Below are 57,671 nucleotides of genomic sequence, written 5' to 3'. Positions count from 1 at the left end.
GGCGGCCCGCCGCGTCGGCTCCTGGATCCCGATCGTCCCGGTCACTGAGGAATCGGCGCCCTCCGGTTCCGCGTCCGCCCAGGCTCCCGCCGCCGTCCCCGCTGCCGTCCGCGCGCAGGGCGCGTCCCCCGCTGGGGAGAGCTGAGCGACGTCATGTCGTCCCGCTCCACCCGCGTGAACCCCTGGTTCGCGCTGCCGGCGGGCAGCGCGCCGGCGACGCACAGGACCCGGCGCTCCGCCGCCGCGCCCCCGCCGTCCGGGGACGACGCGCGGCGCGGAGCGCTGGTATAGCCGGTCCGCGCGATTCGCGTCGCCGATATCGCGAAATTCGGACCCAAGAAGCACACACGGAGAAGACGCCGGAATTTTCGTGATGCATGCTTGATTTGAGAACTCAACACAATTGAATGCCGTTAAGGTTGCATTTATAGGAATTGCCGTACCGTCTATGACCTGGTGTGACGCGTCCGTATGAACGTGTGGACGCGTGTCCCCGGTGTTCCCGGCGCCGCCGATATCCCCGTAATCCAAGGCTTTTCAGTGAGAGGACAGACGCGTGAGCGAGCTGGACGAAGTGCTGCAGGCGCTTACCGTTGAGGGCGAGGAGCTCGACCGCGTGGTCGCCGGCCTCCAGCCCTCACAGTGGGATCTGCCCACCCCCGCCCCCGGATGGACCATCGCGAACCAGATCGGCCACCTGACCTTCATCTTCAGCCTCGCCCGGACCGCCGCGTCCGACGCCGAGACGTTCAAGACCCTGGTCGCGGGCGCCGAGAAGGACTTCAACGGCGCCGTCAACGCGGCCCTCGGCCTGTTCGCCAACGACACCATCGAGTCGCTGCTCGCCAAGTGGCGCGGCGAGCGCAAGGACGTCGTCGACGCGCTCGCCGCCGTTCCGGCCGGCCAGGTCGTGCCGTGGCTGGTCAACCCGCTGCCGCCGATCATCCTGGCCTGCGCGGGCATCATGGAGCAGTTCGCCCACGGCCAGGACATCCTGGACACCCTCGGCATCGAGCGCACGTTCACCGACCGCATCAAGCACCTGGTGGTCTTCGCGGTCCTGACCAGGGACTTCGGGTACCAGGCCCGCGGTCTCACGCCGCCCGCCGAGGAGTTCCGCTTCGAGCTCGTCGCCCCGTCGGGAGAGCTGTGGGCGTTCGGTCCCGAGGACGCCTCGCAGCGCATCACCGGTCCGGCCGCCGACTTCTGCCTGCTCGCGACCCGCCGCCGTCACCGCGACGACCTCGCGATCGTCGCCACCGGCGACGTGGCCGACCTCTGGCTGGACATCGCCCAGTGCTACCGGGGCCCCGCCGGGGAAGGCCGCAGGCCGGGCCAGTTCGCCGCCGCCCGGGTCTGACCGTTCGCCGTCAGGGCGCCGCCCATCGCGGCGCCCCTGATCGCGCGTGAACGGCGTGACCCGCAGGAACCCCTGCTCCGCTCCCGTCGCTCACGGCCCGCGTCGCCCCACGGCGGCGCGGTGTGGGACCATCCGGACCGTCCCGGCACCCGGCGTCGGACCCGCCGGAGCGGGGAGATAGAACGGAGACGGGTCCCGAGGGTCAGGAGGTCGACGGTGCGGCAGCTCAGCGCGCTCGACGCGCAGTTCCTCAACTTCGAGAGCGACACGAACGTCGCCAACGTCGCGGGGCTGTCGATCCTCGACGGCGACGTGGCGCGCGACGACCTGCTCAAGCTGGTCGAGGAGCGCTCGGCGCTGGTCCCGCCGCTGCGGCAGCGGCTGGTGGGGGTGCCGCTCGGCCTCGACCACCCGTACTGGGCGCAGGACGAGGATCTCGACCTGGAGTACCACGTACGGGAGGTCGGCCTGCCGGCCCCGGGCAGCGACCGGCAGCTCGCCGCGCAGGTCGCCCGGCTGCACGCGCGGCGGCTGGACCGGCGCCGCCCGCTGTGGGAGATGTATCTGATCCACGGCCTGGCGGGCGGCCGCACCGCGCTCTACACGAAGATGCACCACGCGGCCATCGACGGCATGGGCGGCGCCGACGTGCTCGCGGCGTTCATGGACATCGAGCCGAACCCGCCGCGCCGCGAGCCGGAGCGGCCCGTCGAGCCCGACCGCGCCCCCGAGACCGCCGAGATGATCGTCAGGACGGCGGGCAGGCTGGTGGCCAACCCCGCGTACCTGCTGAGGTTCCTGGTCGAGGCGGTGCCGCACCTGGACGAGATCCCGATCATCTCGCGGCTGCCCGGCGCGGTGCCGGTGTCCCGGGCCACCCGGCGGCTGACGCGGTGGATCGGCCGGGGCGCGGGCGAGGAGGTGCCGGAGCTGCCCCGGCTGGCGGTGCCGCGCACGCCGTTCAACGGCCCGGTGTCCGCGCACCGGCGCTTCGCGTTCACCGAGCTGCCGCTGGAGGAGGTGAAGCGGGTCAAGAACGCCTTCGGGTACACGGTCAACGACGTGGTCATGACCCTGGTGGCCACGGCGGTGCGCCGCTGGCTGACCGAGCACGACGCGCTGCCCGGGGAGCCGCTCGTGGCCGGGGTGCCGTTCTCGCTGCGCGAGGACGCGCGGGCGCCCGGCAACCAGGTCACCCTCATGATTACCTCGCTGGACACGCAGATCGCCGACCCGCGCGAGCGCCTGGAGGCCGTGCACGAGGCGATGGGCCGCATCAAGGACCGCTTCAACCTGGCGCCCGCCCGCTGGCTGCGCACCCTCAGCGAGAGCATGCCCGCCGCGCTGACCGGGCTGGCCCACCGCGCGGCCTTCGGCCTGGCGGCGCAGACGACCCCGGCCGTCAACCTGATGGTCTCCAACGTGCCGGGCCCGCAGATCCCGCTGTACGTGTGCGGGCGGCGGCTGATCGCGCAGTACCCCGTCTCGGTCGTCAGCGACGCGAGCGGGGGGATCAACGTCACCGCGTTCTCCTACGACGGATGGATCGACGTGGGGATCCTCGCCGACCGGGCGATGGTGCCCGACGTCTGGTCGCTCACCACCTACCTGCACGACGCGCTGGACGAGCTGAAGGCGCTCACCTGACGGGCGCTCACCGGGCGAGGCCGAGCAGGATCTCCGTCCACAGCCGGTCCACCTCCCGGTAGCGCATGCGCGCGGTCTCGTGGTCGAGGCCGGCCTGCTTGTCCGAGCGCCGGACGTACGCGCGGCCGCCGCCCACGACCAGGTAGTAGACCCGCGACCGGCACTCGCACGTCCAGCGCAGGATGCGCGGCCTGCTCTCGGCGTTCATCGGCGGGAACCAGGCGACGCGCCGGCAGCCCTCGCGCGCCTTCGGGACGTGCGGGCCGTGGTCGGCGTGCCCCGAGGAGGCGGTCAGCGCCGTCACCGCCCGCCCTCCGTGCGGAGGGTGATCAGCGACGAGAGGCGCTCGGGGGTGGGGGCGTGGACGAGCCGGGCCTCCAGCCAGGGGCCGCAGGCGTACCACGTGCGGCCCGAACACCACACGCGCCACCCCGGGTGCGCCGTCCGCAGCGCCTCGACCTCGGCCGCGGTGGCGTCCTCTTCAGTCTCTTCAGTCCCTTCAGTGGCTTGGGGGGACGGGGAGGCGGGGGAGGGGGCGTCCGTGGCGGCGGGCGTGCCGGGCGCGTACCCGCACCAGCCCGGCGGCTCGGGAGCGGGACGCGTCGCGGGTTTCGGCGCGCACGGCGCGGGGGCGCGGGTGCGGAAGAGGCGGGCGCGGCAGGCGGTGAGATAGGGCAGAACCCCGGCCATCCAGACCCCTTAGCGTCTACGGCAATCGGTTGACATATACGACAATGGCGAGACGATAAGGTGCGTGTCAATCAGGTGACCGCATCTGGAACCCCCGGCAGATCGGAACGTGGGTAAGTGTCTGGCCACGCCTACGAGCACATCGCGGCCGAACTGCGCGGCGCGATCCTTGACGGTGGCCTGCCGCCCGGCGCCCGCCTGCCCCGGCACGCCGACCTGGCGCGGCAGTACGGCGTGTCCGAGATCGTCGTCCGGCAGGCGATCGACGCCCTGAAGAACGCGGGCCTGGTCGAGACGCGCGGGCGCGGCGGCACCTGGGTGCGCGAGCGGCCGCCCGTGCGCCGCATCTCCTCCCAGCGCTACCTCGCCGATCTCGGGCCGCAGACGGTGAAGCAGACCTCCTTCACCCGGGACCAGGGGATCGCCTGGGAGCAGTACCGCCTCGACACCGCCTACCGGTGGATCGACGCCGACGAGCGGCTGGCCGGCCTGTTCGGCGTCGCGCCCGGCACGCGCGTGCTCGAACGGCACTTCGTCTTCTACGCGGCGGGCGTGCCGTCGCAGGTGGCGCGGCCGTGCCTGCTCGCCTCGGACGTCGAGGGCACGCCGGTGGCCGACCCGAAGAACGAGCCCTGGCCCGGCGGGACGATCAACCAGCTGCGCACGCTCGGCATCGAGGTCGACGACATCACCGAGTCGGTGACGACGCGCATGCCCACCCCCGTGGAGGCGCGGACGTTGCGCATCGCGCAGGGCGTCCCGGTGTTCGCGATCACGCGGGTGATGTACGCGGCCGGGCGGGTGGTCGAGGTCGCCGACCCGATCGTGATCCCGGGCGACCGCGCGATCCTCGACTACCGGATCCCGCTGCGTCCCCTGCCGTGAGGGGGGCCGGGCGCGCTCACCGGAGCAGTGCCATGCGGGCGGCGCCGATCAGCCCGCCGTCCCCGCCGAGCGCCGCCGGCGTGACGCGCAGCCGCCGGACGAACCCCAGCCGCGCCCGCTCGCCGATCGCGCGGCGCAGCGGGCCGAACAGCACCTCGCCCGCCGCGGCCACCCCGCCGCCGATCACCGCCTGGTCCAGGTCGCAGATCGCGGCGACGGTGACGATCGCGCTCGCCAGCGCGTCGGCGGCCCGGGCGAAGGCGGCCAGAGGCACGGCCGCGCCGTCGTGGGCCGCCTGGGCGAGCGCGCGGGCGTCCGGGCCGCCCCAGCCCCGCTCGCGGGCCCAGCGGACCATGGACGGGCCGCTCGCGATCGTCTCGACGCACCCCCTGGCCCCGCAGGGGCAGGGCGCGCCGCCGGGGTCGACGATGATGTGCCCGATGTGCCCGGCGTTGCCGGTGGGACCCTCGAACGGCACGCCCTCCAGGACGAGCCCGCCGCCGATGCCGGTGGACACGACGATGCCGAGCATGGAGGTGCTTCCGCCGCCGGCGCCCGTCCAGTGCTCGCCGACCGCCGCCGCCACGGCGTCCCCGACCAGGAAGCAGGGCACGCCCGGGATCGCCTCGCCGACCTCGGCGAGGATCGGGAAGTCGCGCCAGGCCGGGATGTTCACCGGGCTGACGGTTCCGGCGAGCAGGTCCAGCGGCCCGGCGGAGGCGACGCCGACCGCCGTGGGCGTGGTGTCGGCGGCCACCTGGCGCAGCAGGCCGGTCAGCGCGGCGCCCACGATGTCCGCCCGGCCGGGCGGCGCGGCGGGGGTGGGCACCTCACGGCGGCGCAGCACCGTGCCGTCCTCGCCGATCAGGGCCGCGGCCAGTTTGGTGCCGCCGATGTCGGCGGTGAGCACGTGAGGGCTCATGGCTCCTTCTCGCTCGCGTGGGGTCGGGAGAGGGCTGGTCATCTCGGAGGGTCACGGGGTGAGCAGGGCGCCGAGGCGGGGGGCGTAGGTCGCGTGGAAGACCAGGGACGCGGCCCCGATCGCGGCGGCGTCGGCGGCGATGGGGGAGAGCTCCACCCGCACCTGGTGAAGCCTGCGGGCGAGCGGGCGCGTCGCCACGGCCTCGGCCACGACGTCGCGGTACAGCTCGGCGACCCTGTGCAGGGCGGGGCCGCCGAGCACGATCAGGTCGATGTCCAGCATGTTCACGATGCCGACCGCGGCGTCGGCGAGCCTGGCCGCGACCTCGCCGACGACCTCGCGGGCCAGCGGGTCGCCCGTGGCCGCCGCCGCGCAGATCTCGGCGTGGCGGGGGCCCTCGCCGTCCGGGCCGAGGCCGAGCGCGCTCGGGGCGCCGGCGGCCAGGCGCGCCCGCACGGTCGCCTCGATGGCGCCCGGGCAGCACACGGCCTCGACGCAGCCCCTGTTGCCGCAGTAGCAGTCGGGGCCGTCGGGCGCGACGGTGATGTGGCCGAACTCGCCGGCGTTGGACGAGCGTCCCCGGTAGATCTGGTTGTCCAGGAACAGGCCGCCGCCGATGCCGGTGCCGAGGTACAGGTAGGCGAAGCTCGGTGTGGCACGTGCCAGGCCGGCCCAGCGCTCGCCGATCGCCGCCGCGGCGGCGTCGTTGTCGAAGGTCACAGGGAAGCCGGTGTGCTCCTCCAGCAGGCGCTTGATGGGCACGCCGTCCCAGCCGGTCAGGCGCGGGGGGACGTTCATCACGCCGTCGTCGTCGAGGGGGCCGGGGCAGGCCAGGCCGATGCCCAGCACCTTGGCGTCGGGCACGTCCGCCTCGGCGAGCACGCGCCGGGCCGTGCGGGCCATCTGGCGGATGAGCGACTCGGGCGCGAGCCCGGGACGGACGTCGGTGTGGAGCTTGGCGACCGGCTGCCCGGCGAGGTCGGCGAGGACGTAGGAGACCTCGCCGGGGTCGAAGTGGATGCCGAGGGCGTACCCGGCGGCGGGGTCGACGCGCAGGATCGTGCGCGGCTTGCCGCCGCTGGAGGGCAGTGAGCCGTCCTCGATGACGAGCCCTTCCTCCAGCAGCTTGCGGACGATGACGGAGACGGTCTGGGCGGTCAGGCCGGTGCGCGCGGCGATCTGGACCCGGCTGATGCCGTCGGAGACCTGGATCGCGTCCAGCACGACGGCACGGTTGTAGCTGCCTACCTTCGGCAGGTTTGTGCCCATCTGCATGTACGACTCCCGGCCTCCTCGATGTCCTCAGGCAATATCGCATAGCCCGTTGACTTAGTAAATCAAAAAGATTTAAGTTCTCGTCACCCAAGGAAACACGGCCGAAACGCGGACATACGGGAGCGGTCAGGCGGAGCATGCCGGCCCGGGGATCGACCCCCGGGCCCGTAGATCGTGGTCGGTACACAGGCCGGAGAAGGAGTCCGATGAGACGAACGATGGTCGCCTCGGTACTGGTGGCGGCCGTGGCCGCCACGGCGGGCGCGTGCGGCGGGGACAAATCAACCGGCGAGACCGCCGGTGGGGCCAAGGAGATCGAGGTGCTCTACCGGGTGGAGCCCGCCTGGCCCCACATGGAGAAGACGCTCAAGCAGGCCAAGACGCAGTTCGAGGCCGCGCACAAGGGCGTGACCATCAAGCTGACTCCCGTCCAGGGCACCAACGAGGTCTACTACACCAAGCTCGCCCTGCTGAACCGCTCGGCAGACTCGGCCCCGGACGTCTACCTGCACGACACCTTCCAGGTCAACGCCGACGTCGCGGCCGGAAAGCTCGCCCCCCTGGACGACTACCTCAACACCTGGCCCGACTGGAGCACGCAGTACGCCGACTCGGTCAAGCAGGCCGCCAAGGGCCCCGACGGCAAGATCTACGGCGTTCCCATCAGCACCGACACCCGCGGCCTCTGGTACAACAAGGACATCCTCACCAAGGCGGGCATCTCCGTGCCCTGGGAGCCGAAGACCTGGGCCGACGTGCTGACCGCCGCCCGCGCCGTCAAGCAGAAGGTCCCGGGCGTCATCCCCTTCAACATGTACTCCACGAAGGTGCTCGGCGAGGCCGCCACGATGCAGGGCTTCGAGATGCTGCTGTACGGCACCCCCGGCGGGACGCTGTACGACGACACCCAGAAGAAGTGGGTGGCCTCCAGCAAGGGCATCACCGACTCCCTCGGCTTCGTCGACACGATCTACCGTGAGGGCCTCGGCCCCAAGCAGGCCGACGCGTTCGACGCCAAGCTCGGTGAGAAGGTCGGCCTCGACTGGTTCCCCGGCGGCAAGCTCGCCATCGGCCTCGACGGCGCGTGGATGTCGGCGTCCTGGACGCCCACCAGCACCAAGCCGTGGCCGCAGTGGACCGAGAAGATCGGCTGGACGCCCATGCCCACCCAGAACGGTGAGGCCCCCGGCGCGGTCAGCATGTCCGGCGGCTGGGTCATGGCCATGAGCTCCTATGCCAAGGACAAGAAGGACGCCTTCGACTTCATCAGCACGGCGACCAACAAGGAGAACACGCTGACCTACTCGGTCAGCACCGGCGACCTGACCCCGCGCAAGGACGTCGCCTCCGACCCGCGGTACACCGCCGCGAACCCCAGCGTGAAGTTCTGGACCGACCTCGCGTCCGTCACGCACTACCGCCCGGCCTACGAGGTGTACCCGAAGGTGTCGGCCGAGGTGCAGAAGGCGATGGAGGCGATGGTCACCGGCTCCAAGACCCCCGACGCCGCGGCCAAGGAGTACGCGGACGCGCTGCCGGGCGTGGTGGGCGGACCCGACAAGGTGACCACCGGCTCATGACCGTCACGACCGTGACGCCGCCGTCGCGGCCGGCCGGATCCCCCGTCCTGGCGGAGGAGCCGCGCCGGCGCGGCGGGGCGCTGCGACGACTGCTGCCGCTGCTGCCCGCCCTGGTCCTGCTCGTGATCTTCATGGCGGGGCCGATCCTGTGGAGCCTCTACATCTCGTTCACCAACGAGACCCTGACCGGCTCGGCGTCGGTCGACTCGCGCTTCGTCGGGCTGGAGAACTTCGTCAAGCTGTTCGGCGACGACGCCTTCCGCAACTCCTTCCTGCTGACGTTCGTCTTCGTCATCGGCTCGGCCGTCATCGGCCAGAACACGCTCGGCCTGTTCATCGCCCTGCTCCAGCGCGGGCGCGGGCGCGTGGTCAGGAGCGTGGTGAACGGCGTCGTCATCGCCGCCTGGGTCGTGCCCGAGGTCGTCGCCGCCGCGTGCTGGTACTCCTTCCTGTCCGAAGAGGGCACGCTCAACGAGGTGCTCGCCTTCCTCGGCCTCTCGCAGGACTGGCTGTTCACCGCGCCCATGCTCGCCGTCACGCTGGCCAACGTCTGGCGCGGCACCGCCTTCTCGATGCTCGTCTACTCGGCCGCGCTGTCGGACGTGCCAGGCGACCTGCTGGAGGCGGCGGCCGTGGACGGGGCGAGCGGCTGGCGCAGGTTCACCGGCGTGACGCTGCCGCTGATCCGCCGGTCCATCCTGTCCAACCTCATGCTCATCACCCTGCAGACCCTCGCGTCCTTCGGCCTCATCTACGCGATGACCGGAGGCGGGCCGGGCACGGCGAGCCAGACCACGCCGCTGTACATGTACGACCAGGCGTTCCGCTACTTCGAGATCGGGTACGGCAGCGCCATGGCCCTGGTGATGCTGGTCATCGGCGCGCTGTTCTCCCTGGTGTACCTGCGGCTGATCAAGGTGGAGACATGACGGGCGCCGTTCCCGGGCGGGTGGGCCGATGACCCGCGCCGCCGCCCGCGCCGCGGCCCTCGTCGCGCTCGCCGTGATCGCCCTGGCCTTCGCCGGGCCGTTCGTGTGGGTGCTGCTCGCCTCCGTCCAGCCGGAGGCCGGCCTCACCGCGAAGCCCAGCCTGGACTTCTCGTTCAGGAACTTCGCCGCCGTGCTGAACTGGGAGACCATCTACCAGCCGGTCATCAACTCGATCGTCATCTCCGGCGCCACCGCGGTGCTCACCGTCGTCGTCTCCGGGCTCGCCGCCTACCCCCTGTCGCGGTACAAGCTGCGCTACGGGCGGCACTTCATGCTCACGCTGCTGTTCACCACCGGCCTGCCCGTGACCGCCATCATGGTGCCGGTCTACTCGATGTTCTTCCGCTTCAACCTGTACGGCTCCATCCCCGCCATGGTGCTGTTCCTCGCGGCCAGTTCGCTGCCGTTCGCCATCTGGATGATGAAGAACTTCATGGACGGCGTCCCGGTCAGCCTGGAGGAGGCCGCCTGGGTGGACGGCGCCGGGTGGGTGCGCTCGATGCTGCGCGTGGTGTGGCCGCTCATGGCGCCCGGCGTCGCGGTCGTCGCCATCTTCGTCTTCGTCAACCAGTGGGGCAACTTCTTCGTCCCGTTCGTCCTGCTCGACGCTCCCGAGAAGCAGCCCGCCGCGGTCACCATCTACACCTTCTTCTCCCAGTACGGGGCCGTCGCCTACGGAGAGCTGGCGGCCTTCTCGATCATCTACACCACCCCGGCCGTGGTGCTCTACATCGCCGTGAACAAGTACCTCGCCGGTTCGTTCAGCTTCGCCGGATCAGTGAAGGGTTGACCCTTGCGTATCACCAGCGTCGAATCCACCGAGCTCTTCGCCGAATCCGGGCAGGTCGTCCGGGTGCACGTCGAGGCACCTCCAGGTGAGATCGAAGTCGGCGTCACCGGCCCCGGCGTCTCCGGCGCGGCCCGTACGGCGGCCCGCCCCGCCGAGGTGGCCGTCCGGGCGGACGCCGCGCCGGGCACGCGGATCCCCATCGAGGTGGCGGTGACGTCCGGCGCCCACGAGGCGGCCGCCACCGGCGAGCTGGTGGTCGCCGAGCCCGGCTGGACGGTCTGGATGGTGCCCCACTTCCACTACGACCCCGTCTGGTGGAACACCCAGGCCGCCTACACCACCACGTGGGACACCGCGGGCGAGGTGTCCCAGGAGTTCCGGATGGACCGGCAGAACGCCGGGTTCGACCTGATGCGCGAGCACATGGAGACCGCGCGCCGCGACCCCGACTACAAGTTCGTGCTCGCCGAGGTCGACTACCTCAAGCCGTACTGGGACGCCCACCCCGAGGACCGGGAGCACCTGCGGCGGCTGCTCGCCGAGGGCAGGGTCGAGCTGATGGGCGGCACGTACAACGAGCCGAACACCAACCTCACGTCGGCCGAGTCGACGATCCGCAACATCGTCTACGGGGTCGGCTTCCAGCGCGACATCATGGGCGGCGACCCGGCGACGGCCTGGCAGCTCGACGTCTTCGGCCACGACCCGCAGTTCCCCGGCCTGATCGCCGAGGCCGGGCTGAGCTCCAGCTCGTGGGCGCGCGGCCCGCACCACCAGTGGGGGCCCATGCTCACCGGGCGCGACCTGGCACGCGACGGCTGGGGCGACCCGTCCGGCATGCAGTTCCCCGCCGAGTTCGAGTGGCTCTCCCCCTCCGGCAAGGGCGTGCTCACGCACTACATGCCCGCCCACTACAGCGCCGGCTGGTGGATGGACTCCAGCACCGACCTCGCCGGGGCCGAGGCCGCGGTCTACGAGCTGTTCCTGCACCTCAAGAAGGTCGCCGCCACGCGCAACGTCCTGCTGCCCGTCGGCACCGACTACACGCCGCCGAACAAGTGGGTCACCGAGATCCACCGCGACTGGAACGCCCGCTACGTCTGGCCGCGCTTCGTCTGCGCGCTGCCGCGCGAGTTCTTCGCCGCCGTGCGCGCCTCGCTCACGTCTCCCTCGCCGCAGACCCGCGACATGAACCCGGTGTACACCGGCAAGGACGTCTCGTTCATCGACACCAAGCAGGCCCAGCGCGCCGCCGAGTCGCTGGTCGGCGACGCCGAGAAGTTCGCCACCCTCGCCGCCGCCACCACCGGCGCCCGCTACCCGCACGCCGCGCTCGACAAGGCGTGGCGCCAGCTCGTGTACGGCGCGCACCACGACGCCATCACCGGCTCAGAATCCGACCAGGTGTACCTCGACCTGCTCACCGGCTGGCGCGAGGCCCACGACATCGGCAGGAGCGTGCTCGACGCCTCGCTCGGCGAGCTGACCGCCCGCGTCGACACGCGCGGGGACGGTTCCGCCGTCGTCGTGTGGAACCCCTCCTCCTGGGAGCGCACCGACCTGGTCCGCGTCCGCCTTGCCCTGCCCCCGTCCTCCGGCACGGGGGGCGTCCGCGTGACCGATCCCGAGCGGGGCGAGCTGCCCGTCCTGCTGGAGAACCCCGAGTACGACGAGCAGGGGGCGCTCACCGCCGTGGACGTCGTCGTCCTCGCGGCCGCCGTGCCTCCCCTCGGCCACCGCACCCTGCGCGCCGAGCCGGTCGCCTCCGGCGAGGCGGCCGCCATCGGCTGGACCGCGCGCGACGGGGTGACCATCTCCAACGCCACCCACCTCGTCGAGGTCGACCCCGCGCGCGGCGGCTGCGTCTCCCGGCTCCAGGACGTCCTGCTCGGCCGCGAGCTGCTGCAACCCGGCAGGGTGGGCAACGAGCTGGTCGTGTACGACGAGTACCCCGCGCACCCGGAGTTCAACGAGGGCCCCTGGCACCTCGTCCCCAAGGGCACCGCGATCGGCTCCGCCGACGCGCCCGCCACCTCGGTCGCCGTCGAGACCAGCCCGCTCGGCGAGCGCGTCACCGTCACCGGCCGGATCGGCCCCGTCCGCTACACCCAGCGGATCACCCTGTGGCACGGCCTCGCCCGAGTCGACTGCGCCACCTACGTCGACGAGTTCGACGGCGCCGACCAGCTCGTCCGGCTGCGCTGGCCCGCCCGCGTCCCCGGCGCCCTGCCCGTCAGCGAGGTGGGCGACGCCGTCGTCGGACGCGGCTTCGGCCTCGTCGACGTCGACTCCGGTGAGCACCCCTGGACGCTGGACAACCCCGCGGGCAACTGGTTCGCGCTGTCCTCCACCGCCCGCGTCCGGCTGCGCGGCGAGGACGGGACGCTCGCCGGCGACCGCGCCATCGGCATCGCCGAGATCATCGGCGGTGAGCCGCGCCACCTGGCCGTGGCGCTCGTCCGCAAGGGCGTCACCTCCACCTGCTCCCGCGCGCCCGGCCCCCGGTACGGCGACCTCGGCGTCGACTCCAACCTGCCCGACGTGCGGTTCGCCCTCGGCACCCCCGAGGAGAACCCCTTCGTCGCCGAGGTGCTCGCGGCCGCCGACCCCGCGTACGCCGGGCTGCTGCGCGCGCGGCTCGACTCCGCGGGGAAGGCCCGCGTGTGGGTGCCGGCGTCCGAGTCGCTGGAGAAGGTGTGGGTGCCGAGCGCCGACCTCACCGGGCCGCGCGCGCTGCCCGTCCTCATCGTCGCCGGCGAGGGCGCGGTCGAGGAGCTCGTCGCCGACCTGGACGACGCCGTGATCGAGGTCACCCAGCCGCTGGAGCCCGCCACGCTCACCGAGGCGCCCCTGGACGACTACACCATCGGCCTGGTCAACAAGGGAGTCCCCGGCTTCGCCGTCGACTCCGGAGGCGCGCTGCACCTGTCGCTGCTGCGGTCCTGCACCGGCTGGCCGTCCGGCGTCTGGATCGACCCGCCGCGCCGCACCGCGCCCGACGGCTCCAATTTCCAGCTCCAGCACTGGACGCACTCCTACGAGTACTCGCTGGTCACCGCCGAGGGCGACTGGCGCGCGGCCGGGCTCGTCCGCGAGGGCCACGACGTCAACCACCCGCTGACCGCCGTCCAGGCCGCCGGGCACGACGGGGAGCTGGCGGCCACGTCCTCGTTCCTCAGCGTGGAACCCGCCGACCCGTCCACCCCCGTAGGCGCCGTCGTGCTCGCCGCGCTGAAGCCGTCCGGCAACCCGCTGGCGTCGGGACGGCGGCCCGGCGCGGTGGACGGCGTCACCCTGCGGCTGTACGAGGCCCACGGAGGCGAGCTCACCGCCCGCGTCCGCACGTCCCTGCCCCTCGGCGACCTCCAGCGCGCCGACCTCCTCGAACGCCCCCGGTCCCCCCTCCAGGACGCCACCGTCACCTTGACCGGCATGGAGATCGCCACCCTCACCGCCGCCCTGACCCCACCGATCCCCGCACCCGGCGGCCGGCGGACGGGGATCGCGCTCGGCCCCGAAGGGGAGCCCTTCCAGCCCGTCTACACCCGCTACTGGCTGAACAACACCGGCCCGGCCCCGGCGGGCAACATGTCCGTCGCGGTACACCTGTCCAGGACCGACCTCGCCGCCGGCGCCGAGCCCGTCGAACTGGCCGTGTCCGTCGCCTCCGGGCTCACCGAGGGCGAGCTGTCCGGCGTCGTCACCCTGCTGCCCCCGGACGGCTGGACCTGCGAGCCCGCCGAACGCCCGTACGCCCTGGCGCCCGGCGGCCACGCCTCCGTCCCCGTCACGGTCGTGCCCCCGGCCGGCGCCGAGCCCGGCGAATACTGGCTCCGCGCCCGAACCTCCCACGAGGGCCAGACCTACGAGGACGTCACCCGCCTGCACGTCCCTGCCCCCCTCTCGCCGGACGGCACCAAGTCCGCCGCTGCGTCCATTGGATCCTCTATGGACGGCACCGAAACCGGCGTGGAAGGTCCTGGGTCCTCCACCGATGGCATCGGCTCCGCCACGGCGGGCGTCCCCTTCGGCGTCGTGGTCGAGACCCCGCGTGTGACGCTCGCCCCCGGCGCCTCCTCGGCCGCCTCGGCGGCGATCGAGGTCGTGCTCCGCTCCCCAGCCCGCACGGACGTCTCCGTCCAGGCGCAGCTCATCAGCCCCTGGAACACCTTCGAGCTGATCCCGGAATGGAACACCGGCGTCGTCGTCCCCGCCCTCGGCGAGGCGAGGCTCCGCTTCGACGTCCAGGCTCCGGCCGGGACGAGGCCGGGCCGCTGGTGGGCGGTGGTGAAGCTGGCGAGCGCCGGCCGCCTCTACTACACCGAGGCCATCACCATCGAGGTGACCGAGTGACCCCCACCACCGCCCCCCGGGCGGGCGCGGTCGCCGCCGAGGTGGGGGAGAGGGTGGTCCTCGTCGCGGACGTGGACGCGCGCGAGGCGCGGCTGCGGTCGGGCCCCCTCGCCGTCCGCCTGCCTCACCCTCACAGCGCCGAAGGCCGTAACCTGCGCCGATGGCTGGTCCAGGTACTCGTCACCGAGGCGCTGGTCGAGCAGGAGGCCGCCGCTCTCGGGCTGCTCCCGGACGACCCCGGCCCGGCCCCGGACGCGCCACGTCCTGTGACGTTGCCCGCCGCGCTGCGCACCGGAGGCGTCGTCGCGGCGGTGACCGCCTCCATGCCCCTGGCCCGCCGCCTCCGCGACGCGGTCACGGCCGAGGTACACGTCCCCGAGACCGACGTCCGCGCCTACTACGACCGCAACCTCGACCGATACACCCACCCCGAAGTCCGCCACATCAGCCGCGCCGAGGACACACCCGGCGGTCCACCCGACGGCACTTCGGGAGATCCACCCAGCGCTACCTCCGGCCTTGTGCCCGCCGGTAGGCCGGGAGGTCCGTCCGCCGGTACGTCGGCAGGTCCGTCCGGCGGTGCGTCGGGGCGGACGCTCGGCGGCCGCCCGTCCGGCGGTGCGTCGCTCGGTCCGGTGAGGCGCGGGGAACTGGCGGGGCCGCTGGAGGAGGCCGTCTTCTCGGCCGAGGAGGGCCAGGTCGTCGGGCCGATCGACGGACCCGGCGGCCCCTGGACCCTGCGCGTCGACCGCGTCGACCCGGGCGGCCGCCGTCCGTACGAGGCGGTCCGGGCCGAGATCGCGGCCGAACTGACCGCCGTCGCCAGGACCCGCTTCTTCACCTCCTGGCTGGACCGCAGGTACAGCGACCACGTACACCTCCACCCCGGCTACGAACACCCCGCCGACCCCCGCCACCCCGACGCCACCCACCACCATTAGCCACTCCCCGGCGGGCTCCCTTCCGGGGAGCCCGCCCTCGGCCATGAGCCTCCCTCCATCTCTGTGAGCGGCCGCCGATCACGAGCCTCCGGGGTGGCTCGCCGTACAGCGGCGCCGGCATCGCCGTCCGCGGGGCAGGGGGCCTGGTTCGGGGGTGTCGAGTCGTAGAGTTCCGGCATGGAGTTCACGCGATTCGCCAGGTTTGGCATGGTTTGCACCATCGACCATCTGGCCACCTCGGCCGGGGTGACCATGCTCGATCGGGGCGGATCCGCGGCCGATGCCGTCATCGCCGCCAACGCCGTGCTGGCCGTGACCGCGCCGCACGCCTGCGGCCTCGGTGGCGACCTGTTCGCGCTCGTCCACGACGGCGAGGGGCCGCCGCGCACGCTCAACGCGTCCGGCCGGTCGGGCTCCGGGGCCGACCCGGACAGGCTGCGCGCCGAAGGGCGCCAACGCATGCCGTTCCAGCACGACATCAGGTCGGTCACCGTACCCGGTTGCGCCGACGGCTGGCTCGCCCTGCACGCCCGGTACGGCCGGCTGCCCCTGGACGAACTCCTCGCCCCCGCCGTCCGGTACGCCGACTCGGGATTCCCCGCCTCGCCGCTGCTCGCCCCGGCCGCCGCGGTGCTGCCCGGCGTGGACGCCCCGGTCGCGCCGGGCGCGCCGCTGCGGCGGCCGGGCGTCGCCCGCGCGCTCACCGCCCTCGGCACCGACGGGCGCGACGGTTTCTACCTCGGCGAGTTCGGCGCGGGCCTGCTCGCGCTCGGCCGCGACCCGGCGGTGGGCGGCTCGGCCGGGGGAGAGTACTCCGAGGCCGACCTCGCCCGCGTGAACGCCGACTGGGTCGCGCCCATCGCCGTCCGCGCGTTCGGGCACGACGTGTGGACGGTTCCGCCGAACTCCCAGGGCTACGCGCTGCTGCTGGCGCTGGCCATCGCCGACGGGCTCGACCTACCGCGCGACCCCGCCGACCCGCTCTGGGCGCACCTGCTGGTCGAGGCCGCCAGGGCCGCCGGGCACGACCGTCCCGACGTGCTGTTCGACGGGGCGTCCGTGGAGGACGTGCTCGCCTCCGCCGACGAGCGGCGTGCGGGCATAGACGCCTCGCGCCGTGCCCGGCTCAGGGACCTGGTCTCGCCGGGCGACACGACGTACCTGTGCGCCGTCGACTCCGAGGGCATGGGCGTGTCCCTCATCCAGTCCAACGCGGCGGGCTTCGGCAGCATGCTGTTCGAACCGGCTACAGGCATCAACCTGCACAACCGAGGCATGGGGTTCTCGCTGACCCCTGGTCACCCCGCCGAGTACGGGCCCGCGCGCCGCCCGCCGCACACCTTGGCTCCCGCGCTGGTGACGCGCCCTGACGGCTCGCTGCGCGCGGTGCTCGGCACCATGGGAGGGGACTCCCAGCCGCAGATCCTGTTGCAGGTGATCGCCCGCCTGCTGGCATCCGGCCAGACGCCGGGCGAGGCCATCGCCGCGCCCCGCTGGCGGCTCGGCCCCGGCGACACCGGCTTCGACGCCTGGGCCGACCCGGACGGAGCGACCCTGGACGTGGAGGACGGCGCGCCGTGGGCCCCGGACCTGCGTGAACGCGGCCACGACGTCCGGCACCTGCCTTTCGGCGGCTCGTTCGGCCACGCCCACCTCATCGAATCCCGCCCCGACGGCATCCTCGCCGCCGCCGCCGACCCGAGAGCCGTGATCTCCAGCGCCGCCGGCCACTGAGCCACACCCCCGACCTGACGGGGCGCCGACGCGTCGGTGCGGGCGGGAGCGGGGGCTGGGAAGTTCTCGGCGGAAACTTTTGCGGGGCGGGGAACAATCTCGTGCAGGGTGTGGTTAGATGACACGTGGCTGATGTGTCTGGTGTCCCCGGGCCTCATCTATAGCCTTCGCGGAATACCGTTCGGCTGGAGCCGCGTTGAGCCTTTCGCCGAGAGGCGACCCGCACATCGGTCCACAGCGTGAAGGCCCCGCCGGGATTTCCCGGCGGGGCTTTTCGCGTTCTCACCCGCGCTTCCACGTGCCGTAGCGGGGGGCGGGTCAGGTCCCGCCCGCCCGGGACGCAGGCGCGGCGACGACAGCCGAAGTGGACGCGCCCGGACGTCGGCGACGTCCGGGCACGGTCACTTCCGTGGGCTCGGCTCAGGCGCCCGAGTACACGCGGTGGACGAACTCGGCGAGCTTCTCGTCGGGGAGTTCCTTCGCCAGGTCGGCCTCGCTGATCATGCCGACGAGGCGGTGGTTCTCCAGGACCGGTATCCGCTTGACCCGGTGCTGCTCCATCGTGGTCAGCGTCTCGTCGATGCTGGTGTCTCCGTCGACCCAGACCAGCCCCTCGGCCAGTTCCCCCGCCGTGGTGCTGTCGAGGTCCCTGCCCTGGGCGCAGCAGTTGATGACGATGTCCCGGTCGGTGATGATCCCCTTGAGACGATCGTCCTCTCCGCAGATCGGCAGCGCGCCGACATCCAGGTCCCGCATCATCTGCGCGGCGGTGCGGAGGCTGTCGTTCTCGCCTATGCACTGGGCCCCCGGATGCATCACGTCATGCGCCGTCTTCGCGGCTCCGGGTGTGCTCATCGGTGCCCCCTCAATAGATGGACTTCTTCGCACGACCCCTACCCGAAATGCCCTATTTGGCGGGTAATGCGATGTTTAAACCTCGGACGGCACCGGCTCCCTCTGAGGCTTCCCCGAAGATCGGCGGCACCCGGTCGCGCTCCGGGATTGACGGTCCGTTTCCCGCTGGAGAAGCCGGTCTGATCTACGCCGGACCATCACCCCCGCCCGGCAATAGCTTCGTGGCCACGCCACCAAGCCCGTCCGCCGGCATCGCCGGTGACGTGGCATTACGGACCGGCGCGCCGGTGGTGGACGCCAGGCGCCGGTCGGACCACGAAAGGCATGGACATTCATGGATCTGCAGCTTTCTGGGCGCGTCGCGGTCGTCACCGGAGCGTCCAAGGGCATCGGCCTCGCGGTCACCCGCACGCTGCTCGCCGAGGGGGCGCGGGTCGTGGCCTCGTCGCGCAGGACGAGCCCGGAACTCGACGCGCTCGCCGGGCCGGACCTCGTGCACGTCGCGGCCGACCTGATGGCCCCGGACGCGCCCGGTGAGATCGTGGCGCGCGCGGCCGAGGCGTTCGGCGGCCTCGACATCCTGGTCAACAACGCGGGTGGCCCGCCGCCCGGCGTCACACTGCCGCGCGGGTCGTTCCTGGACGCCGGCGACGAGGAATGGCGGGCGATGTTCGAGTTCAACCTCTTCTCCGCCGTCCGGGCCGTGCGCGCCGCCATCCCGCTGATGCTGGAGCGCGGCGGCGGCGCCATCGTGAACGTGTCCTCGGGCAACGCGCGGCAGCCGTCGCCGATGAACGTGGACTACAGCGCGGCCAAGGCCGGTCTCACGAACCTCACCAAGGTGCTGTCGGCGGAGTTCGGGCCGCGCGGCATCCGCGTGAACACCGTCTCTCCTGGCCCCGTGCGGACCGCGTGGTGGACCGACGAGGGCGGCGTGGCCGACATGTTCGCCGCCCAGGCCGGCACCAGCCGCGACGCCGTCATGGACGAGCTCGCCCCCGGGATGATGAACCTCACGACGGGACGCCTGGCCGGCCCCCAGGAGGTCGCCGACGTCATCGCCCTGCTCGCCTCCCCCCGCTCGGCGAACACGACTGGGGCCGACTTCGCCGTCGACTCCGGCTTCCTGAAGGAGATCTAGGTCGCGCGGGCCCCGGGTGCCGGGCAGGGCCTTCTCGCCCGGGGACCGTGAGCGGTCATCGTGATTCGGTATGGCGTACAAATCGGACATGGCCCTCGAACCCGCCTCAACCCCGGATACGGTGGGATCGGTGCGGCCGACGGCGCGGGTTCGCAGCGCGCTGTCCGATCTTTCCGGTGGCCTGGAACGCGCGGAGCGTTGCTACCGTCAACGCGCTGACATCGGTACCGTAGCGATGTTAACCGAAATCTGTTAGCGTTCTTACATGCCCACCGAGACGCTCAGCACCAGAGACCGTGTCCTGCGCGCGGCCGCGGACCTGCTGACCAAGGGCGGCAGGGAGGCCGTCTCGACGCGCGCGGTCGGCGCCGCCGCGGGCGTGCAGGCCCCCACGCTGTACCGCCTGTTCGGTGACAAAGAACGGCTGCTCGCCGCGGTGGCCCATTACGGATTCGAGGAATACCTCGCGAGCAAGGTGCGCCTCGGCCGGACGGACGACCCGATCGGCGACCTTCGCCGCGGCTGGGATCTGCATGTCGGCTTCGGCCTGTCCCGTCCCGCCTTCTACGTGCTGATGTACGGCGACGCCCACCCCGGCGAGCCGTCCCCCGCCGCGCGCCAGGCAGTCTCCATGCTGGAGCAGATGATCACGCGTATCGCCGACGCCGGCCGGCTCAAGACCAGCGTCGACCGCGCCGCGCGCATGGTGCAGGCCGCCGGGGTGGGCCTCACCCTCCACCTCATCGCCACCGAGCCCGACGAGCGTGATCCCGAGCTGTCCACCGCGACGCGCGAGGCCGTCCTGCGGGCCATCACCACCGAGGAGGCGATGGACGCCGACGCTCCGCCCGGCTCCGGCCCGTCGGCCGAGGTCGCCAGCCGCGCGATGGCGTTGCACGCGGCCCTGGAAGGCAAGGACGTCCCACTCTCGGCCGCCGAGCGCGTCCTCCTCGCCGAGTGGCTGAACCGCCTGGCCCGCTGAGACGTCTGGTCGGCTGAACCTTCTGGCCCGCTGAGCCGTCTTTGTCGGTTCAGCCGTCCGGCCGGCTGAACCATCTGACCTGCTGAGCCGCCGTGCTCAGGGGCTGAGCAGCTGCCCCGGTTAGGCGTGCTCGCGCTCCCGGGTCCCAGGCTCCCGGCCGTCCGTCGCTGTCGCCCGCTGTCAGTGGCCGGCGAGCGTGCAGAACGGGTGACCCGCCGGGTCCGCGAAGATCCTCCACCCCAGGGGGTCGACGAGGAGCAGCGTGGCGCCCAGCCCGAGGAGCAGATCCTGCGCGGTGTCGAGGTCCGGGACGTCGATGTCCAGGTGGAACTGCTGCGGGTGGGCGGCGTTCGGCCACCGCGGGGCCCGGTAGTCCGCCACGCGCTGGAACGCGAGCACGAGGCCGGAGTCGGTGTGGAGGGTCGCGAAGTCGTCGTCCACCCCCCATCGGCGATCCGGCCGGTTGACCTCGCCGCCGAGGACCGCCTGGTAGAACCACGCGAGTTCGAGGACGTCCGGGCAGTCCAGGACCACGCACTGCAACCTGCCGATCATTCGGCCCCTTCCGACGCCGGTGGCCCCCTCCTCCGGCCGACCCGCGGCCCGGCACACGGAGCGGGGGAGAGGTCAGCCCGCCGAGCGCCTCACCTTAACCGTCCCGTGGCCCCTCCGCGTGGCCCGGCGGGACCGCGGGTCCGGGCCGCGAGCCGATCCAGGGCCGGGCCGCGTCCGTACAAGCGACGACCACTCCGTACGGAGCGCGAACCCGTTCCGGTCGCGGGTGCGGTCAGCCGGGGAGCCGGCCGAGGTAGAAGCGGACTCCTTGGTCGTCGGCGCACTCGGCGGTGACGCCGTACGGCTGGCGCTCGGGGTCGGTGCTGGTGCCTCCGGCCGCGCGCACCCGCGCCACGCCCGCGTCGATGTCCTCCACCGAGTACATCGGCACGACGGCCGCGCGGTCGCGTCCGCCCCACAGGCCGGTCATCGGGCGCACCTCGCCGCCGCCGAGCCGCACTCGCCACCCCTGGTCGACGTTCCCGGGGACGAACTCCCAGCCGAGGACGCTCCCGTAGAAGGCGCGGGCCCGGTCGGCGTCCGGCACCTCCACCGTCAGGTAGACGATCTCCCCCTGCCGGGACGAGACCTCCGCCGGGCGGTCGCCGAAGACCTCGTAGACGCCGAACGACAGCCCCTGGTCGTCCACGCACGTGGAAATGGTCCCGTACGGCTCGCGGGACGGCTCCTCGGCCCGCCCGCCCGCCTCGCGGACCCGGCGCACGGCCGCGTGCACGTCGTCCACGCGGTAGCAGGCCCACAGCGTGCGCGAGCCCTCCTCGGCCCACATGCCGTGGTTCAGCGCGAGCCCCTGCACCTGGCGTCCCCGGGGGTCGCCGCCGGGCGCGTACCGCCAGCCGAGTACGGCCTGGTAAAAGTCGGCGGCGCGGCCGACGTCGGGCACCCGCAGCGACACGTACCCGACGTCGCCGTGGCGCGGGACGGCAGGGGCGGATGGCGTGGACGTGGTGGAGCTGGTGGACATTCTGGTTCCTCTCGGGTCTCTGTGGTCGAGCAGTTCCCGCTCCAGGCGGGCGCGCAGGCGCGCCGCGAAGGTGGGGTCGGGGTCGACGGCCTCGGGGGGCCGCAGGAGGGCCTCGAACGGATCAGACATCGCGGCCCTCCGATCTCTCGTAGGTCTCCCTGAAGGCCTTCCTGGCCCGGACGAGCAGCGCCTCGGTCGCGTGGACGGTCCGGCCGAGCAGACGGGCGACCTCGGGGACGGGCAGGCCGTCGAGGTAGCGCAGGACGAGCGCGCCGCGGTGGTGCGGGCCGAGCTCTGCCAGCACCTGCTGCGCGATCATGGCGTCCAGCCGCTCGTCCCAGGGGTCGTCGGGCTCGGCGGGCAGTCCCTGGACCACCCGCAGGCCGCGCTGTTCACGCTCGGCCCGCCGCCAGTGGTCGACGAGCTTGTGCCGCGCCACGCCGACGAGCCACGCGGTGCTCACGTCGGGAGGCGGACGCCTGCGCACCGCCTCGACGGCCGCCAGGAAGACCTCCGCCGTGAGATCCTCGGCCAAGGCCCGCTGCCCGCAGCGGGACAGTAAGTAGCCGTAGACCTGCGGGAGCGCCGTGTCGTACAACACCAGCAACGCCGCCCCCGGGTCCGGTTCCACTCCCGCCGGTAGGTTCACACTCTCTCCATCGCCCGGGGGCGCTCTCCTCCGACGGGCGGGACGAGATTTCTCGCACCGGCATGCCCGCCGTCCCGATCCGGGCGGGGTCGGGCCACCGTGGATCAGATGACGGACGAGGGACGTCTGGCGCGGGCGCGGCGGGAGAGGACGACGCCGAGGGCGATCATGACCACGCCGAGCAGGAAGTGGAGCCAGTTGTCGGCCGTGTTGACGGGGATGAAGTTGGCGGGGGAGGTCTGGCTGATGAGCAGGCCGTAGATCCACAGCACCAGGTAGATGGCGCCGCCCCAGATCAGGAAGTTGCGCGCTCCCGTCCAGGTCCTGGCCAGCGTGACGCCCGCGATGCCGAACAGCAGGTGCACGATGTTGTGCAGCACCGAGACCTGGAAGAGGCCGAGCAGCCGGGCGTCGGAGTGGTGCCCGGCCCAGCTCAGCGCGCCGTAGTTCGTGGTGATCCCGGGGATGAAGCCGAGGATCCCGATCGCGAGGAAGATGATTCCGAGGACGAAGGCGGCCATCTGCAGCGGCGTTCTCGTCGTCTCGCGCGTGTGCGCCCCCATGACGCCCTCCTTCATCGGAACGACACCATGTCGTGTTTGTCGGCTTTATCCGTATATTTCACATTCCCGCAAACGCCCGGCCGCACACCCTCCCCGAGTGTGGCGCGGCGGTCGAAGTCGCTCCGGACCCGCCGGCGATCACGTGCGCCTGTGGACGGCGTGCATCCGGACGACCGCCGGCAGCCGGTCGCTCTCCAGGGTCCGGCGCAGCCGCGTCACCGCCCCGTTGATGCCCTGCCGGGCCACGGCGGGATCGGCCTGGTCGGGCAGGACGACGAGGAGGGCGAGCCGCGGGTCGGACGGCGCGCCCGCGAGCGAGGCGCGCGCCCGCTCCCCGTGCACGCTCTCGGCGAGGTCGTCCTCCAGCGCCCCGGCGGCGGCGCCCGCGGAGACGCGCGTGGCGCCGTGGGAGGGGTCGGGCTCCAGGTCGAGGGTGCGCAGCGTGTCGAGACGCCCCTGCACCAGCAGCCAGTACAGGGCGAGCAGCGCGACGACCAGCGAGCCCGCGATGACGGCGGGCCAGAACCACGGATGCCCGGCGGGGAAGCCGCTGACCTCGGCGGGGATCAGCGGGGCGTGGGGAGGCCCGAGCAGGCCGAGAGCGCGCGCGAGCGTGACGGCGCCCGCGAGGGCCAGCAGCAGGCCGACGAGGGCCAGGCCGACGCGGTTGGCGGCCGCGGGACGGTGTTTCACGCGCTCACTTCCCCTTCTGGCTGATGTGGACGCGGACCCGCATGGGCTTGAGCGGCCGCATTTCGTCCAGCCGCTCGCCCACGGCCTCGGTGATCTCGCCCGGCAGGCCCCCCGGGTCGCGCAGGGGGGTGACCGCCCTGACGTGCACGACGCGGCGGCGCAGCTTGACGCGCGCCCGCGACACGCCGTCGACGCCCGCGGCGACGGTGGCGAGGTGGCGGCGCAGCCCGCCCTCGGTCATGCCGGTGACGGTCCTCGGGTCGTCCGAGGCCAGCGGCACGACCCGGGTACGTCCCGGCACGAGGGCCAGCCCGAGCAGCAGGAGTCCGAGCACCAGCGCCGCGCTCGCCGTGGCCAGGTGCGCCGGGTCGTCCACGGGCCCGGCGGCGAAGTCGGCGAACGACGTCCACGGCACGGTCCGCATGTTCGCGCCGGTCGCCGCCGCGACCGCTCCGATCAGGGTCACCAGGGCGGCCAGGGCGAGCAGCAGGGCGGTGACGGTCGCCGGGACCGTCCGGCGCGGACGGAAGGCCCGCGCCGCGGCCCGCCGCTGGGCGCCCTCGCCCGGCGGCGGCCGGCCCGCCTCGGCCTGCTCGCCCTCCACGGGAGCGCCCGCGTCGCCCGGCGGCGGCTGCGGCCAGGCGGCGGTGGGATGGTCCGGCGTGATCCCGTGATCCGGCCAGGTCACCGCAGGTGCCTTTCGTGCGGGGGCGGCTGGATGAAGCGCGTGACCTCGATGTCCACCTGCCGGGCCTCCAGGCCGGTCAGCTGGTGGACGCGGGCCATGACGTTGTCGCGCACGCGGCGCGCGAGCTGCCGTACCGGCTCGCCGTAGGTCGCCGACACGGCCACCCGCACGATGGCGACATGCCCCTCGGCGTGCGCGGTCACCCGGGGGGCGGTGTCGTGCGCGTCGCGGCCGAGCGGCAGGCCGAGCACGCGCGGGGCGACCCCGCCGACGTGCTCCACCTCGGCGACCGCGTGGGCGGCGACGCGCTCCAGTACGCGATCGGCGATGTCGGTGCGCCCGCGCGCCTCCGGCGGCCCGCCGACGTGCGGGCGGGCCCCGAACGGCGCGGCCGCGCCGGTGGTCACGGACGTCTCCGGCCGCGCAGGCCGCTCATGTCCAGTTCACCGGTCATGGCGCGGCCGATCACGAAGCCCACCACGCCGAGGACGAGCACGATGAGGAACGCCGTCAGGCCGCCCACGATGACGGCGAACCCGAGTGCGGTGCCGAACAGCAGGCCGATCGCCGGCCACCAGCGGTTTTCATCCATCTCGCTCACCTTCCCCTGTCGAACTCGGCGGCGTGGTCGCGGGGGAGCCGGGAGCCTCGCCCGGCGCGGCGGCCCGTGCGGTCTCGGCGTTCCCGGCCGTGCCGGCGGTGCCGGAGGTCTCGGCGCTCTCGGCGCCGGGGGCGATGTCGTCGATGCGCACGTCGATCGGCAGCCCGGGCACCAGCGGCTCGACGGCGGCGCGCACCTCGTCGGCGATCTCGGGCATCGGTTTGCCGTACCGCACGACGACCGCGACCTCGACCTCGGTGTCCCGGACGGCCACCCCCGACACCCGGTGCCCGGGCAGGTAGGAGGCCACGCCGCCCCCGGCCAGCGATTCGACGTCGGGGCACGAGGTGACGGCCTCGGCGATCCGGTCGGCCAGCCGCTCGGGGCCGCCGGTCCGTCCGGTCTCGGTGGCAGAGGTCATCGGACCCGCGCCTCCTGTTGCTCGGACGACTCCTCACCGGGCAGGTGCAGGTCGTCGACGGCGATGTTGACCTCGGTGACCTCCAGGCCGCACATGTTCTCGACGGCCTCGATGACGTTGCGGCGGATGCCCGCGGCGAGGTCGGGGATCGACACCCCGTACTCGACGATCACCTCCAGGTCGATCGCGGCCTGGCGCTCTCCCACCTCGACGGACACACCCCCGGTGGGCACGGCGGGGCCGCCGCCGATCAGGCGTTCGCGGACCACGCCCAGCGCCCGGCTCATCCCGGCGCCCAGGGCGTACACCCCGGGGACCTCGCGGGCGGCCATCCCCGCGATCTTGGCGACCACCGTGTCGGCGATCCTGGTCCTGCCCCGCTCGCTCACGAGCTCCGCGGATCCCCGCCCCGACCCCGTGCGCACGGCGTCGGCGTCGGACGTCTGCCGGGGCGTCTCGCTCCTCTGTGCGCTCACCTCGTCGTCCTCCGTTCCAGCAGGTGTCCCTGCGTCGCCGAATAGGAAGGCACAACCGGCGTGATCGGAGATGTACCCTGAGGGAGGGCAAATTATGGGCATTTTATGGCCCAATGTCCGTTTTCTGTGGATGGGTGGGCGGCCCTCAGGCTCCGGCGGCGACCGGATCCTCCCAGCGGCCCATCAGGTCCCGGTACAGCGGCGACCCGGCGATCATCTCCTCGTGCGTGCCCACCCGCGCGCGGACGCCGTCCATCACCAGCACCCGCCGCGCCCGCAGCGCCGAGGTGAGGCGGTGCGCGATGACGATCAGCGTCCCCCCGCGGGCGGCGAACGCCTCCTCCGCGCGGGCCTCGGCGGCCGGGTCCAGATGGCAGGTGGCCTCGTCCAGCAGGACCAGCCGCGCGGGGGACAGGTACGCGCGGGTGAGGGCGATGAGCTGCCGTTCCCCAGAGGAGAGCTCGGACGGGTCGACGGGGGCCTCGTACCCGCCGATCCGCTCGGCCAGGTGCGCCATGCCGACCGCGTCCACGGCCCTGTCGAGGGCCCTGTCGAGGGCGGGGTCCGGGAGCGAGCCGATCTCGGGGCTCCCGCCGGACGACGACCGGCCCGTCGCCAGATAGGTCAGGTTCTCGCGCAGCGTCCCCCGGAAGACGTACGCCTCCTGCGGGATGAGGACGCGCGCCCGGCTCAGGGCCGCCCGGCCGAGGGCCTGCACGGGGACGCCCCCGATGAGCACCTGCCCGTCGCCGGGCCGCAGGATCCCGGCCGCCAGGGCCGCGACGGTGGACTTGCCGATACCGCTCGGCCCGACGACGGCGAGGTGGTCGCCCTCGGGCACGGACAGGGTCAGCTCCGACACCACCGGCTCGGCGCCCGGCCCGTACGCGAACGTCACCCCACGCAGCCACAGCGACGCCCCGCGCGGAGCGCCGATCCTTCTCGCCGCCGCCGTCGTCGCGGTGGGCGTCGCGGTGGGTGTCTCGGTGGGCGTCGCCTCCGGGGAGGACGTCTCCGCCGGGCGGGCGCCGGTCTTCAGGATGCGTTCCAGCGCCACGACCAGCCGCACGCCGTTAACCCCGACCCCCTGGACGAGGCTGCCGAGCGCGGGCGTCAGCGACTGCGCCACGTACGTCAGCGTGCCGAGGACGACCCCGGCGGTCGCGCCGTCCCGCACCAGGGCCGGGGTGGCGGCCAGGACCAGGAGGATGGGCAGCCAGCCGCCGACGGCCAGCGAGAGCGTGCGCACGGCGGTGAGCCGGGCGAGCGCCGTGGCGATCCCCGCCTGACGTGCGACGTCCCGCCCGACGACGGCCTCCACACGGTCCTGCGCGCCGCAGGCCGTGACGTCGCGCAGCGCGTCCACCATGGACGCCACCGAGGACGCGGTGCCCTCCTCGGCGAGGATCAGCCGCCGCTGCAGCCGGGCCATGGCGGGCAGCGACGCCGAGAACAGCGCCAGCCCCGCGACCAGCGGCAGCAGCACCAGCGGCAGCACCGAGCCGGTCAGCGTGAGCACGCCGAGCACCACGCCGGCGACCGAGAACAGGAACGACCTGCTGACCGCGATCACGGCGGCGAAGGAGTCGCGGGCGAGCTCGACCTGGCGGCTGAGCCGGGCGACGGCCGCGCTGTCCGGCCGCAGGCCCGAGGTCGCCGACCGGTGCAGCGTCCCGGCGACGACATGGCGCAGCAGCGCGTCGCGGAACGGCTCGACGATGCGGGCGATGGCGAGGAGCACCTGCCGGGCCCCGATGGCGGCGGTCAGCCAGGCGGCCGCCATCAGCATCAGCCAGCCGAGGCCGACGACCGGCCGCCCGGCGGCGAATCCGTCGTCGAGCGCGTGCGCGATGGCCTGGCCGGAGACGAACGAGGGCGCGGCCTCGGCGAACGACCAGCCGAACAACCGCACCAGATTCCGGGGCCGCCGCCGCGCCGCCCCCCACAGCAGCTCGCGGATCTTCATCACCGCTCCACCACCGTCACGACGTTCCCGAGCGCGCCCGCCGGCACGGCATCCTCCGGCGACGCGCCACGGTCCACCGGCACGGCATCGTCCGCCGACGCGCTACCGGCATCGTCCGCCGACGGGGGGCCGTCCGGAACCGTCCGCCCGGGGGAACGGCCGGGCGGGTCGCCGACCTGGAACACGGCCCGGTAACCCGGGTCGCTCCACAGCGCCTCGTGGGTGCCCTGCGCGCGGACGCGCCCGTCCTCCAGCCACACGACCAGGTCCGCGCGGGCCGCCGTCCCCGCGCGGTGGGCGACGATCACGCGGGTGCGGTCGCGCAACTCCTCGGTGAGCGCCCGCGCGACCTGGTACTCGGTGACCGTGTCGAGGCTGGACGTCGCGTCGTCCAGGATCAGCAGCCGCCCGCCGTGCGCGAACGCCCGGGCCAGCCCCACCCGCTGCCGCTCCCCGCCGGACATGGGCGCCTCGTCGACGGGCGTGTCGTACGCGCGGGGAAGCCTGCGGACGAACGCGTCGGCCGCCGCGGCACGGGCGGCGTCCTCCACGGCCGCCGCGGCGCGGGCGTCGTCCGGGGGCGCCTCGGGGCGGCCGGCGGCGATGGCCTCGCGCAGGGTGCCGCCGAAGAGCACGGGCCGCTCGAAGGCGTACCCGACGGCCCGGCGCAGGGCCGGCCGGGCGAGCCGGGGGAGCGGCACCCCGTCGAGCAGGACCTCGCCGTGGTCTGGGTCGAGCATCCGCCCGGCGACGGCAGCCAGCGCCGACTTGCCGCTGCCCGACCTACCGACCACGGCCAGCGCGGCGCCTCCCGGCACCACCAGGTCGATGTCGCGCAGCACGGGCCGCCCGTCCACGTGGACGGTGACGTCCCGCAGCTCCAGCCGCCCGCCCTCGCCGGGCGTCTCGGGCAGGTCGCCGGAGCCGTGGACGACGGCCGGGTGGTCGAGCACCTGCCGCACCCGGCGGGCCGCCGAGCGGGCGCGGGCCAGCCTGTTGAGATAGCCGAGCGCCGAGCCGATGCCGGCGCCGAGCACGGCGTACCGGGCCGCCGCGAACAGTTCCCCGGCGGTGAGCTGTCCGGCGGCGAGCAGCAGCCCCCCGACCCCGATCACCGCGGTCTCCAGCAGCGGGACGACGATCGCCGCCTGCACGCCCGCGCGGGCGTTGACGCGCCACAGGGCCATGCCGTGCGTGCGCAGGCGGGACAGCGGGCCGAGGACACGGCGGATCTCCTGGTCCTCGGTCCCGGCGGCGGCGATCGTCCGCGCGCCCGCCAGCGCGTCGACCAGCCGGGAGGCGATGTCGCTCTGCGCCTCCTGGTAGCCCGCCGAGACGGTGGTGGTCTCGCGCAGGAAGGCCCGCAGCACCAGAAGGATCACGGCCAGGCCCCCGGTGAACGCCACGGCGAGCCAGGGGTCGATGAGCGCGAGCGCGACGAGCGACCCGGCCGCCGGCACGAGCAGGGACACGGCGGTGATCACGGCCTCGGGCGCGGCGCCGACCTCCTCGGCGTTCGCCCCGGCGCGGGTGACCAGGTCGCCGGGCGGAAAGCGGCGGGACATCGCGGGGCCGGCGGCCAGAACGCGCCGGACCAGGCGCTCGCGCAGCAGGCGCGCCGCCTGCGCGCCGCCCGACCCGGAGGCCAGCACCCCCACCGCGTCGCAGACGACGACCGTGGTCACGAGCGAGGCGCACAGGACGAGCACGCCGGTGACGTCACCGCCGGGCGAGACCAGGACGTCCACCGCGCGGCCCAGCGCGCCGGGGAGCAGAAGCTCGACCACGGCGCCTGCGAGCGCGGCCACGGCGTAGACGTAGGGCCATCCGCCGCTGCGGCGGACCGTCTCCAGCAGGAGCCCGTCGGCCCGGCGTTCCGCCGCGGCCTGGGGCGGAGCCGTGGGTTCCGCCATCGCAAAGGTTTCCCCTCGGAGGGTTCCGGGAACGGACAAGCCTGGAGCGGCCGTGCAGGGCCGCCCCAGGCTTCAGCCCTCGTGTCAGTTGCCGCAGAGGATGCTGAGGCTGCTGTTCTCGTGGGGGGTGCACCCCAGGAGGCTGAGGTTGCTGCCGCCACCGCCGCCGCCGGTGGGGAGTTCCATGTCCTGCAGGTCGAGAAGCGCCATGGGGATCACGCCCTTTCTTCGAACTTTCGGGATTCAGGGGAACCGCTGGGTCTTGCGAAGAGAACGTCAGTTGCCGCAGAGGATGCTGAGGCTGCTGTTCTCGTGGGGGGTACACCCCAAGAGGCTCAGGTTGCTGCCGCCACCGCCGCCGCCGGTGGGGAGCTCCATGTCCTGAAGGTCCAGAAGCGCCATGTCACGTCACCTCCTTCCCGTGATGGGAGCCGTCCGCCGACCCGGCGGGGGTGCCGGGCGGGGAGAGGAAGGGCAGGGCCACCGGCCGGTCGTGCAGCACGGTGCCCAGCGCGAGGACCACGCCGGCGGTGCCGGTGCCGAGGTCCATCGAGAGCCGCAGTAACTGGTTGCCCGGGAAGGCCAGCCCGCCGCCGTACGGCATCGCGTGCCAGGCGAGCCGCGCCACCTGGGAGGCCACCTCGGGCGAGGAGCGGTCCAGGTCCGGACGCAGGCCGAGCGCCAGCGCGGCGATCATGCCGGCCCGCCCGGCGAACAGGCCAGGCTGGACGTAGTAGTCGAGGGTGGCGACGGGGCCGATGTCCTCCAGGGCCTGGCGGAACGTCTCGTCCTCGCGCCGGTCGAGGTAGCGGCGCAGGACCAGCCCGATGCCGGCCGAGCCCTCGTCCACGTACGGGTTGGTGCGCCAGCCCTGCTGGACCTGGAGCTGACCGTCCTCGCGGCGCGTACACCGGCGCAGGTCCTGCCGCAGGGCCACGCTCGCGAGGTCGAGCAGCGCGTCCTCGCCTGTGGCCTCGTGCGCCTGGAGGAACAGCAGCGCCGGGCCGGAGGAGCCGCGCATCAGCCCGGCGTGGGGGTTGCCGCCGCCGCTGACCTCGGGCACGCTCTCGACGGTGCCGAGCCGGGCGGCGACCAGGTCGACGGTCTTGAAGGCGGCGTCCAGCAGCTCGCGCTCGCCGGTCACCCGCGCGAGGTGCAGCAGGTTCAGCCCGATGCCCGCCAGCCCGGCGTACAGGCTCTGGCCGAGCTGCTCCCACCTCTCCCGCAGGCACAGGGTGACGAGCTCCAGGGCGTCCTCGCGGCGGCCGATCGCGTCGAAGGCGTAGGCCACGCCGTGCAGGCCGTCGTAGAAGCCGAGGCCGGTGCCGGGCTCGGGGGTGAACGCCCGCTCGCGCAGCCACGTCTCGTGCTCGGGGTACCGCCCCGCGCCGGTCGCGGCCAGGGCGTACAGGACGCCCGCCGCGCCGCTGCCCAGGTTGAGCCCGCCGCCCGGCTGGAACTGCGCGGCGTCGCCGGGGAACAGCCGGTCGTCGCGCTCGGGGGTGGCCGAGGCGAGGATGGCGCGGCGGGCGGCGTCCCTGAGGTCGGTCCAGGACGCCCGGCCCGGCAGCGGGAGTTCCTCCATCGCCCGCGAGCCCGGCCGTCCTCCTACGGCGGCCGCCTCTTTCGAGGTCGCCGACGCGCCGGTGTCCCGCCCGTCCGGGCCGAGGATCGTCCGGACGGCCTCGTCGATGTGGCCGGACGGCACCGGGAACGTCTCGCGCACCATCTCGGCGAGGTGGGCCACCTTGGGCCGGTGCAGCGGGATGAGCACCGTGGACATCGGGGCGAACAGGCTCAGGCCCATGCAGGCGAGCGAGTAGCGGTCGGCGGCCACGCCGAGCCGGTCGGGCGGAGGGCAGAAGCCGGGGTGCGCGAGCGTCGGCCGGGCGTTCTCCTCCGCCAGGCTGGCGACCTCGAAGTCGATCAGCACGACGCGGTCGCCCTCGACCAGGACGTTGAAGGGATGCAGGTCGCCGAAGACGACGCCGCGCCCGTGCAGCGAGGTGACCGCACGGTCGACGCGGTCGAGCATGGCGAGCGCCCACTCGGTGTACTCGGCGGCGTCCTCGGGGGTGATGGCCGCGCGGGTCAGGGGATGGCGGTGGATCGACTCCTGGCTGAGCGTGGTGCCGTCCACGAACTCCTGGACGAGGAAGTGGTGCTCGCCGAGGACGAAGTAGTCGTGCAGCGCGGGAACCGCGTCCAGCCCCTCCAGCCGGCGCAGGATCCCGGCCTCGTGCGTGAGGCGGGTCACCGCGTCGCGTCCGGCCGAGTCGAGCCCGGCGTGCGGCCTGGCCTCCTTGAGGACGACCGTCTCGCCCGTGCGGGTGTCCCTGCCCTTGTAGACGCCGCCGCCGTTGGAGAAGTGCAGCACGTCCTCGACGGTGTACGGCAGCCCGGCGAGCGTGACCGCGTTGCGGGCGGCCAGGTGGGGCTCCAGGAAGGCCGGCAGCGTCACCCAGGACGGGGGCGTGAACGACGGGCCGCGCCGGTCGGGCACGAGCTCGCCGTCCGGGTCCTCGATCGCGAGGACGCGGTCGCGGTTGGCGTTCAGGGTGTAGCGCTCGGCGAAGCCGCCATAGCGGACGAACAGCGGGCCCTCGCCGATACGCAGGTCGCTGAGGATGTACGGGCCGCGCACGCCGCGCAGCAGGCCGTCCAGCTCCTTGACCACGAGCTCCAGCTCGGCCTCGTCGGCGGGGTAGATGGTGACCAGCTTGCCGCTGCTGCCCCGGTCGGCGTACTTGGAGTTGAGCATCATCACGACGCGCGGGCCGCGCAGGAACTTGAAGCTGAGCCGGCGGCCGACGCAGTAGTCCCAGACGGCGTCCAGCGTCCGCTCGGCGTCGGCCAGGCGGGCGGAGACGTGGATCTTCCATCCCTGGGTGGGGAGGACGTCCTCCTCGGGCCCGTAGTGGAGCCACGTGTCGGTCACGCGGTGACGCCAGCCGGCGGGCACAGCTCTGTCCGCTATGGGAAAGTCGGGGTACTTCGTCCGCTGGTTGTCAAGGGTGTCGTAAAACAGTGGATCGGCCAGGCAATAGATCTCGTATCTGCTGATCACGTTCCCACACCCCTCTCACCGCTCGATCGCTGGACTGAGAATTACGGATAACCCCAGCCATGGCTAGTGACGCTACCCACAGCGGTCATATGCGGGTGTCACTATTGCATTCGTGATAACTGTCATTGTTGACGGCATTGACCTGTGTGTTTGGGAAGTTGATGGTTCCTGGGGGGACTTCGGGAAAGTTCCGGGGTTGACCTGGTTTAAAACCAAAAAGCGGCCTTGAGCAGCCTGAACGTGAACACGAACATGACTCAGGTTTTCGCGTAAGGCGGCCGGTCCACGGCAATGGGGGCCCGCCTGTGACGCCACGGAGCCGTACGCCGACGGGACGGGGTGCCGCTCGGACTGCGCCGGGACGGGGGTGATCCGTCAGATTCACAGCGGTTAGGAAGGGTTGTGCGGCGAAGGCCGGGGGCGACGCAAAGACTCGTGCATCGCGCTCTTCTGAGGTGGAATGGCCTGGTTTCCAGGGGATTCGTGGAGGACAGGAACCGAGGCGAAAAGGAGGAACCATGACACAGACGGACTTCATCCATGTGCAGAAGTACCTGTCCGGAGTTGACTACCCCGCGAGCAAGCAGGAGCTGGTCGAGCACGCCAAGAAGAAGGGCGCGGACGAGCAGGCCATGAAGGCCCTGGAGCGGCTGCCCGACCGCGAGTACGACGGCCCCAACGGCGTCAGCAAGGAACTCGCCAGGTAGCGACCCGCCCGGAGCCCCCGCTCACGGGCGTGAGGGCCGCGGCGGCGGGGCTCAGACGCTCTGGTAGAGCAGCTCCGGGCGTCCGAGCCCGCCGTACCGGGGGACCCGGCGCACGCTGCCCGTGCCGGCGAGGTGTTCGAGATAGCGCCGGGCCGTCACCCGCGAGACGCCGATCGCCGAGCCCACGGCCTGCGCCGACAGCCCGCCCGGCGCCCTGCGCAGCTCGCCGGCCACGGCCTCCAGCGTCGCCTGCGTCATCCCCTTCGGCAGCGGGACGCGGGCCGTCCCCCGCAGCGCCGACAGCGCGCGGTCCACCTCGCCCTGCCCGCTCACCTCGCCCGGCCCGCCCACGGAGGAGCGGAACTCGGCGTACCGCTCCAGCTTCTCGCTCAGCGCGGCGAAGGTGAACGGCTTGAGCAGGTACTGGACGACGCCCACCGACACCGCCGAGCGCACCACCGCGAGGTCGCGCGCGGAGGTCACCGCGATGACGTCCGACAGCACACCCGCCGCGCGCAGCGCCCGGCACACGTCCAGCCCGTGCATGTCCGGCAGGTACAGGTCGAGCAGCACCAGGTCCGCCGGCCGCCGCCGCAGGAACCGCAGGGCCTCGCCGCCCGTGCGCGCCACCCCGACCACCTGGAACCCCGGGACGCGGCCGACGTAGAGGCGGTTGGCCTCGGCGGTCAGCTCCTCGTCCTCGACGATCAGCACCGAGATCACGGCTGTTCCTCCTTCCCGGCCACCGGGCCGGGCCCCGGCAGCGGTAGCCGTACGACGAAGACCGCGCCCCGCCCGCCGTGCTCGACCTCGATCGTCCCGCCGAGGCGGCGCACCGCCTGGCCCACCATGGCCAGCCCGAGCCCCCGCCCGTCGCCCTTGGTGGTCCACCCGCGCCGGAAGGCGTCCTTGGCCTCGCCCGCCCCGAGCCCGGGGCCGCTGTCGGAGACGCGGACCAGGAAACCGCCGTCCCCCGCGCGCAGGTGGACGGCGGCACGGGCGGGCGGCGGGCCGGTCATGGCCGCCTCCACCGCGTTGTCGATGAGGTTGCCCACGATGGTCACCAGGTCGCGCCCGTCCAGCGCGACATCGTCCAGCTCGCTCTCGGGGCTGATCGACAGCTCGACGCCCCGCTCGGCGGCCTCGGCGGTCTTGCCGAGCAGCAGGGCGGCGAGCACCGGCTCCCGCACGGCGCCCACCACGCGGTCGGTGAGCTGCTGGGCGGCCTTCAGCTCTGCCGTGGCGAACTCCACGGCCTGGTCGGCGCGGCCGAGCTCGACCAGCGTGACGACGGTGTGCAGCCGGTTGGCGGCCTCGTGCGCGGCCGAGCGCAGCGACTCGGCGAACCCGCGTTCCGCGTCCAGCTCGCCGGTCAGCGCCTGCAGCTCGGTGTGGTCGCGCAGCGTCACCACCATGCCGAGCGACCGGGCGCCCGAGCGGACGACGGCGGCGTTCACCACCAGCACGCGATCGCCGGTCAGGTGGATCTCGTCCTCGCGGTCGTCGCCCGAGGTCAGCGACTCGGCCAGCGAGGGCGGCAACCCGAGGTCGGCGACGTGCCGCCCGTCGGCGTCCGGAGGCAGGCCGAGCAGTTCCCGCGCGCCGTCGTTGGCCAGGGTCAGCCGGTGGCCGCCGTCCACCAGCAGCAGGCCCTCGCGCACCGCGTGCAGGATCGCGTTGTGGTACTCGTACATGCGGCTGAGCTCGGCCGAGCGCAGCCCGTGGGTCTGGCGGCGCAGGCGCGCGCCCACCAGGAACGTGCCCGCCGTGCCCGCCGACAGGCCGATCGCCCCCGTCAGCGCGGCCGTCGCGATCTGCTCGCGAAGCTGGGCGCTGATCTTCTCCACCGTGATCCCCGCGCTGACCAGCCCGCGCACGCGCCCGCCCGCGTCCCTCACGGGCGTGACGGCGCGCACGGAGGGGCCGAGCGTGCCGGTGTAGGTCTCGGTGAACGTGCGGCCGGCCAGGGCCGGGGCGGTGTTGCCGAGGAACCGCCCGCCGATCTGCGCCGGGTTCGGGTGGGTGTACCGGCGGCCCTCACGGCTCATGATCGTGATGAAGTCCAGCCCGGCCTCCCTGCGCACCTTCTCGGCGTACGGCTGGAGCGCCGCCGAGGGGTCGGGGTCGGCGAGGGCGGCCAGCACGGCGGGGGAGTCGGCCACGCTGACGGCCACCGCCTTGGCCGTCCCGCTCGCCTCGTCGAGCAGCAGCTGGCGGATGTGCAGGAACGTGAGCAGCGTGCCGACCGCCACGGTGATGCCGACGACGGCGATCTGCAGGGTGAGCATCTGCCCGGCCAGGCTCCAGCGCCGCAGGCGGGCGAGGAGTGGCGTCACGGCGTCCACGCGGCGGCTCCTTTCTCACTGCTCCCGGTGTGCGTTCGTGCGAAGTGCGGCGAACGAAATGTACGTAATAGTGACGCAGATCACTGGCGGGGGGGATAGTCACTCGACCGAAAGCTACACATCCCCCAGCACCTGCGGAAACAGGGAGGGTCGTGTGACCACGACATTCACCCCGGACACCCCCGGCGCCCCGGCGTCCCCGCCGCCCCGTGACCGCACCCGGTACCTGTACCTGGCAGTGATCATCGCGGTGGTGGCGGGCATCCTCGTCGGGCTGGTGGCCCCGGACACCGGCGTCGCCCTCAAGCCCCTCGGAACGGCCTTCGTGGCGCTGATCAAGATGATGATCAGCCCCATCATCTTCTGCACCATCGTGCTCGGCGTCGGGTCGGTCGCCCAGGCCGCCAAGGTCGGCAAGGTGGGCGGCCTGGCCATCGGCTACTTCCTCGTCATGTCCACGGTGGCGCTGGTGATCGGCCTGGTGGTCGGCAACCTCATGCATCCCGGCGAGGGGCTCCAGCTCACCGACGAGCTGCGCAAGGCCGCCGAGGACCAGGCCGCCAAGGGCGGCGAGAGCGACACGACGTCGTTCCTGCTCGGCATCATCCCCGCCACGCTCGTCTCGGCGTTCACCTCGGGCCAGGTGCTGCAGACCCTGCTCGTGGCGCTGCTCACCGGCTTCGCGCTCCAGGCGATGGGCCGGCGCGGGGAGCCGATCCTCGCCGGGCTCGCCCACATCCAGCGGCTCGTCTTCCGCATCCTCGCGATGATCATGTGGGTGGCGCCGGTGGGCGCGTTCGGCGCGATGGCCGCCGTCACCGGCGCGGGCGGGTTCGACGCGCTGCGCAGCCTCGCCGTCCTCATGATCGGCTTCTACATCACCTGCCTGCTGTTCGTCGGCGTGGTCCTCGGGACGATCCTGTGGGTGTTCGCCCGGATCAACCTGTGGTCCCTGCTGCGCTACCTCGGCCGCGAGTTCCTGCTGATCCTGTCGACGTCCTCCTCGGAGTCCGCGCTGCCGCGCCTGATCGCGAAGATGGAGCACCTCGGGGTGAGCCGCGCGGTCGTCGGCATCACGGTGCCGACCGGCTACTCGTTCAACCTGGACGGCACCGCCATCTACCTCACGATGGCGACGCTGTTCGTGGCCAGCGCGACCGGCGCCCCGCTGTCGATCGGCGAGCAGGTGGCGCTGCTCCTGTTCATGATCATCGCCTCGAAGGGCGCGGCCGGCGTCACCGGCGCGGGGCTCGCCACGCTCGCCGGCGGCCTCCAGTCGCACCGGCCCGGGCTGGTCGACGGCGTCGGCCTCATCGTGGGCATCGACCGGTTCATGTCCGAGGCCCGCGCGCTGACCAACTTCGCCGGCAACGCGGTGGCCACCGTCCTCATCGGCAACTGGGTGCGCGACTTCGACCGCGACCGCGCGGAAGAGGTGCTGTCCGGCCGTCTCCCGTTCGACGAGTCCACCCTGCTCGACGACGACCGGGACGACACCCCGCCGCCCCCGCCCGCCGAGCGCCTGGAACCGGCGATGTCACCCCGCTGACCCGGAAAGGGGGCCCTTCTACGGCGCGGCGCCGCCGCGACGACCGCGGCCCCGGCTGACGGCTAGCGCGGCAGGCCCGCGCGGTAGACCTCCCGCGCCAGCGCGGTCAGCCGGGCCGCCGAGGACCTGTAGGACGCCCCCGCCGGCTGGAGCGTGAGCACGGCCATGACCAGGCGGTCGCCCTTGCCGACGAGGCCCGTCGTGTGCAGCACCGGGCGGACGAGGTTCACCGGCGGACGCGCGGGCGAAGCGGTGGACGCGGCGGGCGTCGTGTACGCGGGGTTCGTCGTCCCCGAGCCGTTCGCGGGGGCCTGGACGCTCGCCCGCGTGCCCGAGCACGGCACCGCCGGGTGCGCGCCGTACCCCGACCAGCCCTGCTTGACCGCCCAGGGACGCGGGACGGCGCTTGGAATGCCGAAATACTGGTCGAAGTCATCCGCCGCGCACCGCGAGGCGTTTCGCAGGTGCCCCAGGATCACGTCCCGCACCCGCGGGTTCGCCCGCTCCAGCAGGTAGCGGTACGTCGTCACGACGTCCGCCGCGCTCAGGGCCGTGTACCCCCAGAAGCCGGGCTTGGACGCGGGCGGCGGCCCCGTGTCCACGAGCTTGAGGCGGCGCACCATGCGGCCGATGATCGCGGCCCGGCCGCCCCGGTCCCAGAAGGCCGACGCCGCGTCGTCGTCGCTGGCGCGCAGCATGCGCCGCAGCAGGTCGGCGTCGCCGCGCGGCACCGCGGTGCCGGGCCCGCGCGACTCCAGGTAGTCCAGCGCGATGAGGATCTTCACGACGGACGCCGAGCGGAACCGGACGTGCGGCTTGTACGACAGCGTGGTCCTGCCCGTGACCCGGTCGAACACCACGTAGCTCGCCGCAGTCCCCGCCGGGACCCTTGGCGCAGTCCCCGCCGGGACCCTTGGCGCGGTCCCCGCCGGGACCTTCGGCGCGCGCGGCGCGACCGAGGTGCCCGCGGCGGCTGCGGGCACGAATGCCGTGGTGACCACTGTGGCGAGCAGAGCGGTGGTGAGGAGCACGGCCCGCGTGGACGCGAAGGGGGACGTGAAGGTCGGCACCCGTCATCCCTACCAGATCGGTACACCGCCGATGCCCGCAATACGGGAAACGGATGGTAGTTCTGCCGTGTACGTGGCAGTAATCGGCTAGGCCTGTTCGGCGCGGAGCCCGATTGGTGGGGAGCGGCATGAACGCACTGGGAATCGACATCGGCGGCTCGGGGATCAAGGGCGCCCCCGTGGACACCGCCACGGGGACACTGCTCGCGGAGCGCCATCGAATACCGACACCCAGCCCCTCGGCCCCCGGCGCGGTGGCCGAGGTCGTCCGGGACATCATCCGCCACTTCGACTGGACCGGCCCGGTCGGGGTGACCTTCCCCGGCGTCGTGGTCGGCGGCGTCACCATGACCGCCGCCAACGTCGACCACGCATGGATCGGCCTCGACGCGCGCGCCCTGTTCACCGAGGCGGGCGGCCTCGGCGTGATCGTCCTCAACGACGCCGACGCGGCGGGCGTCGCGGAGGCCGCCTTCGGCGCGGGCCGCGACCAGGACGGCCTGGTCGTGATGCTCACCTTCGGCACCGGCATCGGCAGCGCACTGATCATGGACGGCCGTCTCATCCCCAACACCGAGTTCGGGCACCTGGAGCTCGACGGGCACGAGGCCGAGCACCGCGCGTCCGACCACGCCCGCGAGGCGCACGACCTGACCTGGGAGAAGTGGGCCCACCGCGTCCAGAGGTACCTGGAGCACATCCAGATGCTCATGTCGCCGGCGATGATCGTCATAGGCGGGGGAGTCAGCAGGAAGGCCGACAAGTTCCTGCCCCACATCGACCTGCCCGGGACCACCGTGGTCCCCGCCACCCTGCAGAACAACGCCGGGATCATCGGGGCCGCGCTCGCCGCCGCCTCGGCCGCCGCGCCCAGCGGCCATCGCTGAGAGAGGCCGTGCGGGTGCGCTCCGGACGAACCCCGGCCGGGCTCCGGGGCGGCCCGTTGTTCCTCCGTGGCCGCAGGAGGCCACGGAGGCCCGCGCATTCAGTGCCGACTTCTGTGTTTGCCCGTGATCCTGAGGGCACCTTTAACGGGGTGGGTGGGAAGGAGGACACGTGAAGGTGACCATCGCATTGCGCTTGCCGCGGGACGCGGCGAGCGTGTCAGTCACCCGGCAGATTCTCGGCGCCGAGCTGGAGGTTCTCGGCGTGGAGCGTGACATCACCGAGGACGTCCAGCTCATGCTGACGGAGGCGTGCTCCAACGTCATCCGGCACGCCACGGAGGGGGACGAGTACACGGTCAGCGTGGAACTGGTGGACGACAGGTGCCTGATCACCGTGGTCGACACCGGAAGGGGGTTCGACCCGGACAAGATCCGCCCTGGGCTGCCGCTCGCCGAGCACGGCCGGGGGCTCCAGATCATGCGCGCGCTGGCGGACGACGTGCGGTTCATGAACCGTCCCCGTCAGGGCGCGATCGTCTGCCTTGAGAAGACCCTGAAGTTCGCCGCCGACTCTCCCGGCCATCTGCTGAGCGCCCACTGAGGTCCCCTACGGGCATATGTCACCCCGAGAGCGCTCAGCACGGACCACGGAGACGACGGCGGCAGGCCGCAGGACCCCGGGGCCACCGCTAAACCGTTGGCGAAGACCCCGGGCGGGTTGCTTATCCTTTCCGGTGGCGGCCGTCTGACGAGACGGCCGGGAAAGCGACCATGGGATCTTCTTCGGTGACATCGCCCCTGACCGGCCTGCGCGACCGCCTGCCCGCGCTGATGCTGCGCGATGAGATCAGGCTGCGCCGCCGCATCGACGGCGCGCGCAAGGTGCGCGACCACAAGGCGCTACGGGCCATCGCCGACCAGGTGGCCGGCCAGATCGAGGCCGCCGAGGCCCGGGTGGAGGCGCGGCGGGCCCTCGTTCCCCGCCTCACCTATCCCGAGAACCTGCCGGTCAGCGCCCGCAGGAACGACATCCTCGAAGCGGTGCGCGACCACCAGGTGGTCATCGTCGCCGGCGAGACCGGGTCGGGCAAGACCACGCAGATCCCCAAGATCTGCCTGGAGCTGGGCCGGGGCGTCAAGGGCCAGATCGGCCACACCCAGCCGCGCAGGATCGCCGCCCGCACGGTTGCCGAGCGCATCGCCGAGGAGCTCGGCATCCCGCTCGGCGGCGCCGTCGGCTACAAGGTGCGCTTCACCGACCACTCCGGCGACGACACGCTCGTCAAGCTGATGACCGACGGCATCCTGCTGGCCGAGATGCAGCGCGACCGCCTGCTGTCCCGCTACGACACCCTGATCATCGACGAGGCCCACGAGCGCAGCCTCAACATCGACTTCATCCTCGGCTACCTCAAGCAGCTCCTGCCCCGGCGTCCCGACCTCAAGGTGATCATCACCTCGGCCACCATCGACCCCGAGCGCTTCTCCCGCCACTTCGGCGACGCCCCGATCGTCGAGGTCTCCGGCCGCACGTACCCCGTCGAGGTCCGCTACCGGCCGATCACCGACGAGCAGGAGGACCAGGCCCAGGCGATCGTCGACGCCGTGGACGAGCTGTGCGCCGAGGGGCCCGGAGACATCCTGGTCTTCCTCAGCGGCGAGCGCGAGATCCGCGACACCGCCGAGGCCCTGAAGGGCCGCCAGGAGGAGGTCCTGCCGCTGTACGCGCGGCTGTCGGCGGGCGAGCAGCACCGCGTCTTCCAGGCCCACCGCGGCCGCAGGATCGTCCTGTCCACCAACGTCGCCGAGACCTCGCTGACCGTCCCGGGCATCAAGTACGTCATCGACCCCGGCTTCGCCCGCATCTCCCGCTACAGCCACCGGCTCAAGGTCCAGCGCCTGCCCATCGAGCCCGTGTCGCAGGCGTCGGCCAACCAGCGCAAGGGCCGCTGCGGCCGCACATCCGACGGCGTGTGCATCCGCCTCTACGCCGAGGAGGACTTCGCCGGGCGGCCGGAGTTCACCGACCCCGAGATCCTGCGCACCAACCTCGCCTCGGTCATCCTCCAGATGACCACGCTCGGCCTCGGCGACATCTCGGCCTTCCCGTTCGTCGAGCCGCCCGACCAGCGGCAGGTGAAGGACGGCGTCAACCTGCTGCACGAGCTCGGCGCCTTCGACGACGACCGGCGGCTCACGCCCATCGGCGGCAAGCTCGCCCAGCTCCCCGTCGACCCGCGGCTGGCCCGCATGGTGCTGGCCGCCGACGCCAACGGCTGCGCCGACGAGGTGATGGTCATCGCCGCCGCGATGTCCATCCAGGACCCGCGCGAGCGGCCCGCCGACAAGCAGGCCCAGGCCGACCAGAAGCACGCGCGCTTCGCCGACAAGGAATCCGACTTCCTCACCTACCTGAAGATGTGGGACTACCTGCGCGAGCAGCAGAAGGAGCTGTCCTCCGGCCAGTTCCGGCGCATGTGCAAGGCCGACTACCTCAACTACCTGCGCGTCCGCGAGTGGCAGGACATCTACAGTCAGCTCCGGCAGGTCGCCACGGGCATGGGCATCACGCTCAACTCCACGCGCGCCGAGGCGTATCCGATCCACGTCTCGCTGCTCGCGGGCATGCTGTCGCACATCGGCGTGATGGACGTCGAGAAGAACGAGGAGGGCTCGCGCCGCCGCGCCATGCGGGAGTACATCGGGGCCCGCAACGCCCGGTTCGCCATCTTCCCCGGCTCCGGGCTGTTCAGGAAGCAGCCCCGCTGGGTCATGGCCGGCGAGCTCGTCGAGACCTCACGCCTGTGGGCGCGCGTCGTCGCCAAGATCGAGCCGCAGTGGATCGAACCGCTCGCGGGGCACCTCGTCAAGCGCACCTACAGCGAGCCGCACTGGGAGAAGAACCAGGGCGCCGTCATGGCGTACGAGAAGGTCACGCTGTACGGGGTGCCGATCGTCGTGGACCGCAAGGTCACCTACGGGCGCATCGACCCGGAGCTGTCCCGCGACCTGTTCATCCGCCACGCCCTGGTGGAGGGCGACTGGGAGACCAACCACCGCTTCCTGAAGGAGAACCGGCGGCTGCTGTCCGAGGTGGAGGAGCTGGAGACCCGCGCCCGCCGGCGCGACATCCTGGTCGACGACGAGACGCTGTTCGACTTCTACGACAAGCGCGTCCCCGACGACGTCGTCTCCGGCGCCCACTTCGACACCTGGTGGAAGCGCAAGCGGCAGGACGACCCCGCGCTGCTCACGTTCACCGCCGACATGCTCATCAACGCGGGCACCGACGCCGGCGACCTGCAACAGGCGTACCCGGACGCCTGGCGGCACCTCGGCCAGCGCATGCGCCTCACCTACCAGTTCGAGCCGGGCGCGGACGCCGACGGCGTGACCGTCCACATCCCGCTGCAGGTGCTCAACCAGTTCGAGGGCGACGGCTTCGACTGGCAGGTCCCCGGCCTGCGCGAGGAGCTCGTCACCGAGATGATCCGCTCGCTGCCCAAGCCGCTGCGCCGCAACTTCGTCCCGGCCCCCAACTACGCCCGGTCCGTCCTGGAGCACGTCACGCCCGGCAAGGAGCCGGTCGCCGAGGCCGTGTCCCGCGAGCTGTCCCGGCTCACCGGCGTCCGCGTCCCGCCCGAGTCCTTCGACCCGGCGCGCCTGCCCGACCACCTGCGCGTCACCTACCGCGTCGTGGACGAGCGCAGGCGCACGGTCGGCGAGGACAAGGACCTGGAGGCGCTGAAACGCCGCCTCGCCCCCAAGGTGCGCGCCACGCTCTCGCGCGCCGGCGAGGAGCTGGAACGCTCGGGCCTGCGCGCGTGGAATTTCGGCGACCTGCCCAAGCTGTTCGAGCAAGGCCGCGTCAAGGCGTACCCCGCGCTGGTGGACGAGGGGGCCTCGGTCGCGATCCGCGTCTTCGAGACCGAGTCCGAGCAGCGCGCCGCCATGTGGAAGGGCATGCGCCGGCTCGTCCTGCTCAACGTGACCTCGCCCGCCAAGGCGATCCTGCGCGGGCTCACCACCCAGCAGAAGCTCGCCCTCAGTCACAGCCCCCACCGCGACGCCGCCGACCTCTTCGAGGACTGCGTGACGGCCGCGGCGGACAAGCTCATCGCCGACGCGGGCGGCCCCGCCTGGACGCCCGCCGACTTCCGCCGCGTGCACGACCACGTACGGGCGGAGCTGTACGACACGAGCGCCGAGGCCGTGTCCCGCGTCGAGCGGATCCTGGTGGTCTGGCAGGGCGTACGCGCGACCCTGGCCACGATGAAGAGCCCCGCCGACGCGCTGGAAGAGATCGACGAACATCTGTCCACGCTCGTCTTCCCCGGCTTCGTCACCGAGACCGGGTACCGCCGCCTGCCCGACCTCCAGCGCTACCTGCGAGCCGTCGAGCGCCGCCTGGAGAAGCTCCCCGACGACCCCTACCGCGACCACGAGCGCATGCTCAAGCTCGACGAGATCCGCCTGGAGTACGAGAACCTCCTCGCCACCCTCCCCGAGCCCCGCCACTCCGAGGACGCGGTGCTGGAGATCCGCTGGATGCTGGAGGAACTACGCGTCAGCTACTTCGCCCAGACCCTCGGCACCCCGTACCCCGTGAGCGACAAACGCATCCGCAAGGCCATGGAACGCCTCACCCCCTGACCGCGCCCGGCCGCGCCCCTGCGGTCACGTATGGAAGCCTGACATCGAGGTTTCGAGGGGCCCATGGGCGAGGGAGGGATGCGCGTTGAGGATCTTGGCGTGAAGTTCCCGCACGTGGAGTCCGGGTTTGACCCCGGTCTGGCCGACGAGAGTGTGGCTCAGCCGGTGATAGGTGTCCAGGGCCTCAGATTGGCGTCCGGAACGGTAAAGCGCCAACATCAGCTGGGCATGGCCGCGCTCTCGTAGGGGATGCCTGGCGGTGTGGGACAGCAGATCACCGATGGTGTCGTTATGGCGGCCGAGCGCCAGCTTGACGTCAACGAGATCCTCCGACACGCTCAGGCGCTCGTCCTCGAGGCGATGAGCCCAGTTCGCCAGTTCTCCTCTGAGGTCGAGTCCATGGAGTGCCTCCCCCTGCCACATGCTCAGCGCCCGCTCGAACAGCCGGCTCGCGCCGACCAGATCGTGATCACGGACGGCTTGCCTCCCACCTGCGGCTAGACGGCCGAAGATCGTGGCATCCAGACTGTCCGGCTCCATGACGAGAAGATAGCCGTTTCCGGCGGTGCGGACAGGGAGGCTGCCCGGCGTCAGCGCGGCTCGGAGCAGCGCCACGTAGGTCTTGAGATTGCTCCTTGCGGACTTCGGGGGTTTGCCGTGCCAGAGCCAGTCGATCAGACGATCGGCGGGGATCGGCAGGTTGGCCTTGAGCAACAGCAGCGCGAGCAGAACCTGAGGCAGCCCTTGTGCGATCTGCAGTATCTCGGCCTCGTCGTCTCGCACCAGGATCGGTCCAAGCACCTCAAACTGCATGGCTCTCCTGAGGGAAAGGGTCCACGTCAAGGTTCGTTGATCTCTCGCGTAAACCTTAAGGGATGCTGTGAATCCCAGTAAATAGGGATGATTCCGGCAGTGCGGCCCCGAAGGGGCGTCGCTGATGTGCCTTCAATGTGCCTTCGATGTGCCTGTGATCATTACCGTGCTGTTCGTATGCCCTTGCCCAGCTACGCACGGAGTGCAGATGCTCTTCTCGCGGCTCAATATCAGGCCATGGCGAACCCGGACAATCGCAGTCGGCACGGTCATGGCGGTGGCGGTCACCACGATCGCAGGCGCTCCCGAAGCGTTGGCTGCAGACAAGGCTCGCGCCGCTGCGGTGGCTGCGGCCAAGGCGACCTCTACACAAGAGCATGTCACCGAGCGCCCCGACATGACGTCGGCCGGGTTGGCCGCTCGTCTGCAGAACTCCCGCGTGGAGGTCACCTCCGAGCGCACCGAGGAGTCCACGTCCTGGATCAATCCCGATGGGACCGTGACAACGGAGATCAACTCCGGGCCTATCCGCGTGAAACGCGGGGATGGCTGGGCTCCGGTCGACACCACGCTAGTTCAGGACGGTAACCGCCTGGTTCCCAAGGCAGCCGTCGCCGACATCGATTTCAGCGCGGACGGTTCTGGTGCCTTCGCCTCGATCGCTGATGACACCACGGTGAAGGTGAACGGCAAGCGTAAAGGTAAGGTTCGCCGCTTCGGCTTGAAGTGGGCCGGCCAGTTGGGCAGGCCGGAGGTTTCCGGCAGCACCATGACGTGGCGTGATGTCGCGCCAGGCGCTGATTTGGTCGTCCAGGCACAGGCCCGTGGTTTCGTGCATTTCGTGGTCTTCCGTGAGCGGCCCACCGGCCCGGTGGAGATCAAGCTGCCGATCGAGCTGTCCGGGATGAAGTTCGGCCAGCGTGCCGACCATGGTCTGCAGCTTGCCGACGATTCCTCCGGCAAGGTGATCGCCGCCGCTCCCGCGCCGCAGATGTGGGACGCCGCCGCCGAGGAGTCCCCCGACCAGGGCAAGCGCGCCGAAGTGGCCTCCGAGATCGTCAACGGCCCGGACGGACCTGCGTTCGTCCTCAAGCCGGATGCCGCGTTCCTGTCCGACCCGGCCGTGCAGTTCCCGGTCACGGTGGACCCGTGGATGAACCTGACCCTGCAGACCGACACCTTCGTCTCCACTGACTACCCCAGTTCGCAGACCGGCGGTACCTGGTTGCACGCGGGCAAGTTCGGCTCCGGCGCCAAGACCGCGCGCACCTACCTGCAGTTCGGGCTGAACGGGCTGACCCGCAAGCACATCCTGAATGCGGATCTGACCCTGTCGAACTACAAGTCCAACGCCTGCGGCAGCAGCGTGGGTTCGGGTGTGCAGGTGCGCCGGGTCACCTCGGCGTGGCAGTCCTCGACGCTGACCCTGGCGGCGCAACCGTCCACGACGACGACCGGCGCGGTCACCAACACCAACGCCTACGGCGATCCGGACTGCGCCGAGAGTACGATGCTGTTCTCGATCGAGGACATCGTGCAGGCGTGGTCGGACGGCACAGCGAACTACGGTCTGCAGATCAGGGCGGTGAACGAGTCCGATGCCACCAACTGGCGGATGTTTCGCTCCTCGGAGAACACCGCCGGCATGGCCGGGCCGAAGATCACCGTCGAGTGGAACTCCTACCCGACCGTGCCCTCAGCCCTGTCCATCACACCCAGCGCGGGCGGTACCAACGGCGGCACCTACGTCACCTCGCTGACCCCGACCCTGGCCGGCCTGGTCGGCGACGGCGAATGGGACACCGAGCGGATCGACTTCGAGATCCTGCGCGATCCCGCCTACCCCGCCGAAGGCACCGGCACGGTCTGGTCAGGCGCGGTGACCGGCCTCCAGCAGGGAGAGCTCGGCAAGATCCAGGTCCCGGCGGGCAAGCTCGCCGACGGCAAGCACTACCAGTGGCGAGCGCGCGGGTTCGACGGCACCGACTACTCCCGTTCCTGGTCGGCGCTGAAGAGCTTCACCGTCGATGTGACCGACCCGACCGCCCCGACCGTGAGCTTGCCGTCCTATCCGGCGAACGTCTGGTCGGCCAAGCAGACCCAGCCGGTGACCGCCACCCTGGACACCACCTCCGCCGACGGCTCGGGCTACTACTGGGGCCTGGACGACCCGTCCGCGCCGAACCTGGCCGCGGACAATGACGGCGGCGGCGACCCGCTGACCATCAGCATCGACCCCACACAGGGCTGGCACACCCTGTACGTCAAGACCCGCGACATGGCGCTGCGCACCTCGACGGTTACCGCCTACAGCTTCGGCGCGGGAGTCGGTCAGGTCACCAAGCCGCTAGACGAGGACCGCACCCAGGCCGCGATCGCCCTGGCAGCCAAGGCGGCCCCCGACCGCACCGGGGTGCGCTACGAATACAAGGCGGACGTCAAGACCGACGCCACCTGGTCCGCTGTTCCCGCCACTGATGTGACCGTACCGGGCTCGCCCACCCCGATCACCGGCTGGCCCGTGACTCGGACTGACACTAGCCAGCCGTTCGCGGAGCTGTACTGGGACGTCGCTCACACCATGCGGACTGCCGGCCGTGGCGACGGCCCCGTCGCGCTGCGGGCCTGCTTCACCAGCGGCACTGCCGACAACTGCTCCGATGCGGTCGGCTTCACCCTGGAACGGACCGCCTTCGGCGCCTCCTACGCGACCACGCCTCTCGGACCCGGGACCGCCGCCCTGCTCACCGGTGACTACTCAGTCGGCGCGACAGATGTCAGTGCGTTCGAACTGTCGGTATCCAGGGGCCACACCACCCTGGCCCCCGCCACTGTCACCGGCGCAGGCGGGGTGTTCGGGCCCGGCTGGACCGCCTCCTTCCCCACCGGCAGCTCGACCGTCGCCGGCAGCCAGTTCGAAGACCACACCGACAAGGGGTACGTGCTCTTCACGGGTCCTGACGGATCTCAGCTCACCTACACCAAGCAGGCCGACGGCACCTACCAGGGCGTCTCCGACGCCACCGACGGATCCACGGTGGTCAAGGACTCACCTACCCAGTTCACCCACACCGACGCCACCGGGGTCAAAACCGTCTTCAAGGCAGCCGCGGTGGCCCCGACCGCCCCCGCACACCTTTTCGCCGCCACGGCGGCTCCGGCGGTCGCGTCGGTCAACGAGCCCGACCCGCTGGAGATCGGGGTGAAGTTCACCGCCGACCAGCCAGGACTCATCACAGGGGTGCGTTTCTACAAGGGGCCGGGCAACACCGGGACGCACATCGGGAACTTGTGGACCACCTCCGGGCAGAACCTCGCCACCGGGACGTTCACCGGCGAAACCGCATCGGGATGGCAGACACTCACCTTCACCGCACCGGTTCAAGTTAGTCCTGGCACGACCTATGTGGCGTCCTACTTCGCCCCGGCCGGGCACTACTCCTTCGACGACAACTTCTTCGCCACGGCCACCGACAGCCCGCCGCTGCACGCCCCCGCCACCACAGAGGTGTACGGCGGCAACGGCGTCTACGGCTACGGGACGGCCTCCACGTTCCCGTCCGGGAGTTTCCGCGGCGGCAACTACTGGGTGGATGTGGAGTTCGTGCCCAACCAGGGCGCACCCGATCCCGCCCTGTCGACCGTGAGCACCACCAGCCTGTTCGGCGTGGCCGCCACCCCGGGAACCGTGGCCTCCACCGACCCCGACCCGGTCGAGTTAGGCGTGAAGTTCACCGCCGACCAGCCCGGATTCATCACCGGCGTACGCTTCTACAAGGGGCCGGGCAACACCGGAACCCACATCGGCAACCTGTGGACCGCGTCAGGTCAGAAGATCGCCACCGGCACGTTCACGGAGGAGACGGAATCAGGCTGGCAGACGCTCACCTTCCCCGCACCGATCCGGGTAACACCGGCCACAACGTACATCGCTTCCTACTTCGCTCCCACCGGGCACTACTCCTTCGACGGTAACTATTTCGCGTCGGCGAAGGACAGCCCGCCGCTACACGCGCCGGCCACCAGCGCCGTGTACGGCGGCAACGGCGTCTTCTCCTACGGCACCGCCTCCCAATTCCCCACCGGTTCCTTCGGTGGCGGCAACTACTGGGTCGACGTCAACTTCGCTACTGACTTGACCCGATGGGTCGTCAGCAGTGTCGACGAACCCGGCCAGGAGAACACCACCACCTACAAGCTCGACGGGCAAGGACGAGTGACCCGCATGCTCGCCCCGGTTCCCGCAGGAGTGGACTGCTCCGCAAGCCTGGTCGCCGGCTGCAAGACACTCGACATCACCTACGCCTCCGCCACCACGGCAACGGGCATCGCCTCCGGCTGGGGTGACTATGCCGGGCTGGTCAAGTCGATCTCATACACGGCCTACGACCCCGCAACCTCGGCGATGAAATCCACGATTGTCGCCACCTACGGGTACGACTCCACCGGGCACCTGCGCACGGTGACCGACCCACGTGTCGCGCTGACGACGACGTACTACTACACCGGCGAGGGCCGACTGAGCCAGGTGACCCCGCCCGGTCTGGCCCCATGGCGGATGGAGTACGACACCACCGGCCGGATCGCACACGTCACCCGGACCAGCCCTCAAGGGGAACTCACCCAAGCCATCGCCTACAACCTCCCCATCGGCGGCACCGGCGCCCCAATCGACCTGACCAGCACCCAGACCACCAAATGGGCACAGGCCACCGACCTGCCCCGCGTCGGCGCGGCCGTCTTCCCCGCTTCAAAGGTCCCCGATCGCGCCGGGGACGGCTCTTACCAGCCCACTGCGCCTGATTTCGAGTACAGCCAGCTCACCTACATGGACGTCAACGGCCGCGCCGTCAACGCCGCTGTCTATGGTGCGGGCGCCTGGCAGGTCTCCGCGTCTCGCTACGACGACTATGGCAACATCGTCTGGGAGATCGGCCCGGGCAACCGGGCCCAGGCACTCGCCCCCACAGCCGACACTGATTCCTATGCCGCGGGCCGTACCACATCGGCCGAGCGGGCCGATCTCCTCGCAACCGTCACCGCCTATGATGACTACGGCAATGTGGTCACCACCGACGGCCCCACCCACCGTGTCGCGCTGGCGTCGGGGACGGTGGTGTCGGCCCGCCAGCACACTGCCTACACCTACGACGAGGGCTTGCCCTCGAACAACCTGGCGTTAGGCCTGGTCACGACGACCAAGACCTCGCCGCGGGTGGTGGACGCCACGGCAGGCTTGACCGCCGCCGACACCCGGACGCTCAAGACCGGGTACGCCCCGATCGTCTCCGGGGATCCGTCCGGCTGGGATCTTGCCCAGCCCACCAGCCAGACCACGCTCGTACCTGGTGGCACCGACATCGTCCAGCGGGTTCGCTATGACGATGCCGGACGCCAGATCGAGCGCTGGATGCCGTCTTCGGCCGGTTCCGATGCCGGGACCACGATCACCACCTACTACACCTCCAGCGCCAACAGTGTGGCCGCGTGCGGGAACAAGCCCGAATGGGCCGGACTGGTGTGCCGTACCGCACCGGCGGCACAGCCGACCGGCCAGTCGCTGCCGGTCACCACTACCAGGTACGGGTACTTCGGCGGTGCCACCACAGTCACCGAGGACACAGGCAGCGTCGTGCGGACCAGCACCTCCACCTACGACGGGGCGGGTCGTGTCACCAATACATCGCTGAGCGTGACTCCCGCCTCGGCCGGTGGCACCGCGGTGCCGGACGTCACCTACACCTACAACCCGGCCACGGGATTGCAGACCGCGGTCACCGCCGGCGGTGCCAGTGTCAGCACCGCCTATGACACGTTGGGCCGGGTCACCTCCACCACTGACGCCGACGGCAACGTCTCCACAACCGGTTACGACGCGGCCGGCCGGGTGCTTACCGTCAACGACGGCAAGGGCACCTACACCTACACCTACGACGGAACCGACGCCACCGGGAAGGCCGAGCGCAGGGGCCTGGTGACCTCGGTCAACACTGGTGGAGCCGGCACATTCACCGGCGCCTACACCGCCGACGGCGCCTTGGCGCAGCAGAACCTGCCCGGCGGGCTCACAGCCTCCAGCAGTTACGACAACAGCGGCAGGAACATCGCGCTGACCTACGCCAAGGCCGGCGCCAAATGGCTGAACTTCTCGGCCGTTCCCGACGCCGACGGCCGGATCGTGCAGATGGTCAGCGCCCAAGGCAGCATGCAGGAGTACACCTATGATGGAGCCGGACGGCTGACCAAGGTCGCCGACACCTGGGGCACCCAGTGCACCACCCGGATCTACGGTTTCGACTCCGACACCAACCGCACCAGCCTCACCGCCTACCCAGCCGACGCCGACGGGCTGTGCTCGACGAGCACCACCCCGGTCAGCCAAACTTACGGCTACGACAGGGCCGACCGCATCACCACCAGCGGCTACACCTACGATGCGTTCGGCCGCACGACCCAGGTCCCCGCGGCGCACGTCTCCGGAAGCGGCAACGTGACGGTCGGGTACTTCGCCAGCGACATGGTCGCCTCACTGACCCAAGGCAGTCAGTCCTCCACGTTCAACCTTGACCCGGCCGGCCGGATCCGGTCGATGACCACCACCGGCGGTCCGCGCCCCGGCACGGTCACCAACCACTATGCCGGCGGGAGCGACAGCCCCGCTTGGATCACTGAGGCCAACGGCACCTGGACCCGCAACGTTACCGGCCTGAGTGGCCTAGGTGCGATCCAGACGAGCGGCGGCATCACCACTCTGCAACTGGCGAACCTGCACGGTGACGTCGTGGCCACCTGCGACTCCGGCACCGGCGCGACCGGCATCCAGGCCTATTTCGAACAGACCGAGTACGGCTCAGCCCGCCCCGACACCACCAATCCCACCCGCTACTCCTGGCTCGGCACTGCCCAACGTTCCTTCGACACCCTGGCCGGCTTCGCCCTCATGGGCGTCCGCCTCTACAACCCCATCACCGGCCGTTTCCTTCAAGTCGACCCGGTCATCGGAGGCAACGCCAACGCCTACGAATACTGCGGCGCTGACCCCATCAACTGCCGAGATCTGGATGGAAAGCGCTCCTGCGGATGGATTTGCGAGGGCGTAGCATGGCTGGCAGGTAAGGCCCTAGGCGTCGCTTGCGCTGTGTCTGGTTTGGCCTTCATACTCTGCAACGGTGCCATGGCGGGGATTGTAGAGGTCGGAAAGTACATCTATATGCGCTCGGATGGGTCTCAAGGAGGAATCAAGACTGGAGGGCTACTGTCCAGCTTCTTCAAGGGGTTTCTCCTTGGGGCGGTTTCAAGTACCGTGGTCGTCAAGGTCGTCAAGTTCTTCAACTTGAAGATCAGAACATTTATCTATAAATATCTCGCCAAATACATCCCCCGCAAGGCCTGGATGTACATAGACGACTTCATTTACAATTTAGGTCAGAGGCTCTATAATGGGACACATAGACCCTGGTGACCGCTAACAGGCGGAGTCCGGTGATCTAACTCGCACAAGCGCGCACCGAAGGCGGAAAGTGTGTACCGAATACACGCTTTCCGCCTTTGGCTGCGAAGGCACAAATCGTTAGGAGTTAATCTTGGCGGAAGATGGTCAGGGCCAGGACGGATTCATCCGTCGTATAGACAAGTCATTGGGTGGCGACCATCCGCCAACACGTCGGCAGCGAGCGGCGGCCGAAAGGCCCTTCGTGTGGGGAATGGGGTGGGGGCTCGCCGGAGGGTTCGCATTGTTCATTCTCTTTTCTGCAACTTCATGGCACAATGGCGAACGTCCGATTCCCTGGCTGCTGACAGCTCTCATCGGGCTCGGAACAGGCCTTTCTTGCGGGCTCGTCTTATCCTTTACAGCACTGGCTGAACGGCGAAGGCTGCGGGTGCGCGGAGATCATCGCCCGCGTCACGGTTCTCGCTAACTCGCATAAAAGACATTCTCATACTGAGCGTTTTTCATCCTGCTTCGCGTAGCTGAAGGACAAGGATCGCTTTGACGAGCTGACCTGCGCGAAGGGGGCAGCAGCGTAGTTTCCGCAGGATCCGCCAGTGCCGTACCGCACCGGCGGCACAGCCGACCGGCCAGTCGCTGCCGGTCACCACTACCAGGTACGGGTACTTCGGCGGCGCCACCACAGTCACCGAAGACACAGGCAGCGTCGTGCGGACCAGCACCTCCACCTATGACGGGGCGGGTCGTGTCACCACCAAATCGCTGAGCGTGACTCCCGCCTCGGCCGGTGGCACCGCGGTGCCGGACGTCACCTACACCTACAACCCGGCCACGGGATTGCAGACCGCGGTCACCGCCGGCGGTGCCAGTGTCAGCACCGCCTATGACACGTTGGGCCGGGTCACCTCCACCACTGACGCCGACGGCAACGTCTCCACAACCGGTTACGACGCGGCCGGCCGGGTCCTTACCGTCAACGACGGCAAGGGCACCTACACCTACACCTACGACGGAACCGACGCCACCGGGAAGGCCGAGCGCAGGGGCCTGGTGACCTCGGTCAACACTGGTGGAGCCGGCACATTCACCGGCGCCTACACCGCCGATGTCGACCGTCACGTAATTCCCCTGGGGTGGGGTGCACGTTATTCCCCCAGGTCCTGGCCGTGATCTATTTCTAGTGTGGGTCGGGTTTGTCTGTCGAGGCGACACGCCCGGGTCGTTTGTTCGGGCGGTAGCTGGGTCCGTTCATGAATACTTGATGGCTTGTGTTGATCAGCCGGTCCAGCAGCGATTCGGCGACGACCGGGTTGGGGAACAGCGGATACCAGTCGATCGGGGCGCCGGGCCGGCACCCCGCCGAAGAACTCAAACGCCTCCACATGGCAGCGGGTCCACTCGGTCTGCGACATCGAGATCACCGGCCGCACGAACATGTGCCGCGAGCAGCACAGCACCATCACAAACGCCTGCACCGTGTGCCGCCTGCCGGTCACCGGATCGGTCCACGGCCCCAGCCGGCCCCAGTCGATCTGCGCCTGCTCCCCGGGCACGTGCACCCGCGGGTTGAGCACCCGCACCCGCTCGGCGCCGATCTCGGCCGCGATGTTCGCCCGCACATACCGGCGCAACGACCGCCGGCGACACCGCCAGATCGTGTTCATCGCGCAGCCGCTGATGAATGGTGGACACTGTGACCCCGGCCTGCAGTTGCTGCGTGATGAACTCGTGGTGCGGCTCGATGTACTTCCACGTCACCTGCCGCAGCCGCAGGCTGCTCATCTGCGGGAACCAGCGGCGCACCTTGGCCGCCCACTCCGCCTCGCCGATCGGCGGTCCGCCCGGGGTCAGCCCCTCGGCGATCGCCGGGGCCAGGTACTTGCGGATCGTCTTGCGGTCCACCGCCAGGCTCTGGGCGATCTCGTACTGGGAGCGGCCCGCATACCAGTGAACCAAGATCTCGGTGATGTCGATCACGTCGAAGGTTCTCCTTGCCATCCCCGCTCCTCGCCACCGCTGACGAGGAGAAATGATCATCTTGTGGTGATGGCCAGGTCCACGCCGACACGCACTTGATCCCCCAGGGGAATAACGTGACAGCTCACCCGCGTCACGCTCCTCCCCCAGGGGAAAACCGTGACGCGCCAGGGGAATTACGTGACGCGCAACCCCTCACACCAGGGGAATTTCGTGATCGCCGACAGACAACAGCGGCAGGAACATCGCGCTGACCTACGCCAAGGCCGGCGCCAAATGGCTGAACTTCTCGGCCGTTCCCGACGCCGACGGCCGGATCGTGCAGATGGTCAGCGCCCAAGGCAGCATGCAGGAGTACACCTACGATGCGGCCGGACGGCTGACAAAGGTCGCCGACACCTGGGGCACCCAGTGCACCACCCGGATGTACGGATTCGATGTCGATACCAACCGCACCAGCCTGACCGCGTACCCAGCCGACGCCGACGGGCTGTGCTCGACGAGCACCACCCCAGTCAGCCAGACCTACGGATACGACCAGGCCGACCGCATTACCACCAGCGGCTACACCTACGACGCGTTCGGCCGTACGACCCAGGCGCCCGCAGCGCACGTCTCCGGAAGCAGCAACGTGACGGTCGGGTACTTCGCCAATGACATGGTCGCCTCGCTGACCCAAGGCGGCCAGTCCTCTACATTCAGCCTTGACCCGGCCGGCCGGATCCGGTCGATGACCACCACCGGCGGTCCGCGCCCCGGCACGGTCACCAACCACTATGCCAGCGGGAGCGACAGCCCATCCTGGATCACTGAGGCCAACGGCACCTGGACCCGCAACGTCACCGGCCTTTCTGGCCTAGGCGCTGTGCGAAAGAGCGACGGCACCACCAGTCTGCAACTGGCGAACCTGCATGGTGACGTCGTAGCCACCTGCGACTCCGGCACCGGCGCGACCGGCATCCAGGCCTATTTCGAACAGACCGAGTACGGCTCAGCCCGCCCCGACACCACCAATCCCACCCGCTACTCCTGGCTCGGCACTGCCCAACGTTCCTTCGACACCCTGGCCGGCTTCGCCCTCATGGGCGTCCGCCTCTACAACCCCATCACCGGCCGTTTCCTTCAAGTCGACCCGGTCATCGGAGGCAGCGCCAACGCGTACGACTACTGCAGCGCCGACCCGGTCAACTGTTCAGACCTCAATGGCGAGGCCCAGTGCGGCCTGTGGTGCGAACTGGCCGCTCAGGGGGCCGCGTGGGCCATCGGCGTCCTTGGTGCTGGGGTGTGCGGCGTCATCACCGGCGGTCTCGGGGCGATGGCGTGCGGCGCGGTCTTCGGAGCGCTCGGAGCAGGCGTCGGGTACTGGATCGAGACCTTGTGGACAGGGGGGTTCAGCAGGACCACCTTCAGGAACAAGGCGATTGCGGGAGCGGTCATAGGAGCCTTTGGCGGACCACTCGCGGCCCGCTTCTGGAAATCGAAGGCCGGAGTCGCCTTCTTCCAGAAAATCGCATCGGGGCTAAGTAGAGTGAGTAATGCGGTCGGTAAGGCGATCGGATGGATAATTGGCTCGAAGGCTGGGCGGCTCACGGCGCTGATAAGCTACCTCATCGGCCAAATCACCCTGCTGTACAATAGCGCCAGGGCGAGGCGGTAGATCGTCCTCTGAGAAGCGACTGAGAAGCGCTCGACGTGAGGTCCGCCCGATGCCGCGTTCGGCCGTCGTCCCAACGACGGCCGAACGCGGCATTAATGTGATCCGCCATCTTGTGGAGGTTTTGATGGGCTGGAAGGAATTGGCGCGGCGTGATTTCAGCTTAGGAGGGCTCTGCCTTCTCGGGGTCGTGTGCTTCGCTGTCAGACTAGTTCTAAGTCAGGTGCTCGACTATCCGGTGGGAGTGGGCGAGTACGTCATCTATGGCGTTTTGTGGGTGCCTCTCGCCCTGAGTTGGGTGTGGATGAGGTTCATCAAGCGCGCTGGCCGGGGTCGAGGTGAACGGATCGAGTAGCCGGTTCTGCCAGGGGGAAGTGGTGACGGCGATGTGCGGAAGAAACGGTGTTCTCCTCCGGAGGGCTTATTCAAAAGCCTGTTCCGGCTTATAAGTGGGGACCAACACACGCCGAGTAGCTTGGGCGTATGCCCTGGGGAGGTGGTTGCCTCCCCAGGGCGTATTCGTTAGAGGAGGCCGCGTACGTGGGTCGGTGGACTTTGGGATCACCTATAAGGGAGATGAACCTGTGTCCAAGGGCTCTGTGCGTTTCGTTGCCAAACAAAAAGAGCGCAAGGCGCGAAAGAATGTCTGATGAAGTTCCTTCGCTTACTGCCGGTGAAGCGAAGGAACAGTTTGGCCTCGGATGTGCGGCCACTATGGCGCTGGTCGTCTCGTCGTCACCGTCAGCGGTTTCTTGGCGCTTGGGTCGTCTTTTGCGGGCGTTGATGGGCGAGGGGACTCGGGGCATGCTGACGGCCCAGACCCGAGATTGCAACAAACGTTGTGTAACTGGGGCGGCTCATTCGTCTCGGATGACCGGCGGCTTCAGCTCGCTCACGTGGAGACCGGCGATTTGGCCGGCGGCACGCCGCCGGGTGAGCATGTCGCCGTGATCGACGTGGACGGTAACATCTACGGAGCAGAGGGCTCGACCGAATGGCTCGGTGACGCCGGTGCGACCGTCGTAGGCATTCTCGTCATCACTTGGGCGATCTGGGGTTGGTAGTCCTCGGGCCGTTCGCTACAAGTGCGGCTATGGGCGCCGCGACGTCGGGTCCGTGGGGGCATCACGCCCGGACACTCCAGTGACGACCGCGGGTGGGGGGCGAGGGTGGAACGTGTCCTGAAGTCCGTTGAACGAATAGAGCGTGCGAGGCATGAATTCGCCATAGGACATCCTCTGCGTTACGGCGTATGCTTCGGTGCCGCAGGAGGGTTCTCGATGTTCGTGATTTTCTCTCTTACGGCCTGGAAGAATGGGGAGAGGCCGATCCCCTGGCTGCTGTGCGCTGGGATCAGCCTCGGTCTTGCTGTGCTCACGGCAGTAGTCCTCTGCATAAGCGCTTGGTTCGAGCGATATCAGTGAGCAGTCGGCGAAGAAGAACTGGAGAGAGACGGCCGGTCCAGGTCGCGTCCCGGCCCAGGTCGACGGGGACGAGCTGGACCGGCAGACCTGCTCCTATATGCTGGCTTCAGCGCGCCCTTTTAAGGGCGACGCTCGCCGCACGCGGTAAGGCGCGTCCCGCAGCGCTTCCCTTGGCCCAGCTTTTATGATCATGCAGCTCGGCTCAGTGGACAAAGTTCCCTGTGTCGAGGTCGAAGTCGATCGGGGAGGGCAGGCGTAGTGGCTTGCCCATCGCCACGCGGGTGATGGTCTGGTGAGCCTATTTCAGCGGGCTTCCCGGAGTTGTAGGACGAGGATTGCTTTGACGATCTGACCTGCGCGAAGTGGGCAGCAGCGGAGCTTTCGCAGGATGCGCCAGGCCTTCAACTGGGCGTTCGCGCGT

Annotated in this window: 46 protein-coding genes and 2 pseudogenes (1 of these 48 running past the window's edge); 21 read left to right on the top strand and 27 right to left on the bottom strand. The window is 71.0% G+C overall.

All coding sequences use genetic code 11. The features are described 5' to 3' along the window. The 3 genes from DQ384_RS31335 to DQ384_RS31325 form a co-directional block, all read left to right on the top strand. Positions 1–145 carry the final stretch of a carboxymuconolactone decarboxylase family protein gene (locus DQ384_RS31335; RefSeq protein ID WP_114032491.1) on the top strand. The gene continues 1,025 nt to the left of window position 1, outside the view, so only the last 145 of its 1,170 coding nucleotides appear in the window; its start codon lies beyond the left edge, outside the window; it ends in the stop codon at positions 143–145. Between the two features lie 411 nt (positions 146–556). Beyond that, positions 557–1,360 (top strand): TIGR03084 family metal-binding protein, encoded by an 804-nt coding sequence (locus tag DQ384_RS31330; RefSeq protein ID WP_114032490.1) that lies wholly within the window; start codon positions 557–559, stop codon positions 1,358–1,360. 216 nt (positions 1,361–1,576) lie between these two features. Continuing rightward, positions 1,577–3,007 carry a WS/DGAT/MGAT family O-acyltransferase gene (locus DQ384_RS31325; protein ID WP_114032489.1) on the top strand — a complete coding sequence of 477 codons (1,431 nt, stop codon included), beginning with the start codon at positions 1,577–1,579 and terminating at the stop codon, positions 3,005–3,007. 7 nt (positions 3,008–3,014) lie between these two features. On the opposite strand, the gene DQ384_RS31320 is transcribed toward DQ384_RS31325, so the two are convergent. Then, entirely contained in the window at positions 3,015–3,311 is a 297-nt protein-coding gene (locus tag DQ384_RS31320) for a hypothetical protein (protein WP_114032488.1), read from the bottom strand. Next, positions 3,308–3,697, bottom strand: coding sequence for a hypothetical protein (locus tag DQ384_RS31315; RefSeq protein WP_114032487.1), 390 nt, complete (start codon positions 3,695–3,697; stop codon positions 3,308–3,310). The genes DQ384_RS31320 and DQ384_RS31315 overlap by 4 nt, the downstream gene beginning before the upstream one ends. Positions 3,698–3,814: 117 nt before the next feature. Here DQ384_RS31315 and DQ384_RS31310 point away from each other — a divergent pair, with 117 nt between their 5' ends. Further along, entirely contained in the window at positions 3,815–4,582 is a 768-nt protein-coding gene (locus DQ384_RS31310; RefSeq protein ID WP_114032486.1) for a GntR family transcriptional regulator, read from the top strand. 16 nt (positions 4,583–4,598) lie between these two features. Here DQ384_RS31310 and DQ384_RS31305 read toward each other — a convergent pair whose 3' ends face one another. Then, positions 4,599–5,504, bottom strand: a complete 906-nt coding sequence (locus tag DQ384_RS31305) for an ROK family protein (protein WP_114032485.1) — start codon at positions 5,502–5,504, stop codon at positions 4,599–4,601. Between the two features lie 51 nt (positions 5,505–5,555). Next, positions 5,556–6,779: an ROK family transcriptional regulator gene (locus DQ384_RS31300; RefSeq protein ID WP_114032484.1), complete on the bottom strand. Its 1,224-nt coding sequence runs from the start codon at positions 6,777–6,779 to the stop codon at positions 5,556–5,558. A gap of 206 nt (positions 6,780–6,985) precedes the next feature. On the opposite strand from DQ384_RS31300, the gene DQ384_RS31295 reads away from it, so the two are divergent. The 6 genes from DQ384_RS31295 to DQ384_RS31270 all read left to right on the top strand — a co-directional run bounded on the left by DQ384_RS31295 (position 6,986) and on the right by DQ384_RS31270 (position 17,166). Then, complete coding sequence (locus DQ384_RS31295; protein ID WP_220183243.1) at positions 6,986–8,359, top strand: extracellular solute-binding protein; 1,374 nt, start codon at positions 6,986–6,988, stop codon at positions 8,357–8,359. Beyond that, positions 8,356–9,288, top strand: a complete 933-nt coding sequence (locus tag DQ384_RS31290) for a carbohydrate ABC transporter permease (RefSeq protein ID WP_114032482.1) — start codon at positions 8,356–8,358, stop codon at positions 9,286–9,288. The genes DQ384_RS31295 and DQ384_RS31290 overlap by 4 nt, the downstream gene beginning before the upstream one ends. Positions 9,289–9,316: 28 nt before the next feature. Next, complete coding sequence (locus tag DQ384_RS31285; RefSeq protein WP_114032481.1) at positions 9,317–10,138, top strand: carbohydrate ABC transporter permease; 822 nt, start codon at positions 9,317–9,319, stop codon at positions 10,136–10,138. A gap of 3 nt (positions 10,139–10,141) precedes the next feature. Beyond that, positions 10,142–14,491: a glycoside hydrolase family 38 N-terminal domain-containing protein gene (locus DQ384_RS31280; RefSeq protein WP_114032480.1), complete on the top strand. Its 4,350-nt coding sequence runs from the start codon at positions 10,142–10,144 to the stop codon at positions 14,489–14,491. Further along, positions 14,488–15,432, top strand: a complete 945-nt coding sequence (locus DQ384_RS31275) for a peptidylprolyl isomerase (protein ID WP_114032479.1) — start codon at positions 14,488–14,490, stop codon at positions 15,430–15,432. The genes DQ384_RS31280 and DQ384_RS31275 overlap by 4 nt, the downstream gene beginning before the upstream one ends. Positions 15,433–15,609: 177 nt before the next feature. Then, positions 15,610–17,166, top strand: a complete 1,557-nt coding sequence (locus DQ384_RS31270) for a gamma-glutamyltransferase family protein (RefSeq protein WP_114032478.1) — start codon at positions 15,610–15,612, stop codon at positions 17,164–17,166. A 420-nt stretch (positions 17,167–17,586) separates the two neighbouring features. Here the strand turns inward: DQ384_RS31270 and DQ384_RS31265 are convergent, their stop codons facing one another. Next, entirely contained in the window at positions 17,587–18,021 is a 435-nt protein-coding gene (locus tag DQ384_RS31265; RefSeq protein WP_114032477.1) for a CBS domain-containing protein, read from the bottom strand. Between the two features lie 334 nt (positions 18,022–18,355). Between DQ384_RS31265 and DQ384_RS31260 the strand changes: the two genes are divergently transcribed. Then, positions 18,356–19,162 (top strand): SDR family NAD(P)-dependent oxidoreductase, encoded by an 807-nt coding sequence (locus DQ384_RS31260; RefSeq protein ID WP_114032476.1) that lies wholly within the window; start codon positions 18,356–18,358, stop codon positions 19,160–19,162. Between the two features lie 265 nt (positions 19,163–19,427). Beyond that, entirely contained in the window at positions 19,428–20,144 is a 717-nt protein-coding gene (locus DQ384_RS31255) for a TetR/AcrR family transcriptional regulator (protein WP_114032475.1), read from the top strand. Positions 20,145–20,324: 180 nt separating this feature from the next. On the opposite strand, the gene DQ384_RS31250 is transcribed toward DQ384_RS31255, so the two are convergent. The 15 genes from DQ384_RS31250 to lanKC form a co-directional block, all read right to left on the bottom strand. Then, entirely contained in the window at positions 20,325–20,699 is a 375-nt protein-coding gene (locus DQ384_RS31250) for a VOC family protein (RefSeq protein WP_114032474.1), read from the bottom strand. 232 nt (positions 20,700–20,931) lie between these two features. Beyond that, positions 20,932–21,813 (bottom strand): VOC family protein, encoded by an 882-nt coding sequence (locus DQ384_RS31245; RefSeq protein WP_114032473.1) that lies wholly within the window; start codon positions 21,811–21,813, stop codon positions 20,932–20,934. Next, the gene (locus tag DQ384_RS31240; RefSeq protein WP_114032472.1) at positions 21,806–22,333 is read right to left on the bottom strand and encodes an RNA polymerase sigma factor; all 528 of its coding nucleotides are present in this window, start codon (positions 22,331–22,333) and stop codon (positions 21,806–21,808) included. Before DQ384_RS31240 ends, DQ384_RS31245 begins: the two co-directional genes overlap by 8 nt. A 104-nt stretch (positions 22,334–22,437) precedes the next feature. Beyond that, the gene (locus DQ384_RS31235; protein ID WP_114032584.1) at positions 22,438–22,896 is read right to left on the bottom strand and encodes a DUF4383 domain-containing protein; all 459 of its coding nucleotides are present in this window, start codon (positions 22,894–22,896) and stop codon (positions 22,438–22,440) included. 138 nt (positions 22,897–23,034) lie between these two features. Then, entirely contained in the window at positions 23,035–23,589 is a 555-nt protein-coding gene (locus tag DQ384_RS31230; protein ID WP_114032471.1) for an Asp23/Gls24 family envelope stress response protein, read from the bottom strand. Positions 23,590–23,593: 4 nt separating this feature from the next. Then, positions 23,594–24,277 (bottom strand): DUF6286 domain-containing protein, encoded by a 684-nt coding sequence (locus tag DQ384_RS31225; protein WP_114032470.1) that lies wholly within the window; start codon positions 24,275–24,277, stop codon positions 23,594–23,596. Continuing rightward, a complete protein-coding gene (locus DQ384_RS31220; RefSeq protein ID WP_114032469.1) occupies positions 24,274–24,684 on the bottom strand; it encodes an Asp23/Gls24 family envelope stress response protein in 411 nt (136 codons plus the stop codon). Before DQ384_RS31220 ends, DQ384_RS31225 begins: the two co-directional genes overlap by 4 nt. Beyond that, entirely contained in the window at positions 24,681–24,869 is a 189-nt protein-coding gene (locus DQ384_RS31215; RefSeq protein WP_114032468.1) for a DUF2273 domain-containing protein, read from the bottom strand. Before DQ384_RS31215 ends, DQ384_RS31220 begins: the two co-directional genes overlap by 4 nt. After that, positions 24,862–25,299, bottom strand: a complete 438-nt coding sequence (locus DQ384_RS41685) for an Asp23/Gls24 family envelope stress response protein (protein WP_181871530.1) — start codon at positions 25,297–25,299, stop codon at positions 24,862–24,864. The genes DQ384_RS31215 and DQ384_RS41685 overlap by 8 nt, the downstream gene beginning before the upstream one ends. After that, positions 25,296–25,775 carry an Asp23/Gls24 family envelope stress response protein gene (locus DQ384_RS31205; RefSeq protein ID WP_425451538.1) on the bottom strand — a complete coding sequence of 160 codons (480 nt, stop codon included), beginning with the start codon at positions 25,773–25,775 and terminating at the stop codon, positions 25,296–25,298. The genes DQ384_RS41685 and DQ384_RS31205 overlap by 4 nt, the downstream gene beginning before the upstream one ends. Positions 25,776–25,920: 145 nt before the next feature. After that, on the bottom strand, positions 25,921–27,741 hold the full coding sequence (locus DQ384_RS31200; RefSeq protein WP_114032466.1) for an ATP-binding cassette domain-containing protein: 1,821 nt from the start codon (positions 27,739–27,741) through the stop codon (positions 25,921–25,923). Further along, positions 27,741–29,654 (bottom strand): ABC transporter ATP-binding protein, encoded by a 1,914-nt coding sequence (locus DQ384_RS31195; RefSeq protein ID WP_114032465.1) that lies wholly within the window; start codon positions 29,652–29,654, stop codon positions 27,741–27,743. The genes DQ384_RS31200 and DQ384_RS31195 overlap by 1 nt, the downstream gene beginning before the upstream one ends. Before the next feature lie 84 nt (positions 29,655–29,738). Further along, entirely contained in the window at positions 29,739–29,864 is a 126-nt protein-coding gene (locus DQ384_RS31190) for a SapB/AmfS family lanthipeptide (protein WP_114032464.1), read from the bottom strand. A 66-nt stretch (positions 29,865–29,930) separates the two neighbouring features. Further along, the gene (locus tag DQ384_RS31185; protein ID WP_114032464.1) at positions 29,931–30,056 is read right to left on the bottom strand and encodes a SapB/AmfS family lanthipeptide; all 126 of its coding nucleotides are present in this window, start codon (positions 30,054–30,056) and stop codon (positions 29,931–29,933) included. A 1-nt stretch (position 30,057) separates the two neighbouring features. Further along, positions 30,058–32,721, bottom strand: a complete 2,664-nt coding sequence (gene lanKC, locus DQ384_RS31180) for a class III lanthionine synthetase LanKC (RefSeq protein WP_220183242.1) — start codon at positions 32,719–32,721, stop codon at positions 30,058–30,060. A 518-nt stretch (positions 32,722–33,239) separates the two neighbouring features. On the opposite strand from lanKC, the gene DQ384_RS31175 reads away from it, so the two are divergent. Beyond that, a complete protein-coding gene (locus DQ384_RS31175) occupies positions 33,240–33,428 on the top strand; it encodes a DUF2795 domain-containing protein (protein ID WP_114032463.1) in 189 nt (62 codons plus the stop codon). Positions 33,429–33,479: 51 nt separating this feature from the next. Here the strand turns inward: DQ384_RS31175 and DQ384_RS31170 are convergent, their stop codons facing one another. After that, on the bottom strand, positions 33,480–34,151 hold the full coding sequence (locus DQ384_RS31170) for a response regulator (protein WP_114032462.1): 672 nt from the start codon (positions 34,149–34,151) through the stop codon (positions 33,480–33,482). Then, positions 34,148–35,773, bottom strand: coding sequence for an ATP-binding protein (locus tag DQ384_RS31165; protein WP_245966909.1), 1,626 nt, complete (start codon positions 35,771–35,773; stop codon positions 34,148–34,150). The genes DQ384_RS31170 and DQ384_RS31165 overlap by 4 nt, the downstream gene beginning before the upstream one ends. A gap of 154 nt (positions 35,774–35,927) precedes the next feature. Between DQ384_RS31165 and DQ384_RS31160 the strand changes: the two genes are divergently transcribed. Then, positions 35,928–37,322, top strand: a complete 1,395-nt coding sequence (locus DQ384_RS31160; RefSeq protein WP_245966908.1) for a cation:dicarboxylate symporter family transporter — start codon at positions 35,928–35,930, stop codon at positions 37,320–37,322. Positions 37,323–37,384: 62 nt separating this feature from the next. Here the strand turns inward: DQ384_RS31160 and DQ384_RS31155 are convergent, their stop codons facing one another. Further along, positions 37,385–38,392: a serine hydrolase gene (locus tag DQ384_RS31155; RefSeq protein WP_114032460.1), complete on the bottom strand. Its 1,008-nt coding sequence runs from the start codon at positions 38,390–38,392 to the stop codon at positions 37,385–37,387. A gap of 128 nt (positions 38,393–38,520) precedes the next feature. Between DQ384_RS31155 and ppgK the strand changes: the two genes are divergently transcribed. From ppgK to hrpA, 3 genes are all read left to right on the top strand, one after another. Then, positions 38,521–39,279, top strand: a complete 759-nt coding sequence (ppgK, locus tag DQ384_RS31150; RefSeq protein WP_114032459.1) for a polyphosphate--glucose phosphotransferase — start codon at positions 38,521–38,523, stop codon at positions 39,277–39,279. Between the two features lie 169 nt (positions 39,280–39,448). Continuing rightward, on the top strand, positions 39,449–39,880 hold the full coding sequence (locus DQ384_RS31145) for an ATP-binding protein (protein ID WP_114032458.1): 432 nt from the start codon (positions 39,449–39,451) through the stop codon (positions 39,878–39,880). Between the two features lie 170 nt (positions 39,881–40,050). Next, positions 40,051–43,932 (top strand): ATP-dependent RNA helicase HrpA, encoded by a 3,882-nt coding sequence (hrpA, locus tag DQ384_RS31140; protein WP_114032457.1) that lies wholly within the window; start codon positions 40,051–40,053, stop codon positions 43,930–43,932. A gap of 24 nt (positions 43,933–43,956) precedes the next feature. Here the strand turns inward: hrpA and DQ384_RS31135 are convergent, their stop codons facing one another. Further along, a complete protein-coding gene (locus tag DQ384_RS31135; protein WP_114032456.1) occupies positions 43,957–44,745 on the bottom strand; it encodes an AfsR/SARP family transcriptional regulator in 789 nt (262 codons plus the stop codon). A gap of 208 nt (positions 44,746–44,953) precedes the next feature. On the opposite strand from DQ384_RS31135, the gene DQ384_RS43810 reads away from it, so the two are divergent. Then, entirely contained in the window at positions 44,954–52,207 is a 7,254-nt protein-coding gene (locus DQ384_RS43810) for a DUF4082 domain-containing protein (RefSeq protein ID WP_181871529.1), read from the top strand. A gap of 491 nt (positions 52,208–52,698) precedes the next feature. On the opposite strand, the pseudogene DQ384_RS31125 reads toward DQ384_RS43810, so the two are convergent. After that, positions 52,699–52,794 (bottom strand): annotated as a pseudogene (locus DQ384_RS31125) (IS5/IS1182 family transposase); the annotation flags it as partial. 109 nt (positions 52,795–52,903) lie between these two features. Here DQ384_RS31125 and DQ384_RS43805 point away from each other — a divergent pair. Next, positions 52,904–53,365: an RHS repeat domain-containing protein gene (locus tag DQ384_RS43805; protein ID WP_181871528.1), complete on the top strand. Its 462-nt coding sequence runs from the start codon at positions 52,904–52,906 to the stop codon at positions 53,363–53,365. Positions 53,366–53,563: 198 nt separating this feature from the next. On the opposite strand, the gene DQ384_RS40580 is transcribed toward DQ384_RS43805, so the two are convergent. Next, positions 53,564–54,172, bottom strand: coding sequence for a hypothetical protein (locus DQ384_RS40580; RefSeq protein ID WP_147268959.1), 609 nt, complete (start codon positions 54,170–54,172; stop codon positions 53,564–53,566). 325 nt (positions 54,173–54,497) lie between these two features. Between DQ384_RS40580 and DQ384_RS31105 the strand changes: the two genes are divergently transcribed. Both DQ384_RS31105 and DQ384_RS41680 read left to right on the top strand, forming a co-directional pair. Continuing rightward, positions 54,498–55,829 carry an RHS repeat-associated core domain-containing protein gene (locus DQ384_RS31105; RefSeq protein ID WP_245966919.1) on the top strand — a complete coding sequence of 444 codons (1,332 nt, stop codon included), beginning with the start codon at positions 54,498–54,500 and terminating at the stop codon, positions 55,827–55,829. Between the two features lie 893 nt (positions 55,830–56,722). Continuing rightward, positions 56,723–56,890 (top strand): hypothetical protein, encoded by a 168-nt coding sequence (locus tag DQ384_RS41680; RefSeq protein ID WP_181871527.1) that lies wholly within the window; start codon positions 56,723–56,725, stop codon positions 56,888–56,890. Between the two features lie 663 nt (positions 56,891–57,553). Here the strand turns inward: DQ384_RS41680 and DQ384_RS31095 are convergent. Further along, a pseudogene (locus DQ384_RS31095) lies at positions 57,554–57,671 on the bottom strand (IS5/IS1182 family transposase); the annotation flags it as partial.

This window comes from Sphaerisporangium album (genome assembly GCF_003323745.1).
In the GTDB taxonomy this organism is placed as follows: Bacteria; Actinomycetota; Actinomycetes; order Streptosporangiales; family Streptosporangiaceae; genus Sphaerisporangium; species Sphaerisporangium album.
The sequence above is the reverse complement of the archived record's forward strand: the minus strand, read 5'-3'. Positions and strand labels throughout refer to the sequence as shown.

Bases quoted from the DNA above. Each gene is read 5' to 3' on its own strand.
- DQ384_RS31315 (WP_114032487.1), bottom strand. From the start codon at position 3,697: ATGGCCGGGGTTCTGCCCTATCTCACCGCCTGCCGCGCCCGCCTCTTC.
- DQ384_RS31305 (WP_114032485.1), bottom strand. From the start codon at position 5,504: ATGAGCCCTCACGTGCTCACCGCCGACATCGGCGGCACCAAACTGGCC.
- DQ384_RS31300 (WP_114032484.1), bottom strand. From the start codon at position 6,779: ATGCAGATGGGCACAAACCTGCCGAAGGTAGGCAGCTACAACCGTGCC.
- DQ384_RS31295 (WP_220183243.1), top strand. From the start codon at position 6,986: ATGAGACGAACGATGGTCGCCTCGGTACTGGTGGCGGCCGTGGCCGCC.
- DQ384_RS31290 (WP_114032482.1), top strand. From the start codon at position 8,356: ATGACCGTCACGACCGTGACGCCGCCGTCGCGGCCGGCCGGATCCCCC.
- DQ384_RS31285 (WP_114032481.1), top strand. From the start codon at position 9,317: ATGACCCGCGCCGCCGCCCGCGCCGCGGCCCTCGTCGCGCTCGCCGTG.
- DQ384_RS31270 (WP_114032478.1), top strand. From the start codon at position 15,610: ATGGAGTTCACGCGATTCGCCAGGTTTGGCATGGTTTGCACCATCGAC.
- DQ384_RS31265 (WP_114032477.1), bottom strand. From the start codon at position 18,021: ATGAGCACACCCGGAGCCGCGAAGACGGCGCATGACGTGATGCATCCG.
- DQ384_RS31260 (WP_114032476.1), top strand. From the start codon at position 18,356: ATGGATCTGCAGCTTTCTGGGCGCGTCGCGGTCGTCACCGGAGCGTCC.
- DQ384_RS31255 (WP_114032475.1), top strand. From the start codon at position 19,428: ATGCCCACCGAGACGCTCAGCACCAGAGACCGTGTCCTGCGCGCGGCC.
- DQ384_RS31250 (WP_114032474.1), bottom strand. From the start codon at position 20,699: ATGATCGGCAGGTTGCAGTGCGTGGTCCTGGACTGCCCGGACGTCCTC.
- DQ384_RS31245 (WP_114032473.1), bottom strand. From the start codon at position 21,813: ATGTCTGATCCGTTCGAGGCCCTCCTGCGGCCCCCCGAGGCCGTCGAC.
- DQ384_RS31235 (WP_114032584.1), bottom strand. From the start codon at position 22,896: ATGGGGGCGCACACGCGCGAGACGACGAGAACGCCGCTGCAGATGGCC.
- DQ384_RS31215 (WP_114032468.1), bottom strand. From the start codon at position 24,869: ATGGATGAAAACCGCTGGTGGCCGGCGATCGGCCTGCTGTTCGGCACC.
- DQ384_RS41685 (WP_181871530.1), bottom strand. From the start codon at position 25,299: ATGACCTCTGCCACCGAGACCGGACGGACCGGCGGCCCCGAGCGGCTG.
- DQ384_RS31200 (WP_114032466.1), bottom strand. From the start codon at position 27,741: ATGAAGATCCGCGAGCTGCTGTGGGGGGCGGCGCGGCGGCGGCCCCGG.
- DQ384_RS31195 (WP_114032465.1), bottom strand. From the start codon at position 29,654: ATGGCGGAACCCACGGCTCCGCCCCAGGCCGCGGCGGAACGCCGGGCC.
- DQ384_RS31190 (WP_114032464.1), bottom strand. From the start codon at position 29,864: ATGGCGCTTCTCGACCTGCAGGACATGGAACTCCCCACCGGCGGCGGC.
- DQ384_RS31185 (WP_114032464.1), bottom strand. From the start codon at position 30,056: ATGGCGCTTCTGGACCTTCAGGACATGGAGCTCCCCACCGGCGGCGGC.
- DQ384_RS31175 (WP_114032463.1), top strand. From the start codon at position 33,240: ATGACACAGACGGACTTCATCCATGTGCAGAAGTACCTGTCCGGAGTT.
- ppgK (WP_114032459.1), top strand. From the start codon at position 38,521: ATGAACGCACTGGGAATCGACATCGGCGGCTCGGGGATCAAGGGCGCC.
- hrpA (WP_114032457.1), top strand. From the start codon at position 40,051: ATGGGATCTTCTTCGGTGACATCGCCCCTGACCGGCCTGCGCGACCGC.
- DQ384_RS31135 (WP_114032456.1), bottom strand. From the start codon at position 44,745: ATGCAGTTTGAGGTGCTTGGACCGATCCTGGTGCGAGACGACGAGGCC.
- DQ384_RS43810 (WP_181871529.1), top strand. From the start codon at position 44,954: ATGCTCTTCTCGCGGCTCAATATCAGGCCATGGCGAACCCGGACAATC.
- DQ384_RS31105 (WP_245966919.1), top strand. From the start codon at position 54,498: ATGGTCAGCGCCCAAGGCAGCATGCAGGAGTACACCTACGATGCGGCC.